Raw genomic sequence first — 57,671 nt, forward strand, 5'->3', positions numbered from 1 at the left:
ATTTCAAACAGGATCGTTATGGGATAGGTCAGATTTACTACTCTGCGACGACCTTGACCGTGAAAGCGGCCGAGATCTCGGGGTGCAGGGCCACGGTGGCCGGGAACTCTCCGGTGGTCTTGATGGTCTCCACAGAGATGGAGCGGGGATCCACATCGACCAAGGGGCGAAGAGCCTGGGCGATGGCATCATTGGAGATGCCGCCGAAGAGCTTGCCCGAATCGGACACCTTGGCTGCGATCTCGACGGTCTGGCCATCGATGGCGGTCTTGGCTGCCACGGCATCCTCACGGGTGGCCATGGACTTGGCCCGACGTGCCCGCTGCAGGGATTCAATCTGCGCAGCGGCGCCCTTGGACCAGGCGAAAGCCAGACCCTGGGGAATCAGAAAGTTGCGCGCATAGCCGGGCTTGACCCCGACAACGTCGCCCTTATGACCCAGATCGGTCACGGTATCGGTCAGAATTACCTTGGTTTCCTTTGCCATAATCCGGACCTCCCTCAGCGACCGTTGGTGGCGTAGGGCAACAGGGCCATCTCGCGGGCGTTCTTGATAGCCTTGGAGATCTCGCGCTGCTCCTGGACGGTGACACCGGTGATGCGGCGGGAACGGATCTTGCCGCGGTCAGAGATGAACTTGCGCAGCAGAGCCACGTCCTTGTAATCGATGGTATGAATCTTGGCAGCCCTCAGAGGATTCGGCTTCTTCTTGAAGGGCTTGACCGGCGGTTGCGGCCTTTTACGTGACATTGGTACTCCTTAAATGAATGATGACGCTATGAAACTTCAGAACTCGGGATCGTCTCCAGAACCACCGAACTCGCCGGTGGACCCAAAGGATCCGAAGGAATCGCCGGATCCGGTCGATGACCAAGGATCCTGGGCCGGGGCCTGCTGGCTCTGCGCTGGCTGCTGACGACCCATAGGGGCCGATGCCGCGCCGGCGCCGCCCTGGTAGGATGCCCCACCCTGATAGCCGCCGTTGTTGGATCCAGCGAAACCGCCGCGAGATCCTCCGCCACCGGTGTTGGCGTTCCTGGTGACCTGAGCGGTATTCCGTGTCAGTGCAGGTCCGATCTCATCCAGACGCAGCTCCACAACCGTGCGGTTGTTGCCCTCACGATCCTGATAGGAGCGCTGCACCAGACGACCCTGGGCGATCACCCTCATGCCCTTGGTCAGGCTGGCTTGAATGTTGGAGGCCATGGGACTGTAGGTGGAATCCCAGGCCGAGCAACGCATGAAGAGCGAGTCGCCGTCCTCCCACTGCCCCGAGTTCCTGTTGAACTGCCTAGGCGTGGACGCGATGGTCAGGTTGGCCACCGTGCCTCCGTTGGAGGTCGTACGCACCTCCGGATCCGCAGTGAGATTACCCACCACGGTGATGTATGTATCTCCTGCCATGTCACGACCTTTCCTCGGAATGAGGACTTGGGAATGGGCCTACTGGGGCGAATCCCGCACCCTTGGACCTTCGACGCGAGAACTGGAGGTCAGCCGACGCTTCGATGTCCTTTTGCTGTTTGCTTACTTGTCATCCTTGCGAAGAATCTTGGTGCGGATGACGGACTCGTTCAGGTTGAGCACACGGTCGAGCTCAGCGCTGACAGAAGGCTCGCAGGTGTATTCGACCACCACGTAGTTGCCTTCCTTGTGCTTGTCGATCTCATAGGCCAACTTGCGACGGCCCCAGACGTCGATGTTGTCGACGGAGCCGCCTTCCTTGGTAACCACCTCGAGATACTGGTCGGTCAGCTTCTTCAGCGAGCGCTCATCCATGGCCGGATCGGCAATGAACATCAATTCATACTTGTGCGCAGACATCACCCACCTCCTTTGGACTTACAGGTCACGGACCTTCCGTGACAGGAGGGTGTATTGCACCGTGTCCATGACAAAATCCCAGAGTAAGAGATCGAAGTCACGAACCAACACCACTATATTACAGTCTTGCACGGACCTCTGTTTGTCAGAACAAAGCGCTTCCATTCAAGGCTATTCAAGAATTAGCGGCCATTAAAACGGCAAACGGTGCTATAAAGCAGGCCAGCATAAGTTCACGTCGCAAAAATACAACAATCCTTTTCATTACCTTGGGATTGTCGAAACATATTCCGACATTAGGCATGATCAGAAGCAGCACCGTGTATATCGGAATATAAAATCGGCTCTGACCCCCCCCCATACGTTCTTCCTGAAGAATGAAATTCCAAACTCACTCCACTTAGAGCAACAACGCCAATACAACCAACACCGTTATTGCTAGCCAATTCGACCGTCACGGTGTCTACTGACACATCCGTTGACAGGCAGAAGATAACAAACAATAAGCATAAGAAGCATGACTCCAGCCAGCAAAAATCCGATGCCCGAGAATGCAAGGTAATAGATGCCTGACATACGAATCCCTACAGCTATGATCAGAGCACATATTATCAATGCGAACAGAGCAGCCACCCGTTGGTGCCCATATTCGTATACTCCTAAAGAAATATACTAATGTCGAATTGATGACCGCATTGTTGACAACGGTTGGGTCCGCACCGCCATCCGAATTCGGTTGAGCGAGAAGATGACCATTGACTATTTAGGATATATGATGCCAGCGATCTTAATCATTAGACCATGAACGCTACTTATCAAATACGATCATCAACATATCGGAAAGAAGCCTTACACAGATAGAACAAAGCCGAACAGCCTAACCATCGTCTAAATGTACCCCCGTATACCTTTATCTGAGAAATCAAAGCCGTGAAGTTGTTTGACTGTTCCTTAACGTTCTCATCGTAAATACTGGCAGGAATGAGCACGCGTAGTCCGCGCACATCCGCAACCAGTGTATTACCCGCTTATCAGGTTAAATCAATCTGAAAGAACATGGCAATACCATACAGTACCTTGAGAAAGTTTGAGACGACATGTCACGGGTCAAATCGCTTCATCATCGGATAGAATGGTTCCTATGCCTGATAATTCCCAAGCTGTTGTCAGCATTATCGTACCTGTATATAACTCCAGCAAACATCTTGAGGATTGCCTGGATTCAATCCGCAATCAGTCCTATACCAATTTAGACATTATTCTTATTGACGATGGCTCTACGGATGGGTCTGCAGAGATTTGCGATAAATATTCAAAAAGGGATCCACGTATCCGCGTTGTGCATCAAAGCAACGGTGGGATAGGTAAAGCGCAAAACGTCGGCATTGATCTTGCAAGGGGCAAGTTCCTAGCATTCGCAGACAATGACGACATACTAGACAGACGCAATATTGAACTGCTCTTGTCAGCACTGATCTCCACCGGAGCCGACATGAGTAAAGGGCGATGGAGACAGTTCGGCGTATCACACTTGTCGCAGATCCGACAACAAGCCGCTATCGGGAGTGGCGATCCATCGCATATTACGGTATTCAAAAAACCTCTGCAGGCTTATCAAAATGTATTTTGCAAAAGTTTGCGCCTTCTTGGCACCTATATGGGCAAGAGAAGCGAGTCCAAATACTTCAATGAAGCTAACTGGTGCCGCTTGTATAGACGAGACCTTTGGAAAGGTATTCGCTTCCCTGAAGGGGCCTATGCCCAAGATGTCATGGTGGCAGGAGACTTGTATGTTCGCATGAACAAGGTCGCTGACATAGATGCTGTGCTTTATTACTGGTTGCAAACATCAGACTCGGTCACGCATCGAGAACGTGGATTCAAATTTTACAATGACAATTTCGTCGCCGGTATGCATAACTTCGACCTGGCAAAGAAACAGGGAATTTTGCCTGCCAGAAGTTATTACACAATCATGGGCGCGCTTGACGATGAACGACGGTCTTCAAACCGCGAGTCTACAGCAGCTGATTACCATCATTTTACTCAAGATCGTCAAACAGCCAGCGCGCAGATTGCACAATTGTCCGCTCTTCAGCACATGACTTGTGCAATTCTGCGCCATATCCGCCTTATCGAAAAGCACCTTTATGATGTTGCGATCAAGAATATGCGCTGAGGTAGCTTTGTCAACTGGCCTTCACCTCATAAAGATTCAAATGATCCTTTGTTTCTATCTTTTGCAGGAATCTATGACCGTCTACACATTCAGTGAGTTCATGACTGGTCAAGACATGTGTAACGCCGATTTTATGTAAATACTCAACAGGAATGCTGACGATCATGTAATCGGCTGACACCAGCTTGAAAGCGGGCTGTCCCTTATCAGAGAATTTGACGTCGACATGTGCATATCGGTTATACATCCATTCGTTTGCATGTTTAGGATCAATGACATGCCACCGCTTCAGTTGTGGATAAATATTCACAGAATTCACGGCAGGGATGCCATTAGCAATCAAAGCCTGTCCACGAGCAGCATTATCGGTTATGAATGCAATCGGACGCCCATTTGATGAATTATGGTTTCGCGAAACCTCTTTCAACGCCATATCAATAAACGGCCCCTCTCGAATGCTCTGAGAACCTTGTTGAATGGGGTTGACACAGAACCCGGCAAGAGCCACGACCAGAATCGACGAGAGTAACAGCTGGCTTGCATATCCTTGTTCGGAAATCCATTCGAAAATAGCGAGCAGCATGATTGTCAGCAGCAAAACTAAAAATATCAGATAGATTTTGCGCAGTGGATAAGCTGACCACAATACCGTCGCGCCAGTCAACAGAATTGAAGAGACAAAGGCTAAAGTAGCATTACGCAGAAGACGAGCTTTGACTGAATCTTTCTCCGAAATAACTGGCAGCCCTTCATTAGCCACATTGCTATGCAACAAAGACAAAGACCTGAACAAAAGAATCAAATCAATGAATCCTAAAGCAAATTTGACTCTGCCTGTAGTCGTCCGTCCCATCAAGCTAATGCGACAAAGCCAATCAGGAAAGCCGAACATTCCATAGATCATTAAAAATGCATAGCAAACCAGCAAAAGCGCAATTAAACCATCCCGTTTTTTTACGAGGGCCCAGATACTAAGAATCAACCCGATCGGGAACAAAGAAAAGAACATAGCCTGTTCTGGTGCATTGGGAACAGCCCGGTCATATTCCAAGGGGGTAAATAGACTTGCGGCATAATCCATTAGATCTTCAAGTAATCCCTGCCCATGGCTAATGCGCGCTCCTGGATAAACCGTTGAAGTCTCAAGCAGAATTGTTTGCCGAGATGTATAGATGACGATCAGAATGCTGATTAATAAAGTTGCAAATGCCACAGCCATGGGAACTATCATTGTAAGCAGAGAACGACTGGTGAGCGGTTCATTTCGATAACGGCAGATGATGAGCCAAATGATGAGCAACCCATAGATATAGGCCAATGGAATCTGTAAAGGCGGATATAGAACCAGTAAAAAACCGCCGAAGCAATACATGGTGGCCAGTGCCTGAAGCCACATATGAAGCTTGGAATGCGCTTGCAGGTATCCTCTAAAGAGGAGAACTGCAGCTTGACCAAAAATCAGCACTTCTGCCGTGCCATTGACAGCAAACCACCATTGAACTATAGGCGACAAACCAACCAGAATGCCATAGGCCGCGGCAAGCTGGCGATTATCTTTGGTCAGCCATCTGCCAAATTCGTAGGAAACAAGCAAAAGGACAACCAACCGCGCACACCAGAAGAAAGCTAGACCTTTATCACTGCCCAAAAACATAAATCCCCATAAGAAGGGTCGAAAGAATGTGGCCAATGCCCACGCCGGCTGTGCATAAGTCATAGTCATATCAATTGGGGTGGCCTCTGGTATGGATGATATTCGTGAATACCCAGAATAGGCCTGCGAAAAAGCCAGCGGAGTAAACACCTTCCATTCATCAGTGCGAACTGCCCGAGGCATACCAAACAAAGTACCTTTATAGGGCTCTCCGCCAATATATTTAGACATGAGCGCCAACGAAGAACCACTGATACGCAATAGGGTCAATACTATGATCAGAACACACCCAATCCACCAACGGTATTTATGCAGGACATGCAGGAAACGGTGCGCACGAAAATTAAGGATGTACATAGTAACTGCGATCACTACCAGCAAAACTACAAGCCGCAGAACATGCATGAGTTGAACGTGGCCGAAGAAGAATCCGAAATGCATATGTGTACGATCTGCATGCACAACTTCCAAGAACATTTCCAGATAAGCAGCAGCGAGCACAGCGATGATGAACACGCCAATCTGTTGGACTAGCCTATCAACTCTAAATACCGATGATCTCGAGCGCATCTAACACATCTCCTTTAAAGGCAGTCAGGAGCATGGAGAAGCCCCGATAACCATAACAAAAGCTTGTTTAACTGCAGATCGGACTCATGGTAAGCATTCGCCTGCAAAATACACAAAACCCCAACAACTTTATGCCATCGGTTCACCAATGCCTACTAATAGCAGTCTGACACTTGTCGCTACCAGTATAAGGACTCAGCCCGCTGTTACACTGTATTCATTGTGGAGCAATTACGAAAACGACTGGCGAGCAGATACAGGTATTCCTGCATTCTTCTCAAGGAACTGGTGAAGACCGACTTCAAGCTCCGGTATGAAGGATCTTGGCTAGGCATTGCCTGGTCAGTCCTGAAACCGCTCATGCTCTTTGCCGTCATGTACGTAGTCTTTGTCCGCTTCCTTAAATTCAGCGACGGAACCGTGACCTATCCAATCGTGTTGCTGTGTGGAATAAGCCTATGGAACTTCTTTTCAGAAGCAACTACCATGGGCATGCAAGCAGTGGTAACCAAAGGAGATATTCTCAGGAAGATCAATTTCCCCAAATACATTACGGTAGTGGCTGCAACAATGGGCTCTTTGATCAGCCTGGCTATCAATATGGGCGTCGTCATCATTTTCGGACTCTTTTCACATGCCCACTTTACCTGGCGCATCATTCTGGTTCCATTGAATATTGCAGAGCTATATATGCTGGCCTTAGGCATCGCTATGATTCTGGCTACTCTGTTTGTATGGTTCAGGGACATGCAGCATATATGGGAGGTTGTTCTTCAGGCCCTTTTCTATGCAGTCCCGATCATCTATCCCATTTCCATGATCCAAACCATGAGTCCCCAGTATGGTAAAATCATCTCTAAACTGATGATGATGAATCCCGCAGCACAGGCAATCATGGACGTCCGCCACAACCTCATCTCACCAGAGAATGTGCCAACTATTTGGACTATGGTCAATACTTGGTATATTCAACTTATTCCTCTGACCATCACGGTGTTGCTTTTCGGCTTTGGAATCCTGCTATTTCGTCGATACAATTACAAATTTGCGGAAATCCTGTGATTATGACTAGTACAGATATTGATACCAACAATGTTGCCTTACGTGTCAGCCACGTCAGCAAATCCTTCCGCCTGCCTACTGAGCAGGCCAGCGGCTTGAAACAAGCCTTCATCAATTGGACGCGGGGCATCAGAGGTTACAAGGACCAGGAGGTGCTCAAGGACATCAGTTTTACCGTCCATAAAGGTGATTTCCTCGGCATTGTCGGACGGAATGGCAGCGGCAAGTCAACTTTACTGAAATTGATATCCGGCATATATACCCCCAACAGTGGGAACATCGAAGTCTATGGGAAACTTGTACCATTCATCGAGCTCGGCGTGGGATTCAATCCCGAGTTGACCGGACGCGAAAACGTTTACCTTAATGGTGCCCTTCTCGGCTTCTCCGAGGAAGAGGTCACCGCAATGTACGACGACATTGTGGATTTTGCCGAGCTAGGGGACTTCATGGATCAAAAGCTGAAGAACTACTCAAGTGGCATGCAGGTTCGTCTGGCTTTCTCTGTTGCCATCAAAGCTCAAGGCGACATCCTAGTCCTAGACGAGGTACTGGCAGTAGGCGATGAGGCCTTCCAAACCAAATGCAATAACTTCTTCAATACAATCAAAAAAGACAAAACGAAAACAGTCATTCTTGTTACCCATTCTATGGATTCAGTCAAGAAGTATTGCAACAAGGCTATATTGATCCGTGACGGTCGCATCATCGTGAACGGCGACAAGAACGAGGCAGCCAACCTATACACTCAGGAAAACATAGAGAGCCTCAACAAGAACACCAAAGACACCGACAATCACGACCCAGATAGCGTTTACCCAAGCGGTCTTAACGCCACCGTGCCTTTTTTCCGCTGTCTGCCCGACTCGGATGTGGTATTGACCAGCAACATGACTTTCAAGTTCACCATTCAATACGAATTCACTCGTAAAGAACGATACTTTCTGGCATTGTCCTTGCTGGACACCAAGCGGGGAGGCATACCTTACGACACCGGGAGTATAGATATGGGCATGGGAGGCCGGGGACGCCGCTCCATCCAATTCAGCCTCCCTCTTCACCTCTTCAACAACGGTGATTATAAAATCGTTGCTTCATTGCGCGTTCAGGATCCAGAAGATGATATCGATACCAAGATGGTGGCATTTACCAACGACGACAATTCATGCTCATTCTCAATACGCGAAGATTCTCGTGGCACTGATTATGCATTACTTAAGTATGCAGCTGTCGATATGAAGCACGGGACAGACCATGCCCTATGACAGTTTGCATTGATAGGAGCTAAATCATGCCGTCGAAACGATAGGTAATCGCACGCTTACAATCATCCGCCGGATTGTCGATGCCCGTTTTAAATCATATTCTTCTTGTGGAGAAATACCCATAAATACCGTTTAGGAATCCCTACAGGATGCACTGCTTTATTTCGGGCTCTGTCATTAGCCCTATTACGCGTGCTTGTTAGGCATATACCGATCCCTAGCATGGCGGTATAGATTGATCGGAAACCATCCGCACCTATAAATTAACGATCTCATGGGTTCCGGCAGAGGTTGCACATACCGTTTGGCAGCGCCTCGCAGAATCCGATGAACCTTGTTTCGTATTTTGGCATAGAATCCGCCAACACGGGAACTGCCCAGTGATAGCGAAGCGCAGTTTGCCAGAAGCGTCTCACCCTGTCGCATATTCCCCATAGCCGTCAGCAACGAGTTGGTCGAGTACAAGAGAGAATCCAACTCAATCCGTGCATATCGATCGTTAAGCACCCATGCTGGATAATAGCCTTGAGACTGAGCTATGTATCCGTTGGCACGCTCTATAGCATGCGATATGGAACCATCTGCACCCATTACACCTTCTGGCAGAAAGTCCTCGTAATGCCATCCATGGGCAAATAAAGGACGGAGAGCATCCACACGGAACCAGTAGCATGAACCTATCGCAGACATAGTAGCCTTGCGATTATCCATGGGCACATGCAATCCTAATTGTTGTTGAACCAGAGCTTTGGTATTTTCAAAGTTCGGACCCCAATCCGTTGGCAAGGTATGAGCAAAGTACAGAGCATGATACGGCGGTATGGGCGATACCATCCCCAACCTGTCATTCTGAGCAAACAGCCCTAGGATGTTACGTACATAGTCGGCGCTCCCCAAAGTATTTTCCAAGAGTTTGTAGGCAAATCCTTGGGTTTCCGAACCATGATGACCTGTCTGCTGGTTTTGACTTGACTTCTTGTCATGAGCAAAACCCACAACATCGTAGCCTCCGTCAAGCACAACCTTGGCAGCACCAACCAGCAGGGCGGATACATCACGTCCTCGATTCTTGACAGGAAGATAATGAATCGTTCTCGTCAACCCCCGACTCTTAAGATATTGGTCAATCTGCCTTATTTTGTCCTCTGTAGTAGTGATATATAGATCAGTGGAATCAGGGATATTCGCTAGATACCTAATGGTCTCACCGAGCAGATCCATGAAGTAGATATGGAAAATAAAGGCCGATCTGGGTAACGGTTCAACGACTGGGTTCACCGTCTGCCCTGGCAGAACATAGGTGAGATGCATGGCCTTCCGTATGTCCTCGATATTGTAATTGGGCAATATGGCATCCCAAATCAAATCAGTGTCGTAAGCCGTGTGATCACGGAGGTATTCATACAAATCCATAGCCGGTTGACCAGCCGTTTGATCAAAGTAGGTACCATAATCGACGAAGAACGATCGGCGCTTGAAAACCGGGCAGCGATTGTCACGAATTAGCTGCATGGGTGCGTATAACAGCGGGTATGAGGACACATCGGCGTACTGCTCCTGATCAATATATGCCGACCAGGAATATCCACGCTGTGCGAAATATGAAGTAAACGGTATCTCATGCTTGTGGGTCACATCTGCATAAGACTTCCAAGTGGGCAGATTCTGCCAATACTCCTGAAAATCCCGAGATGCCACCAAAGAACGGCGATATGCATGCCAGTAGGCTTGCAAATGGGTGGGTATGAACTGCCCATTGACCGTTTCCTCGTGATAGGCGGTGATCCCCCAGAAATCGACCTTGCGCGAATCCATCTCAGCAAACATTTCCTTGAATGGATATACTGGGCCCAAAACAGTATCATTCAAGCATATGATCTCGTCATACGAGAGCAGCGTAGGCCATCCCAAAGTCAGCATGACCTGACGATAAGCAGCGGCATCTAGACCCACATTGTCGCGAACAATGATTCTGTCGGTAAACTGGGAGAACATGGCTCTGGCCTCGTCATCAACTTTCCCATTGGCAACGACCACCAGGTCGGTGACATTCCTCATAAGATCTGTCAGAAAAGGCCTGATATATTTCGCAGCGTGTCCATTCGAATCATAGAAGCAGAAGATGGCAAGCCTCTTCGCGGTTTCTGTGTTAATAAACTTTGCAGTATGCTTTTGATTCTTCACTAGTTGGACTCTTTCAGCTGCAATCCGCGTAATCTTATTATAGTGAGCCTGATATGGAGCATTATTTATATTTGCCCATTGCCTGCCGATCTGAATTTCCTGTCGAAAGTCTGAAAGCCGCCAGAGCTCGTCAATGGGCGGAACTTCAATACCCTGATTCAGCACAGACAACGCCCTGTCGGAAATCAGCCTGTCCAGTTCGCCAACCACTACTTGGCTACCCCACATTCTGGCAAAATCCATAACTGCATCGTGTTCATCTATTACATTAAGCCGCAGGACCATATCGGTGGAAATATGTCTGGGCACATCAAGACAGAACCAATGGCAGCACTGCTCTACACTCGGTGTGGCGCGGCTCATGCAATAAGCATCCATAGCCCTAACCGTTTCAGCAATGCCGACCAGATTGTGATGGAACTCCCTGATCGATATCAGTCCCACCCCGGTAATTCCACGGCCCCAATGATATAAATATAAAGGCTCCGAGGAGCAGTAGACATAGCTATGCGCAGTATCTGCTAAAACGAAGAACTCATAGGCATCTTCCAATCTGCCGAGACATTCATCGGTCATCCGTTCAAACGCCCTGCGAAGGACATCGGTTTTGGTCATCATAGATATGATGGACCACGAGCTGCGCCTAGGCGAACGGTCCGAGAACACGGATTGCAGTATTTCCGGCCCTTTTAAAATTCCATCAATTTTGACATTGAAAGCCGACTCCATCGCCTTGGCCTGCTCAGTACCATCGGAGTGTTCGGCTACGACTGTTCTGGTAAATCGGACGATATCAGGGCAATCATCCCAAGTGCCATTTGATACTATGGCGTTCAATTGTTCAAGAGTCTGCGGAACTAGTTCATCATCTCCATCCAAAAAGAGCGTCCACTCTCCCTTGGCTAAGGCAACTCCCATCTTTCTGGCCAGATGACTTCCTCCCCTGGCTGTTCTCGATAAGATGACGAAACGCGGATCTGTGCCGACCCTTCTGCTGATGATCCCCCCTGTCTCATCAGTACTGCAATCATCAACGACAATGGCCTCAAAATCCTGGAAGGTCTGATGTATTAGACTATCCAAACACTGACCTATGTAGTTCTCTATGTTGCAGGCGATGATTACCACCGAAAATTTAGGCATCACATTCTTTTCAATCGTCAGGGCGGGAGATGACCTTGTTCTCGGCAACTTGCAATAGATGCTGTCCATATGGGGACTTGGCATACCTTCTCGCCGATTGCATTAGTTGATCTTTGTTGATCCAGCCATTCTCGTATGCAATCTCCTCCAATGAGGAAATCGGTAAGCCCTGAGCGCGTTCGACAGTGCGGACAAATTCTCCCGCTTCATATAGGGAGTCCATTGTGCCAGTGTCCAACCAAGCATAACCGCGACCCAATGTGGTCACATTCAACTCACCTGCTTCCAAATACATACGATTCAGATCGGTGATTTCCAACTCGCCTCTGGCCGATGGCTTAACCTGCTTGGCAAAGTCGGTGACCCGTGAATCATAAAAGTACAGGCCCGTAACCGCATAGTTCGATGCCGGCTGTGACGGCTTCTCCACAATAGATACGGCATGCTTATCTTCATCAAACTCTACTACGCCATATCGCTCGGGATCATCAACATAGTAGCCAAAAACAGTGGCACCATGAGTTATGGAAGCCGCCCGACGCAGAATAGTGCCCAAGCCGTTCCCGAAAAAGATGTTATCTCCCAGCACAAGAGCACAGGGCTCGCCTTGGATGAAATCCTCACCCAGAATGAAAGCCTGCGCCAACCCGTCAGGACTAGGTTGCTGAACATATGACAAACTGATGCCGAACTGCTTGCCACTGCCCAATAATCGCTTGAAGTTGGGCAAATCCTGAGGTGTAGAAATAAGCAGAATGTCACGTATACCCGCCATCATCAGCACACTCAGCGGGTAATAAATCATAGGTTTATCGTAAACGGGCAACAGCTGCTTGGATGTAACGGTGGTTAATGGATACAGACGAGTACCCGACCCGCCGGCGAGGATTATGCCTTTCATCTGCGTCCTTCCTTCTTGAGCGACTGGCGGTCATATGTTAGCAGAATGACAATTAGTCTAATGCGTACTCGCCAACCAACAGAGGGGTACGCCAGATCTGTGCGGTTTCCTTGCAAAAAGATCAATGACTGGTCGCAGTCATTCGCCAGACATACTCCTTAAGCTCCTTTTGCCAATCTTTGGGTTGGTAGCCCGCTGATTCAATCTTGTCCAATTTCAGGGTGCTATAAGTCGGCCTGGGCGACACGGGTTCCTTGGAATCAGCATAATAAGCCTTGGTGCTCACTGGTTTCACGGCCTCTCCGTTGCCGTTAGTCAGGTCGAAGACCATCGTGGCGATATCTGCCCAGGATTTGACCTGACCCGACCCCGTCAGATTATAGGTCCCATACGGAGCTCCACTATTTAGCAGTTGGAAAATCGCACCCACCATGTCATCGGTAAAGGTCAGACGCCCAAACTGATCATCCACAACTGTCACATGGTCCAAGACATCACTAGGATCCGCGACACGATCCGACAACTTCATCATGGTACGTACGAAATTATGACCTTGGCCGATCACCCAACTGGAGCGGAGAATGTAGTGACGGGGCGTACCGGCCACTGCTATATCACCAGCGGCTTTCGTCTGCCCATACACACCCAGAGGTGCCAACGCCTCGTCTTCATTGTGCATATCCGTTTTTCCGTCAAAAACGTAGTCGCTAGAGATATGAACTAGGGTGATATTGTGTTCAGCAGCAACTCTCGCAAGCAAAGCAGGACCCTGGGCATTCGCCTTCCAGGCAGCCTTCCTACCCTCTTCGTTTTCCGCCTTGTCAACGGCTGTATAGGCTCCCGCGTTGATGATCGTTCCATATAAATCCCAGTCATAGTGCTGGTAGGCCTGTGCATCCGAAAAATCAAAGTCGTTAATATCCGCGAAATCGAATCCTTGCAGACCATGCTCTTCGACATATTTGTGCACAGCTTGACCCAACTGCCCATGCGCTCCTGTAACCAAGGTACGACGTGGCGCCATGGCGACTGCGTCCCGAAGCATCGGATGATGCAAGTCAGCCTCGCTGCGCTCGCTTTGCTCTAGAGGGATGGGCCAATCAATATGTAGATCCGGATCCGCTAGGTTTACGAAGGTGTAGGTCTTCTTCTGCTCTGGGGACCAGTGAGCGTTAACCAAGTAGGTATAGACCGTGTTGTCCTCAAGTGCTTGGAAGCTGTTGCCAACTCCGCGTGGCACATATATAGCCTCGGATGGGCCCAAGCGGGTAGTAAACACTTGTCCAAAGGAATCACCAGGCCTCAGATCCACCCATGCACCGAAGATTTCACCATTGGCGACGGAGATGAACTTGTCCCAGGGTTCAGCGTGAATACCTCGAGTGACTCCCCGCTTGGCATTGAAACTGATATTGTTCTGAACAGGGTGAAAATCAGGCAGACCCAGTTGGATCATCTTAGCTCTCTGCCAATTTTCTTTGAACCATCCTCGGTTGTCACCATGAACAGGGAGTTCCAAAACAAGAAGACCCGGTATGTTGGTCTGAGTGACAGTTAGCTTCTTCTCAAATTCGATAGGCATTGTCAGGTAACCTCTTTCGCGCCTATATATTCATATTTGTGTTCGCGGACACCATCGCTGAAAACGTTAACTCTCCAGGAGTCACTGACCAGCCTGCCGGTATTTCTCCTCGGTTGCTGCCTTCACTGGCTCCCACCAATCCCTATGCTGCTCATACCATCTGATCGTCGAGCGCAGGCCCTTCTCGAAGTCCGTGTGCCGGGGCATCCAGCCCAACTCGGTTCGAAGCTTAGTGGAATCAATAGCGTATCGACGATCATGCCCCGGCCGATCCCTGACCTGATCGAAGGCATCCTCTGGCTGACCCATTACCTTGAGGATCTGCCGCAGCACCGTTATGTTGTCACGTTCTCCGTCTGCCCCGATCAAGTAGGTTTCACCCAGCCGGCCCTTGGTCAAAATGGTCCACACAGCTGAAGAATGGTCTTCAGTATGGATCCAGTCTCGAACATTTAGTCCGTTTCCATATAGCTTGGGACGGATGCCTTCAAGAATATTGGTAATCTGCCGAGGAATGAACTTTTCTACATGCTGATATGGACCGTAGTTGTTGCTGCAGTTCGAGATGGTCATCCTGATCCCGTAGGTGCGGAACCAAGCGCGGACCAGCATATCGGACGAAGCTTTAGTCGACGAATATGGACTCGAAGGATGATACGGTGTCTCTTCGGTGAATTTTGCTGGATCGTCGAGAGCCAGATCCCCATACACCTCGTCGGTACTCACATGATGATATCGGATATCGTACTTTCTAGTGGCTTCCAACAGCCTAAATGTACCCACCACGTTGGTCTGCACAAAGGGCGCCGGGTCCTTAATCGAGTTGTCGTTATGAGACTCAGCAGCATAATGCACGATGGCATCATGTCCAGGCACGATCCTGTCCAGCAGCTCAGCATCACATATATTGCCGTGGACGAATTCCACTCTGTCCTTTGGCAACCCCTCGATGTTTTTCAAGTTACCCGCATAAGTGAGCGCATCCAGCACAGTGACATGTACATCTGGATGGTTGCGGACGACATAATGCACGAAGTTTGAACCAATAAAGCCGCAACCACCGGTTACCAAAATATTAGTGGGTGAAAAGAAATCTGCCATGGTGACAAGTATACGATACTAATCTTCTTTTCTTCTATACGTTTGAAAGGTACCTGTGTAGAAACTATAGGGTGCCTGTGCTATTGTTCTGGCAACTCTATCGAGATGGCTCATTCGAACAATCAGTCAAGACCTCCATTATGCCCCCCTGTTGGTCACGACCTTTTTGAGGACTTATGCCTTCATGCCAATCCTGCTATTTTTTATCCATGACCTGGGAAACGCTCTTCCGCACTTCCTGCCTGAACCAAAGAAAATATCACTGCCTACAAATTCATTACATGTATCAGACTCGATCTTTCTATTTTCCTTGCACTGGCCTATCTGTAGTATGTTTCCGTGATTCTCGTATGGAAGAACTATCATTGACACGTTGAGTTTCGACGATAGAAGGATGAAAGATCCAGTCCGACTTGCAAGCACACACAAGCGCCGAATCGAGCTCCCCCCTCCCAACCTGCCCTATCCCCGAATCTCTGGAGGTACATGAAACACCATGAGACGAAGATGACGGGGAAGAGCTTACTATCAGCTACACAAAAAACGGTAGAGCGCCCAACGCTGGTCGTTCTTGGCAAACGATCCGAAGTCATCAACCTTTTGGAGTGCTTGCAAACTGATATATCTATCAATAAGCCCCTGATCGTGAAAAGGATAATACTGGGCTTTATAGGTGAACATTTGCAGATCAGATGCCTGATCACCCATAGTGAGCAGGTACTTATTTGTTGGAGTTGCAGTCCTGTTTTCGGCCCCTTTGTCATAGCTGGTAGTAACCGGACAAGTCGTGCTCAACATGAGCTCGGGATCCCCGGAAGCGAACGCGTGTTCAACCTGACCAAAGACCTTGCCATTCTTGGTGTCCATGGGGTTATATACCGGGTACAGCATGTCCATGCCATACAGTGTCATCCCATACATGGATCCGTTGAGCGGATCAGCAATCACGGTGGAATGCGGCCCCACCAGTTGGTTGACTTGAGAAAGCACTTGACGTTTCCGATCGGTAAGCTGCTCCGATTGGTCAGTCTTAGTAAAACCCGTGTTTCGAGCTACGCTCGATGCTACCGCCTCCCGAGTAGGGTTACAGAAGCAGGCCGTAGCTGTCAAACAGACCAAGAGAAGAACTACTACAAAATTCGATCCGTACTCTCTATAGAGAGCCGACACGAAAGACCTCTTATTTGTGTCCGGTCTGTATTGGAATAGGCATCGCATACCGAAAACCAACAGAGGCACAACGCCAAGCGGGATCATTGTTAATGGCCGAGTCTCTCCTCGGTACCAAGCAGCGGTAAGCACATTAGCCAGTGGCCCCTTTACCGCAGCCGCACATACGAAAATCACTCCTATCAGTACATATGAGAGAACAAGTGCCAAACCATCCTTGAACCGTCTGCCGCTCAGAACCAGTGCAGACACAATGGAAAGCACCAGACAGACAGCCATTGCCAGGCCGGAAATACCAGGCAGAAAATCAGTAATGACAATTCGGAAGGCTTCAGACAGGCTCCGCGTAGGCTGATAAGTGTGAAACCAATTGGACGGATGCAGGAAGTCCTTCCCATGATCACGGCGCATCACATACAAGGCAAAAAGCAGAACTGCGACTCCCAGACCTCCCAGAGCCGCGAGAATCCAACGCCAGGGCAATCTGAAGAGAATGAAAAACCCTATCAGTACCAGATAGGTGAAGGCAACCCGTGGATGAGCCAGTATGATGAGCAATCCAAAAAGGATGTTGACGATCGCCCACTGCAATATATGACGAGAGCCATCTTTGCGTTCAGCAGTCACAGCATCCATCAGTCGCAGACCAGTATAAAGCGCGAAAGGCAGCAAAGCAGTCCCCAGACCATAGGCAAGGAGGGGACCAGCACTCAGAGTCCAATATGGAAAAGCCGCTGAGATGACCGACAATATGGGCACAGCGGCAGAAAGCAGACAACGTTGCCAAGTACACAGCCCATCCAGGAAATACGAGGTCCAGAGCAGCATGCCCATAGGAAAAATCAAACCGGCATAAGCAATCCAAATCAGATTGACACCAGCAAATATAGTGATGTCGATGCCAAACAATGCGCACAACCGCATGATTCCGTAAACCAGAAGATGAAACAAAGGCGGATAAAACGAGTCATTGGGATTCAGAGTCAGCGCAACCGATAGACCATTCCTAAGCAGCTTACGAATGAAATAATAATGAGAAGGAGCATCGATTTCCTGAATCGGAGACGACCAAATATCTCCAGTGCGGGAGAACCAAACCAGCACCAATGTCAAGGCGATCAGAATTCCGAACAGTCCCGCATAGATATGGGCATGTCTAAGTAGCCGAGCAACCGAAGAGGATCTTGAATCTGCCGATCTGCAACTGGCATGATCACGTGCCAGCGGGCATGTTACCAAGGCAGATGAGCCAACCACTTTTCCTTGGTCCAGTTCGCGACTTCTTCTCATATCCGCATCCATACCTGCACCCTTAAGGATTACGCCGGAATCTGCCCGACTGGCTGTTCCTTGGCATTGGACTTGACCCGCACAGATTCTTGGCATCTGACTAGAGCCATCACCATCATGCCATACTGACCTGAATCAGATCAGCGGCTTTTAAGTCCACATCGACAACATCCCGCGCATCCTCATTCAGTACTTTTAAATTCGTCGCCGGATTACTACCCAATTCCGTGGGAGAAGACGCTGCAGCAGCAGGCGCAAGAATACTCACCTGAAACTTCGCAATCCCATCCTTGTTTCCTCTGCTTTCCACACGCAGAATACTCCCAGGCACTAGGCCGAGACGAACTAGATACCTAAGGATGTCCGAATCCTCGTCGCTGACTCGTTGAATGCAGACCTTTGAGCCTATCGGCACCTCGGATAGAAGACTGGTAGCCGGTATATCGGGCAGATCTCCGTCAGCAGACGGTATGGCATCCCCGTGTGGATCCGCAGTAGGGTGTCCGAGATATTCGTCGATGCGGTCCACCATCTTGTCGGAGACAGCGTGCTCAAGGCTGTCCGCTTCCTCATGCACCTCATCCCAGCCGTAGCCGAGGACCTGCACCAGGAAGGTCTCCAGCAGCCTGTGACGTCGGACCATGGTGACCGCATAGCGACGACCGGTCTCAGTCAGCTCCACCTTGCCGTAAGGCCTGTGAGTGACCAGACCAGCATCGACCAGACGGCCCAGCGCGCCCGAAACCGTCGACTGCTTCATGCCCGTCCTTTCGGCCACCGCAGTGGGCTGTACAGGGCCCTTGTCCCATTCCTGAAGATCCCAGATGACCTTGAGATAATCCTGGGCGCTGGAAGACAATTCGGCAATTCCCATGTTCCACAGTCTATAGCACAGATCCAAGGCGCGATCCGTGAGCAACCCTGCAGGCATATTTCGACATTGTCACAGATCACCTCTGGTATTCTTCATCAAGCGCCATTAGACTTCGAAGGGTCGAAGTCTATAGACAGCCACACGACCGCCACGGTCCACAATCAAGGAAGGTGACATGCCGAACACTCAGACCCGACCCGCCTCAGGGTCCGCCAGTCCAGCCGGATCCGAAGTCAGGACTCCGCCATCCAGTCGGCAGCACCAATCCCATCCCATCATCGAGACGGCCAACGGACGCTCCCTGGAGGAGATCAATGCCACGGTCTCCGTACCCAACTCGACCTCCTCCTTCTGGAAGAACCTGGCAGCCTTCTCCGGCCCGGGCGCCTTGGTGGCAGTCGGCTACATGGATCCTGGCAACTGGATCACCTCCATCGGCGGCGGTGCCCAGTATGGCTACCTGCTCATGAGCGTCATCCTCATCTCCAGCCTGATCGCCATGATGCTGCAGTACATGTCGGCCAAGCTGGGAATCGTGACTGGTCTGGACCTGGCTCAGGCCACCCGCCAGCACACCAGCCGTCGGCTCAGCTTCGCCCTCTGGATCTGCACGGAGCTGGCTGTGATGGCCACAGACATCGCTGAAGTGATCGGCGGGGCCATCGCCCTAAAGCTGCTCTTCGGTATTCCGCTGATCCTGGGCGTAACGCTGACTGTCCTTGATGTGCTCATCCTCCTGCTGCTGACCAAGATCGGCTTCCGACGCATCGAGGCCATCGTAGCCACGCTGATCCTGGTCATCATGGCGGTCTTTCTCTACGAGGTCTTCCTGGCCAGGCCGGACCTGCCGGCGGTCTTCCGCGGCTTCATCCCTGACAAGGCCATCTTGGGCAACGGCCAGCTGACCATGGCCCTGGGCATCGTGGGCGCCACAGTCATGCCCCACAACCTCTACCTGCACTCATCCATCGTCCAGACCCGCGACTTCGACCGAAACGACGACCGTCAGGTTGCCAACGCGGTCCGCTTCGCCACCTGGGATTCCAACATCCAGCTGTCCGCTGCCTTCGTGGTCAACTGCCTGCTGCTGGTGCTGGGTGCAGCCATGTTCTTCGGACACGGCGAAGGACTGGACACCTTCACAGCCCTCTACAACGCTCTCGGCGACAAGACCATCGCTGGGCCGGTCGCCTCCGGTCTGCTCTCAACCCTCTTCGCCGTAGCCCTGCTGGCCTCCGGTCAGAATTCGACCATCACCGGCACCCTGACCGGACAGATCGTCATGGAGGGCTTCATCCGCATGAGGATCCCCCTCTGGCTGCGCAGGCTGGTCACCCGTGTGATCTCCATCATCCCCGTGCTGATCTGCACCATCGCCTTCGGCGGCAAGGAGTCCGCTCTGGATAGCCTGCTGGTCTACTCCCAGGTCTTCCTGTGCGTGGCCCTGCCCATATCCATGATTCCCCTGGTCTGGTTCACCTCCTCCAAGAAGATCATGGGCAAGTACGCCAACCCTCGATGGATGGCCTTCCTGGCCTGGATTGTGGTGGCAGTCCTGACCGGACTCAACCTTCAGCTGGTCATCCAGGATGTGGGCGAACTGATACAGATGCTCTGAGCACCAGTGCTCTGATGGGAGCCGCCGCCATTTGCCCAATGAATGAGGCAGTGGCGGCGGCTTTCTTGCAATGCTGTCTGCGATGTAATCAACGTCTTGCTCGATTAGTGACTTATCTGACTCTCGCTCAGCGCGCATATCCACCAACTTCATCCCCTGTCAGATACGGTGGAGAATAGCAGGATTTTATCAAGAGTTCTGCTATCAGCGATCGAGTGGTTAACCAGGAGCTGGGTCGCAGACCTGGCCAGCTTGGGACTGTCAATCGCAAAACTCATAGATGTGAGAGGAATCGAGCAGACATGAACGACAAACTCACCACCAACGAAGGGCAGCCTTGGGCAGATAACAACCATAGCCAGACGGCAGGCACCCGCGGACCTATCCTCATGCAGGACTACCAGCTCCTCGAAAAGCTGGCCCACTTCAACCGCGAGCGCATACCAGAGCGTGTAGTCCACGCCAAGGGTGCCGGAGCCAAGGGAACCTTCACCTTGACCAAGGACATGAGCGCCTACACCAAGGCCGACGTATTCAACGGTGCAGGCAAGACCACACCCATCCTGCTGCGCTTCTCCCAGGTGGCCGGCGAATCCGGCTATCCCGACACCCTGCGTGACGTGCGAGGCTTCGCCCTGCGCTTCTACACCCAGGAGGGCAACTACGACGTGGTGGGCAACAACACTCCCATTTTCTTCGTCAATGACCCCCTGAAGTTCCCCGACTTCATCCACTCGCAGAAGCGCGACCCGGCCACCCACCTGCGCAGCCAGGAGATGCAGTGGGACTTCTGGTCGCACTCCCCCGAGTCTGTTCACCAGGTGACTTATCTGATGGGCGACAGGGGCAACCCTGCCAGCTACCGAAATATGAACGGCTACGGAAGCCACACCTTCAAGTGGGTCAATGCGAAAGGCGAGCAGTTCTGGGTCAAGTACCACTTCCTGAGCGAACAGGGCGTGAAGAATATGACCGATGAGACCGCCGCCAAGGTCGCCTCCGAGGACACGGACTTCCTCCTGCACGATCTCTACGATGCCATCGACAAGGGCGACTACCCCAAGTGGAAGGTCTGCGTGCAGATCCTGCCCTACCAGGAGGGCCTGGACTACAAGGACGATATCTTCGACGTGACCAAGGTCGTCTCCAAGAAGGACTATCCGCGCATTGAGATAGGCGAGTTCGTGCTGGACACCAACCCGACCAACTATTTCGATGATGTGGAAGAGGCGGCCTTCTCCCCCGCCAACTTCGTGCCCGGCATCGAGCCTTCACCCGATAAGCTGCTGCAGGGCCGCCTGTTCGGATACAAGGACGCAGAACGTTACCGCCTAGGCGCCAACTACGAACAGCTGCCCATCAACCGCCCAGTCAATGAGGTCCACAACTACGAGCGCGATGGGTTCATGTCCCAGGGGCAGGACGGATCGGTCAACTACGAGCCCAACAGCAAGGGCGGTCCCGTGGAGGACAACGATGCCCGTATGCATGGCGATGCTGTCCAAGGACAAACCGAGTACTCCCGCCCCTATGACAAGGACTACTACTCTGCAGCCGGCCGCCTCTACAGGCTGATGAGCCCGGAGGAGAAGGACCGTCTGATCCAGACCATCAAGAACAACCTGGGCTCTGTCGATGACAAGGAGATCCAGGTTCTCGAGACCAGGCAGTTCTACCAGGCCGACCCGGATTACGGCCAGCGCGTGGCTGAGGCTCTTGGCCTTTCCATGGATCAGATCAAGTAATGCAAGTACAGGGTGGGAACTGCCGGCGACACGTCTGGACTGGCCTGCAATCCCCGCCCTGTGTTACTATTTCTTAGTTGCCTTGATCAGGGTCACATAGACTACGACCCCATTCATTGCAGCCTTGGAGGATTCGCCTAGTGGTCTATGGCGCACGCTTGGAAAGCGTGTTGGGTTCACGCCCTCACGAGTTCGAATCTCGTATCCTCCGCCAGCAAGGGTTCCTGGTTTAATACCGGAACCCTTTTCTTATGTTAAAATGTTGATATCACAAGTTTTCTCGGGGATTCACCCTCCACCCCATCGTTTCGTTTAGTTTCATTTAATAACGTGAAAAGCGATAAGTTAGGTCGTGAATAAGGTGGCCGGGTTCATGCGATTACTCCGGCAACACCTAACTGCCCTTATAAAGGCGATAGAGCACGATGACTGGAGACGGTCATGAGTAAACCAGCTAAGCGCAGAAGGAGCGGTTCAATGCCCTTGCGCATCGACAGAAAGTCGGGTCGCAAGTACATCGAGGCACGTTACCAGCCACCAGTCGATGCTTACTCCAAATTGCCAGGACTGTTTAAGTGGATCATTAGTCGCTTCACACTAGGTCTCGAGACGCAAGCTGAAAACAGCTAAACGACTCTGAAACAGCTATGCAGATGGGCAAATCGTGACCGTGGACAACACAAAACGCCTGGCAGCGTGTGTAATCTATCACTACCACCAATCTTGGTCCTTTTATATTAAACGGCACCTCGACATATATGTAGGAGAGCCACCTGTGCACCGGCAAGCATTCCCATACGCTGGCATTACTCAGTCAGTAAGGAATGGCCTGATACAGGGCGCGCGCAAAGCAGTACACAGGCTAGAGAAACGGAAACTACAGCTTTACGACCTGCGCAACCAGGCTCTAACCAGGTGGCTACGCACACAAATAGCCTCAAGGCAGTCATAGCGCAAGAATGACATACACAGGTCATCACAGCCATGCCCTACCAAGACGTTACCAAGAACGAACATGAGAAGTTCCTTGAAGGCATGGAAGCCGACAAAGGAAACAGCAATAGGCACACAGACCAAGCAACTTGTATGGTGCCGCTCCGAACGCCTACACTTTCGTCACGCCAGGTAAAGATGCCTACCTATTCAAGTGTCGCTATTCACAACACCGGCAAACTGCAGTTCAATCAGTGAGAGTGAAGCTAAATCTAACATCAAGCCTGAAAGGCCACTCCAAATCCACAGCAGATGTCTTAGTGGCGTATAGCAGCTGGCGGCTGAATCCCCATAAATTCCAGGAAATATTGTTTCATGTCGTCATCCATAAAATAGAATCTGACCCCGTTTATGCCTCTGGTCATGAGCGTATAATAACTACCGCGAATCTGCTTATTGAAGTCTTGCTTAAATCTACTAGGATCTGTGCGTCTTAGTCCCATTGGCACTATTCCCATTCTGTGTTTATAGTTTTTCGGTACTCCGACGATCGTATGAGTAGCCTTATCATATTTAATGTCTTCTGCGATGATGACGCCGACATAATTTAAATCAATTCCCTGAACAGAGAAAATTGATCCTACCTGCGCTCTGTGTACTTCTTCCAATGCTTCATCGAATACGAAACCTTCCTTCTTGTTATTCCATGCCCAACCCTGGTTTTTGCCACCTTTATCGGATGGAGCATCATCGAACCAAACCTTGCGAGCGAGCCTGTCTTCATAATTCAAAGAAGGATCGATATGCGTTTTATCCCAGTATCTAGCATATCCAGCCACAACCCTGTTATGTGATCCCGGATGCTTTTCATGCATAATATTTATATAATCAAAGAGCTCTTTTATCGAATTGACTATGCCAAAATAGCTAGGGTTTGGGTTTTCTTTCCAAATTTGTTCTCCGCCAAATTCGCAGTCTTGGAAAACACTCCTGTTGAATGTTCTTGTTGGCGGTTCTAACTGCAAGAATGTCCTTATGCCGGTTACAAAATCTGTGCCCTTGTCGCTTTCGCCCGATTCCGACAAGATTCTATATTGAGCATAAAGTCGATGTTCACGAAATTCATGTCCATGATACGTGGCTATACCAGACCCTTCTGAAACTTGGAACGGATCTGTTCTTGCCACTGAACCGCTGTATACCCATTGATCCCCGTCATAGCAGATGACTATTTGATTGATATAGCCATGATTTTTCAAAAAAATAAGAAAATCCACGTAATCCTTAATTCCGCCTTGCTGCTCATCTTCTGGACCTATTGGAGGAGCATTGAAGAGCTGACGAAGGTTCTTCGCTTTCTTGGGCTTGCCTTTTTTCAAGTTTTCCTTCGGACTATAGCCCCAAGCGTCCTGCCGGAAACCGAAACTGGTTTTCCCATACTGGCCCTTCCTAAAGCTGGGCAAATTATGTGCCTCATCAACGAATACCGTATTGACAAATGGCTTAGGCAGCAGACCATACAATAGATCATCTGCTATTTTTGCAGTGAATCCTACGAGACTATCCAGCCGAACGTCCCCGTTTCCGGTCTCACGGACCAGTTGTTTGAATTCAGTGGCGCAGTTGCCTTGGGTAACCAAGTAAGTGGATTTCTTATACACCTTTGATAATCGATCTGCGGCTTGGATCATCAAAAGCGTTTTACCCGTGCCCGCCCCTCCGAAAATGACATGATCAGTATTTTCATGTTTGAAGCATATGTCATCAATCACACACCTCTGCCGCAAATCTAGAGAAACCGAAGGTGAGTATTTCTGCAAAAGAGCTTTATCAACCCCTGTCGAGGTTGATCTGCTCACATAGCCATGCCCATTCCTAAACAATGCATGCCAGATGTCTCTCAGAATCTCCGGATAGTTTGTAGGCAAATCCTTGTTATCCCGGTCCGCCACCTTTTGCCAGTTCTTGTTCTTGCGTATAAGATTAGGACTGGCCATTAGCGAAAAATCAGTATCCCGAGACAGAATGACACGCTTGCTTTTACGATACTTCCCGCTATGCGTGTCGGAGTCGAGTTCAAGATATAAATCAGTTACCAGTTCCTTATAGGAAATGTCGACATCTGGACCGTAAGCCACTACAAGCAAGGAATAGTGCGCACTGGATACGCTGCGATTCTTACTTTCCAGAGTAGCGGGGTCCTGAAAGTCAGAACTAAAAAAACCCTTTACCGAGCCGAGATAAAGGTTTTCAGCAGATCCATATATGAACACGACTCGTTGCTTTGTGTTTGTTAACGTACTTAGCAGGGTGTTGTTTTCATCGACTGCCTCAACACCACGCTTTATATCTGAACCATCAATGGTTATGCTTTTTACCGTATACATTTCGAGGTGCCTTTCCGCATTACTAATGAAGTCGCATGAATTCGATATTCAGACAGCTGATTGACTGCCTATTTTGCAAACGTCAACTCGCCATTCCTATTAGTCCACTTGCCCTTTTCATTTAGCGCAAACTGCCAACTGAAATGCAGAGGGTTACCATACTGATCTGCAACGGCGTTCTGCAAAGCGAACCTTTTGCCTTCTTTTTCAATGGCATAACCCGATGGCGCTGACTCATCCTTGATGACCGGGAAACAGCCTTCCCAACGGTTGTCCTCATTTTTTTGCGAAAACCAAGTACCTGGAGGCAAAATTTCTAAACGCAGCTCCTTTCTATTATCATCCTGCCTTAGGGAAAAGTCTTCTGCCGGATAGGGGCAGGCATTCCTGATCAGGGCTCCACAATAACCATTCTCAAAGGATGCGACTCCCCACACAGATATGCGCTTCGCGTCATTGCGCTCTTGCGCGATTCTATCGTTGTGCTTGCCTGCGAAATAGCAGCATACACTGGCAATCAATGAAAATCCAGCAATTGCAGCGCTGGCTATAGAACCCCAAGCCTGGAACGTATCAGTCCAACTTGCTCCGCTGGCCGCAACGAATATAACCGAATAAGACAAAACAATAGACATCTCTGCTCGCTAAATTGTTCTATGATCTACAAGTTCTTCGTCCTATATTACATACTCAAGAAGCAAACCTTGTAATAATTGGTCCAAATAAAAAGTAGTGAAATACCTCCAGTTAATAAAGCGAAAGTATCCGTCATACGGCAGCCTTCGACCACTCTTCCCATCATGATTGAGACATTCTGATTCTAGAAATCAGATGGTTCAATTCCATATATTAATGAAAAATTATGCATGGATCTGATTTGGATTAAATAAACCACAACTCACATTTTCAAGTTGCTCCACTATTCAAACTTATATAAATTCTTGCAACTCTACCCAATAAAGAATTGAGGCAACATCTTCTCCAGCTCTACGGTCCACGGTCTTCACCCAGTAGAAGGCTATCTGATTCCATGTGGTCATAACCTGTATGCCAAACATTAAATAGACTCCTCCTGCCTAACTTCAGATTTATGTGACTTACGAAACGCATATGCCGATCAGGACTATGAGTATGAGGAAGATGAAGGCCTACTGGTAGCCCTGGTTGAGGACTTGGGCTTGCGCAGCTCCGTTGAGGCTTCATCGTTCTGCGCCGATGGTCACGATCATTATGGCTGCGGCTGTGCCCAGCGATCCGCCCGCCTAGCAGACAGTTGAGGCAGTCACTCTGCCATGGGTCGTGAGTTCCTGCGGCAGGGGCGTTGATGCCCTCGGCGGAGGTAGTCATCATGACCAGCGCCACTCTTGCCAGGCGCCGAGCATAACAACAGGCAATCACAATAAGACTGGTAGCGGTGCCGAACCATATCATCGGCAAGGTTCCGGCCAATAGCACCGTGTATCTCGAAAGTAAAATCTTCCTCGCGCCTATTCTTTGATAGATCAGACCAGAGAGGGAGTTGAATATGCCCATGACGATGTCTCCTGGCAGCATGACTAGACCTGAGGTGAGCGCGCTTGCCCGTGCGTGTTCTACAAATACAGGGGAAGACCGGCTACACCCCAACCATGGCAATGTTGCTCAGGGTGCTTAGCAGACTGGTCAGATTGAAGATGGTGTTCGTGAAGACACGCAAATTCACCAGCGGAGGTTCCAGATGCAGCTGACGCTGACAGAACAGAACCACTACCAGCAGGCCAGCCAGAAACAATCCCAGGTCAAGTACTGACGCGCTCCCCGCGTCCCCAATAGCAGACAGGGCGCACAGAAGGAGCCCGCAACCCAGGCAGGAATATACCCCCGGAAGGCACACGTTCAGCCGAGTCTCCACCTGGCGATTGACCGTGTTAGACCAAGAAGAACGATGCCACCAGGATCGCAGCACTCAAGGCGGCGAGCAAAACAAACAAGACTCTCCAAGATCGGTGCTCCAAAACAAACCCGGAAAGCGTGGGCCAACCGTAGGACCCAAAGCCACCACCAGGCCTAGAGCCACACCGCGCCTATCCGGAGGAAAAGCAACAGCACCACATTCTGAATGAAAGGAATCAACGATCCAGCGGCCACAGCCTAGATTATTCTGCCAGCCGACAGCAGCGGAAAATGCCCTTCGGAGAAGACACAGACCAGGTAGCTAGTCAGGAAAATTGCCATCACGACCATGAAGGTCTGCCTAGACGAAAAGTTGAAAAACACCCAGGCTGATACGAGTATTATCAGCCCCCCTCACCAGTAGAGAAGAGGTGCTCAGCCATTTGTGCGGCGGATTGGGGAAAATGGAATTCCGTCTTGATAGTGGACAGAACATTGTTAAGGAAAGTCTCCGCCATCAAGCCAAGAAAGGCCCCAGCCAGAAGCATGCCCATCATCGCGGTGCAACTTCCCCTCAGCCCCGCATATGCTGCCTTCCTCCTTGCCGCCATCCTTATTCATACCGCATCTTCCCCGTCCTTCACCGGCTCGGTCTGAAGCCGGCTTGATCCAAATAAAAGCAGATCAGGATGCTATGTTCTTAATAAGCCGTTCCAGGTAGCCGAACAGCAGTCTGCTTTCCTGCTCATCGAACCCATTCAAGGCGAGCTTGCCTGTAGCCTCCAATGCATGCCGGATTTCGACCTGGTGAGCGTTCAGGTCCTTCCGTGCATATCCAGTGAGATCAGACATCTGACTTCGGTCATCAGCCTGCGGCTTTATCGTAGCCACCCTGCCTTGACCAGCTGTTTGATAACTCCCCCCGAACCGTGGGATGGCTCAAACGGAACCTGTCGGTTACTGTCTTCTACGTCGCCCCAGACCGTCATGCTCATACAGATAATAGACCGTTGCAAACTGCAGACCGGTCAAATTAGGAAAGATGCTCCGCACCACTCACCCATGTGCTTTTTCAGCAGGGTGCTAGCTATTTTGACCAGCTGCTCAAGCAGTTGCCCAGACAATTAAGGATTCATTTTCCTGCCCTTCAAAAATATAGCTTGCCACATTATTAAAAGCTGGACTCAGCTGTCAAGATGAAGCATGGTCTGCACAACTCGGCCAGATCACTCTGAACTCTTCATTGAAGAGACCATACCTATGCGATCTAAGCTTCGGCTGGTCACCAGCATCACCAAGTAAGATCATGGCCAAGAGCGCCGCTATGGCGCAGCCGACTTGGCTGGAACGGTCTACAACTATCACCTCCAGGACCAAATAGGTCATCCTGTAGGTAGTCCTAGGACGATGTCCTCAAAGGTGAAGGCCCTGGTGTCCTTCGTCGCCTCAGGAATACACCTTCCCGAGTCTGAACCCTGCGCCTTGGTAGTAGCCGGGCTCACAATCCGAGATATTCATGATCGACGGCATAAAGACCGCAGCAAAACCAGGAGGGCCGTATGATGAATAAGCGGACTGACATGACACCCTCGTTGACCATAGCGCAGTTCGTACTTAACCTCATTTTCTGCTGCTCATTGGTGGCCACGAATAAGACCAGTCTTGTTCCCGCGCAGGTTACCAGCAAATCCCATCTTCGGCCAGTCAGACTCTTTTAGCTTGATCAGTACGGTATGAGGTTGAAAGTCCTGTTTGTCGAAAGCCACCGATAGATCTTGCGGGACATGTATGGGAAGTCGCTAGTGAGCAGCGATAGGTTTGAACCCGAGGTTGCAGCTGTCGTACCGGTCATCATCCACGCTGGCTGCATTACCGACTTTGAATACCCAGCAGCTTGACTGTGCTGACCGTCAGCACAGTCCTAAAGGCATACAAGGATATGAGGGCAAGGATCTGGTCCTAAACAGGTAGGGTTATATACCCGTTCAGACTCTGCTCTTCAAGCACGATATGAACCGCTGCATCGTTATGACCTGCGCGACCCATGTCATCACTTTCCTGATGCTTGGCTGCAAGCGTGACAGTCTGCATGTCCACCTTCTAGATGCCGAAGACGCTTGCTTGAATCAGTAGAAATTCGACGCTTGATCTTATCAGTACCGACGGGTCATTGACCACAATGGCATCGTAGGCGTATATGTCGTCGTATTGTTCCACTGTCAAGCCAGACATGGCATCACGTGCCTAAATCCGATCATTATCAGGGGGGGGGGGGGGCTGGTCTTTTTTAACGTTCAATTACAATATTCATCTCTTCTAACTCTGAACACGACCAAGTGATGATATATGCCTCTACAGAAATTGCTTTTACTCGAAGACCGAGAATCATACAATCAACTAGTTAACATACAGTAGGAGTTGCAGAGTTATGTGAAATCTGCGCGCTCATTTGAGTTTTGAGCAACTCACCATATAGACAGAAAAGGGAATTATGACAGGCTTGAAGATGCATCCGTTTGTAAAGTGGGCAGGCGGGAAAAAGCAGCTTCTTGAAAAGCTTGAGGACAGGATGCCTGCTGTCTATGGAACCTACTATGAGCCGTTTGTTGGAGGAGGTGCTTTGCTGCTTGACTCTCAGCCAAAGAAGGCAGTAATCAACGACGTCAATGAACAGCTGATAAACGCCTATAAAGCGCTAAAGAAGAACACCGAACAAGTGATAGCCGCTGTATCCAGCTTCGATGCTGTCACGTGTGATAAGGAATATTATTTAAAGCTACGTTGTCGATACAATCAAAAGATAGCCAAACATGAACTTGATGCCGAGTGCGCGGCACTCATGATTTGGCTTAATAAGCATTGCTTCAACGGCTTATATAGGGTCAATGCCAGGGGGTTCTTCAATGTGCCTTACAATAATAAAAAGTCTGGTGCTTCTATCGATCCGGAAAGCCTTGTAAACATCAGTAGTTATCTCAACAAGATTGATATTCAGATCCGGAAAGGTGATTTTGCTCAAGCCTGCTACGACATACGTCCTGGCGATTTCGTCTATTTCGATTCTCCATACGTACCAGCAAGTACAACGTCGAATTTTACGAGCTACACGAAAGATGGCTTTACCCTCGAAGATCACATGCGATTGGCAAACCTGTTTAGGAAACTCGATTCTCAGGGCGTAAAAGTGTTACTTAGCAATAACGACGTGGAACTTGTTCGTGAACTTTATCAGGGCTACCGTATCGAGACTTTAGGAGTAAAGAGAAACATCAATAGCAATGCCTCTAAGCGTTCTGCCTCAGAGGTCCTCATCTCGAACTACTAAGGATTGCATGAGAGTCTCTGATCTATTACAAGGCAGCGCAGAGCCCAGGTATGCAACGGATACTGTGGCTCTTTATCTAGACGACGCACTCTCTGCGTTGGGAAATGTTCGACCCAATTCGATTGATATGATTTTTGCCGACCCGCCTTATTTCCTAAGCAATAATGGAATAACCTGCAAATCAGGGAAAATGGCCTCCGTCAACAAGGGAAGCTGGGACGAGGCCTCTTCTTTCGAGGCTAAGCATGAGTTCAACAGATCATGGATTCGCCTTTGCAAAAGAGCACTGACGCTAAACGGCACCATCTGGATCAGCGGAACTATGCACAACATATACAGCATAGGCGTTGCACTTGAACAGGAAGGATTTAAGATTCTGAATAATATTACATGGCAAAAAACGAACCCTCCGCCCAATCTTGCCTGTCGCTGTTTCACGCACAGCACGGAGACTGTCTTATGGGCGAAAAAAGATGAGAAGAAAGCCAAACACTACTTCAACTACTCCCTCATGAAAGAACAGAATGAAGGGAAACAGATGAAAGACGTTTGGACGGGGCCTTCAACACCGCCTCGTGAGAAGAAACAGGGAAAACACCCTACTCAGAAACCACTTTACCTTCTTGAACGTATAATTGAATCGTCTACACAGGTAGGTGATGTCATAGTGGATCCTTTTTGTGGTAGCTCGACAACTGGCGTAGCTGCTGTTCAGCTTGGACGACGCTATATTGGCATTGACGCTGAAGAAGCGTACATTAACTTATCCCAAAAAAGACTAGAGAAGGCGGAGCACAAATGACACGGGATTTTAACCAATGGCTCGCCACCATGAAGCCATGCATCAATCGTTACGATTATTATGTTAATTTTGAAAATGTTTATAGGTGGGTGGCTCAGTATAAAACTGAACTAAGCCTTATGGATTCGCTGATTGGTTCACAAGACATTGAGTCCAAATTTAAGGATTTGTTGGAGATTCATCCGGAAATACTAAAATGTGTACCCATGCTCCTTGCAGTGCGGCAAAGCATTATCTATACGCAAGACGAAGACGGAGTCTATGAATACGATTTCGAAAATCCGAAGTATAGTACCGACCAATATGTAACGTTTATGCAGAAGACCGGACTCTTCGATCTCATCCAGCATCACCTAACCAACAACCTGTTTGACTATGCATTAGGGGTTAATACGGGTCTGGATAGCAACGGCAGGAAAAACCGTGGCGGACACCAGATGGAGAACCTGGTCAAAAATTTTCTTGAGAATATGGATGTAACCTACTTCTCAGAGATGCGGCTCAACCAGGTTGAGGCACGATGGAATATTGACCTTTCCGAAATATCTGATCATGGCACTTCGTCCAAACGTTGGGACTTTGTAGTTCACACAGGCGACACGCTCTTTTTGATTGAGACAAATTTTTATACCGGAGGGGGTTCCAAACTTAATGAGACGGCCCGTAGCTACAAAGCCATAGCCCAAGATGTTGCAAGAATCGAAGGTGTTGAATTTATTTGGATTACCGATGGGAATGGATGGCAAAGTGCCCGCGGCAATCTTGAGGAAACTTTTAATTATATGCAGCATTTATACAACATACACGATCTGGAACAGGGAGTATTACAACAAGTTTTTGCCGACGCCAACAATAACTCTGTTCAGCAAAGCTAGTTTGCGGTACTCAACGTCCTAAAGGGGAGAACACCTAATAAATTTTTGCATATTCATTATATGTACGTTGCGAACTCTTGTGCCGTATAAACAAGGGTCTGTGAAGCCTCTGCCTGAAGCAAGGTAATTGCTTTTACATAGGCAGAGGCATTCTCTCAGCCATCGAAGCCAGAAAATGCGTTCGTACTAGTTAAAACAGTCGTAGTATCACTTTTGCGTTCACTAGGCATACAGATACCTACAAATAAATATCTAGTCTCATCAATCTTTGTTCTTCTTCATGGCAGTCACCAGAAATAAGGACAAAACCAACGACGTCTTACTGTCTTTTTCAAGCAACTTATCTCGATAATAACCGGCAAGGGAGGCTAACTGATTCAAGACTACGGTTCGGTCAGAATTTCATCAATTGATGCTGGCGGTGCTGATGGCTGTCACCATTATTATCGTGGTCTATTTTTTTTAAGCTTCCCAATACCATGACCAACATCGAAATAAAGCCAGGGCAAAGTCTAAAGAGCGGAGATTATCGCCTTAATATGGATGACTATTCTCAACATAATCATGATTGACCTGCATAAGATGGATTCAGGAATGTACCTATATCTGCAGTAGCCAGGCAAAGACTGGAATGGCTTTATCGCAAGTAAATACGGTATCAAACCACAGTCGCCAAATAGTTTCACTCCGAAAAATCGATATCACCATATAGGTAATGGTCGATCACTGGCGCAACGGCTTGTTCCACCTCGTGAGCCGGCATGGAAGACAGTGGTTCCAACCGGAATATGTACCGCAAAACGACGATCCCGAACAGCTGCGATGCAATGAGCATCATGCGTTCATCTTTATGATCGATATCCGCAGGCTCAGGATGCGCCTTGGCGAGTTGCTGAGATATGGTGCTCACCAAAAGGTGAAGGACATGATCATTGCCTGCCGCGTTACGCACTATACGTATATATGTTTCTCCTGACGGAGAATGCTCTAGAAATCGGAAGAAGTGGTCCATGAATTTCGTTCCCGAAATGTGCGAGGGCGCTCTATGAGTCTGCTTGTCGAGACCAAAATCAACCCTAAGTTGGTTGCTTGAGATTATCCGTTCAACGGATCGTGAGAATAGATCATCCTTGTTGCCGAAATAGTAGTAGAGGAGGTTTTGGTCATAACCAGCATCTCGGGCTATCCCCCGCATGGTGACCTTATCAAATGGACTGGTGGAGAAAGCTCGGCAGGCCGCTTCAAGTAGGTTTTCCCGTGCAGCGGAATTCTCCGCCCTGCTAGGGCGCCCGCGCCGCTGTCTACGGGAGCAATCCCCCTTTGCACGCTTAGCAGCCCTTACCGCCGTCTTATCGGGCATTGCCTTCTTCTTTCCAGATGACTTTCGCGTGCGTGACTTTCCCTCGGCTGACATTTTCTCCATCCTCTATTTCTTACAGGAAATACTAGCTGAAACTCAAGAATTCATCAATGATGAATATGTGCTAGCATACCGTTTGTTCATCGATGATGAATAAATGTACAACGGCCATCAAGGCCGATCTGAGAGTGTGAGTGATTGGAGAAACATGAAAGCCGTGATGATCAAAGAGTTCAGAGAGCTTTTGCGAGACAAAAGAACTCTGGCCATGCTTATTCTCATGCCTGTGCTTCTGCTGTTCATTTTTGGCTATGCCGCGAATTTCTCAGTTGACAAGGTATCGGTCATCGTCATCGGAGAGAACGCAAATCAATACGCTGAAAAGCTGGAAAAATACGATGCTTACAAGGATGGAATGACCATCACCAGCATAGATGAGCACATGCATGGAAGAAACGACGCCGAGACTCTCTTGCGAGACAGAAAGGCAGATGCAGTCATCACCGTAAAAGGCGATGCCGCAGATAAGCAGAGCAGAATTCTTGGCAGGGATGCTCATGCCTACATCGACGGTTCAGGTCTATTCGCCGCGCAGTCCGCCAGGAAAACAGTTTTGCAACTCACCGGTGAAGATATGCAGCAGAGCGCAAAGGAAGCCAAAAAGAATGCTCTGAAAACACAACAAGAAAAAATGAGACAATTCGAGCAGCAACTTCAGGAGTATCAGCTCGCCGCTCAACAGGCAGCAGCAAAGGGCCAGCCTGCACCACCAAGACCTCAGCTGTCCTTGGAAAAGAACAGCGATATGTCAGAGAAAACCAGCGGCTCTCCTACAAATGACGCCAACACATCAGCTATGACGATATTCTTCAACCCTGACCTGAAAACCTCTTTTGTCATGATTCCGGGACTTATCGGACTGATCATCACGCTGATCGGCACCATGATCACCAGCATCGGTCTGGTCAGGGAGCGAGAACAGGGCACCTTGGAACAGCTCGCTGTTATGCCGCTTCGCCCATTCAGCATCATTGTCGGGAAAATAGCCCCCTACTTCCTGCTTGCCTTGGTGGACATGGCCATCATCACCATCCTGGGTATATGGGTATTCGGAATTCCCTTCCGCGGTAATTTCTGGATATTTCTGCTGGGAACAGTCCTGTTCCTGTTCGTAGTACTGGGCATGGGCATTTTCATTTCGACCATATCCCAAAACTCAGGGCAGGCTGTCCAGATGGCGATGATGTTGGTCATGCCGCAAATGCTGCTTGGCGGCATCATCTTCCCGCTTGAATCCATGGCGGCATCGGTTCGATGGATCGGGTACATACTTCCACTTACCTGGTTCAATCAGATGGCTCAGGGAATCATGCTGCGCGGGTCTACATGGGAATCGCTGTGGCTGCCCGTGGCAATACTGACCGCTGAAGCAGTGGTGCTGTTTTCTCTCGCCTCGCTGAAACTGCGCCGCCTACTCACTAGAGGAGGGGCACGATGAGCAAAGATCAGGACGTTAAGAAAATGAGCAGACAGAACAACAGTCTTCAATTGAGGGACGTCAGTGTAGCCTTTGACGGAGTCAAAGCGCTTGATTCCTTCACAGGGACATTCTCTGCAGGCAGCCTGACCGCTTTCACAGGCGGAGATGGCGCGGGAAAGACCACTCTGCTGAAGCTGCTGGCAGGCCGGGTAAAAGCAGCTTCCGGGAAGATTACAGGACTGCCCGACAAGGAACGCATCGGCTACCAACCTGCGGATTCAGGAGTATGGCGTGACATGACCGTACTGGAAAATCTGCGGTTTGTTGCCGGCATCTACCACATGAACCCTGCACACGCTCAAGAGCGCATTGACTACTTAATTGAAAGCGCAGGATTGATAGGCGCCCGGAACAGGTTAGGAGGACAGCTGTCAGGAGGAATGCGCCAAAAGCTTGGTGTAATCATGGCAGCACTGCATGAGCCTGACCTCCTTCTGCTCGACGAGCCGACTACAGGCGTCGACCCGGCCAGTCGCGAAGACATTCTCGCTCTGATATCATCCCAAGCGGTCGAGGGTAGAACTGTCCTGTTTGCTACAACATATTTGGACGAGGCGGCCCGTGCCTCAACTCTGTATCTAATGAACAAGGGAAAGCCGCTGTATGTGGGCGATCCGCAAGCTATGCAGAAGGATGCACCGGGCCAATTATGGGAAGCCACGCTCGACATCGGAAAGCCGATGATCCTGCAATCTTCGTTCGGGTCCTCATTGCAAGCACGCCCTCCGGAGCTTGCATACCATAACTGGCAAAGAGGCAATACAGTCTATATCTGGACATCACCAAAGGACAGTAGAACACCTCAAAACTTTCGCCGCACTGATTTTGACTTGGAGAATGCATTTATCGCTTTTCTTCTCTCCGACGAAGAAAAGCATGCCAATGCTTCTGCGTCAGCAACGTTGGAATCTGATTCTGCAGATAAGCCCCACAAGACTTCAGAACTCGTCATGCATACCAGCAAACCCTGCGTCAATGCTATGTCGATCACCAAGCAATTTGGATCGTTCACGGCTCTCAATCAGGTATCGCTGCAGGTCAATTCAGGTCAGATATTTGGACTTATCGGCGGGAACGGCGCAGGGAAGACGACGCTCATCAGGATTCTTCTTGGGCTAGAAACCATGGACAAGGGATGGGTGTCCATGTTTGGCGGAAAGCCGGGCTTCTCTACACGTCGTCTTGTCGGATATGTCCCTCAAGGCCTTGGACTCTACCGAGCATTGAACGCTAGAGAAAATATGCAGTTTACGGCTGATATCTATAAGGTAGCAGCGCGCGGATGGACCGCCCTATATGCTGATTCTTTAGGAAAACGTCCAGTCGGAAATCTGCCGCTTGGTTCCCAACGGCTCCTGGCCTATGCCATCGCTGCCGAACACCAGCCAAAACTGCTGGTTTTGGATGAACCCACTTCGGGAATGGATCCCGTATCACGAATGCGTTTGTGGCGCGAGCTTCACCGCACAGCCGCCAACGGGGTAGGAATATTGGTAACCACGCATTATATGAGCGAGGCATCACAGTGTGACCGCTGTCTGATCCTCTCACATGGCCGGACACAGGCGGAAGGCACTTTGGAAGAAGTCCTACGTGGACACTCCTCCATCATGGTCCAAACAAACAGGTGGCGGGATGCCTTTGCACTGTTGAAGCAAGCGAACCTGCCAGTCACTCTGGATGGGAAAACCTTACGGGTCATGAACGGAAGTGAGACCGAGGTGCGGAAGGCCTTAGCCCCCTTGGGCATGACTAATCGAGAATGCACGATACGCCAAACGGATGCGACCTTGGAAGAAATTCTGGCCAAAAGTTCTCGATGAACACAAGACAAGCGACAATGAGCCTGGAGGGGTATCTGGCATAGTCCCCTCCAGGTAGATCGGCGCAATATATAAGCAGCGATAAAGGTTCAAACAATGGCAGGCTGGTCTTTGCCTTGACGATCCAGTAACTCGAAGATCATAGCGAGCACTGCAGAGCCTCGCGGCTGTGGAGAGCCGCTCGTGGGAAGCGCAATCCAACCATCAATTAGATCCAGTTTGAAACCGTTAGTATGTCCTATGAGCCGAGGTCTATTCACATTAAATTTTATGAATAGAGGGATAATCAGTCGCTACACATACACAGCCTTTCTGTAAGCAGCAGAATTCCACTCGGGGTGAGACTTGCACAAGGAAATCCGTAAGTATTCGGTATCGGACTGCAGTAAAACGACACTCAGGCATGCAGTCGAAAAGTCCGCCTACCTCTTCAGCAGACCAAGAAAACCAGGCGGAATTGACGTTGATACATGATGAGCCCAATCTATCAACAGATAGTTTCCAATATGATATAGTTTCTATTATGAAATCAAATGAGCCGTCCCCTCTTTATAACGCTCTTATGTATCTGCAGTGCGAATTCGTGGCAGAGCGTAACAGAGTCAACCCAGGAAACATCACCTGGCAGCAATTCGACATCCTGACTGTCCTACGCACGGGAGCGTTCATGCCCTCACAGATTGGCCAACGGCTTGGCATGAGCCGATCCAAGGTCTCCAAGAACCTCAGCACGCTGCGCGATCTCGGATACATCAGGCAGGTGCCTGACGCCCACGACCGGCGAGAGCTGAAGACCAGTCTGACCCAGGATGGCCGGGACATGCTCAACACCATCGATCAACAACATAAGACCCTTGAAGAGGATGCCCGACAGGTCTGGTCCAAAGACGAGCAGGAAGAGTTCACTGCTCTTGCAAACAGACTCATCGCCAAGCTGCGCCAGGAGCGAGTCGCCCGATGAGGACCGAATGCATTATTATTGATCGGGCCTCCACACACAACCTCAAACAAGTCTCGCTGGCCATACCAAAGCGGGCCATCACCGTGGTCACAGGCCTGTCAGGCTCAGGAAAGTCGTCACTCGTGTTTTCCACGCTGGCAGCCGAGTCACAGCGTATGATCAACCGCAGTTACAGCTCCTACATTCAACAGCTCCTGCCCAAGTATGAGCCTGCGGAAGTCGCCCGCATCGACAACCTGCCCTTCTCCATTGTCGTAACCCAGAAGCAGCTCTCGGGCAATGCCCGCTCCACCGTGGGCACCTACACCGATATCTATACCGCCCTGCGCCTGCTGTTCTCCCGTATGGCCCGGCCTTTCATCGGGTACTCCATGACGTATTCCTTCAACAATCCTGCGGGAATGTGCCCAACCTGCCAGGGTCTGGGAACTGTACGCAGTCTGGTGCTTGATCGCCTGCTGAACATGGGCCTCTCGTTGAACCAGGGAGCTATCAACTTTCCCACCTTCCAGCCGGGCGGCTGGAGACTGACCAGGTATACGGATTCAGGCTATTTTGACAATGATCTGCCCCTACGGGAGTGGACCAGAGATGACCTCGACTTCCTGCTCCACGGCAAGAGGCAAAAACCGGCAAACCCTGGCCCCAAGTGGCATAAAACGGCCATGTATGAGGGATTGGTGCCCAGAATCACCAAGACCTTCATCAACCAGAGCAACGACAAATACCAGCATGAGCTGGAGGAGGTTACACAAATCGCCCAGTGCCCCGACTGTCAAGGGGCTCGGGTCAACGCCAAGGTGCGCTCAGCCAGGATCGATGGACTGAACATAGCTGACTGCTCCGCCATGAGCGTGGCTGACCTCAAGGACTGGCTCGGGAAGATTCATAACGATCAGGCTGAGATCATTCTGCAGGACCTAAGGCGAAAGATAGCCAACCTGATAACGGTTGGTCTTGGCTACTTGAGTCTGGAGCGTGGCACCTCTACGCTTTCAGGAGGAGAGGCACAGCGTCTGAAAATCGCCAACTGCCTGAACAGCCCCTTGAATGACGTTCTCTACATCTTCGACGAGCCAAGCGTTGGCTTGCATCCCCATGACCTGACCGGGATCAGGAAAATCTTCAAAGGCTTACGGGACAAGGGTAATACAGTGGTGATCGTGGATCATGACCCCCAGCTCATCGCCATTGCCGACCATATCGTCGACATGGGGCCAGGAGCAGGCAGAGAAGGGGGACAGATCGTCTTCGAAGGGAGCTATCAGTCTCTGCTGGCAAGCGAAACAACCACTGGCAGAGCCCTGTCAGATCCAGGCACTGTAAACGAACCGGCGGTGCCTTCGCAAGGCTTCTATACAATAGACAAGGTCACTGCCCACAACGTCAGAGAAGCCCACGCCAAAATACCCCGGCATATGCTGACTGTGGTGACCGGAGTGGCCGGCTCGGGTAAGAGCACGCTGATCCGGGAAGGCTTCATGGCACAGCATGATGCCATACTCCTGGATCAGAAGCCGATCAAGGCCAGCGGACGTTCCAACTTGCTGACATACTTGGGCGTCTTCGACCCGCTGCGCAAGGCCTTCGCCAAGGCCACAGGCGAATCCCCCTCACTCTTCTCATTCAATGCTGCCGGAGCCTGTCCAGTCTGCAAGGGCAAGGGGGTCGTCACTCTGGATATTGCCTACATGGGCGACACCAGCACTGTCTGCGAAAGCTGCCACGGAACCAGGTATTCAACACAGGCTCTGTCCGCCAGATATCGCGGTCTCAGCATCGCTCAGGTGCTGAAACTGACTGCCGACGAGGCCATGCGTCAATATCGTGAAGTGCTGGGGCCAGCCATGAAGGCACTGGCGGACGTCGGGCTGTCGTACCTATCCGTTGGGCAGGCCCTCGATACGCTCTCCGGCGGTGAGCTGCAACGCCTTAAACTGGCCAGGCTACTCAAGGACGGAATTCGTGAGACCCTGATTTTGGATGAGCCCACCAGCGGCCTGCATGAATCCAATATCCTGCAGCAGATTGCGCTCCTACGTAGACTCATCGCAAGCAAAGGGCTGACTGTTGTCGCCATAGAACATAACCTGCGCTTCATCGGTCAGGCCGACTGGGTGATCGATATGGGCCCAGGAGCCGGAAGCGCGGGCGGCAAGGTCTTGTTTGAAGGAGCTCCGCTTGCACTGATGCACCGCAATGACACTCCCACAGCCCGAGCCATGAATGCCTATTTCGGCTTTAACGAGGACGCAGCAGCGCGATCATAAGCGGCTGCATTCAGATCAGCAATGGTTCAGCAGTCCTGCAAGCGGCGCTTCTGCCTGCCATCCTGATCGAAATTGGTGTCATCCAGCCAGGTCTCTAACCGCTCTTTTACGGCCGGCCATTCACTATCCATTATGGAAAACCAATCCGTATCCCGAGTGCGGCCCTTGTAGACCATATCGTTTCTGAACCGGCCTTCAGCCTTGAATCCCAGCCTCAGCGCGGCCGCCCGGGAGGGCGCGTTGAGGCTGTCGCACTTCCACTCGTATCGGCGATAGCCCAAGTCCTCGAAGACATGCTGAGCCATCAGATATTGGGCCTCGGTGGCCTGTCTGCTTCTCTGCAACTCCCTGGTATAGATAACGTGGCCCATCTCAACGCTTCCCATGTCGGACCTTATCCGCTGCAAGGCATACATGCCCAACAGATCCGACGAATTTTGAAGCTTCACATGCTCGCTCATATCCGCGTCCTTCGCACCTGCAGACTGACCGACAACGAGTTCAGGTACAGATGGCTTGCGAAGAATAGCAAAGAAGAGGGGATCCCGGCTTACAATCATGGACGCGAACCCTGAGTCGAATGCTGGTCTATCAGGGTAGAGGTCGTGAGTGCTATAGGTCATAATGGATTTGTCGCATTCTGGGCCGAAAATCCGCTCATAGAAGGCATCACCTTGGTTTTCGTCCAAGGGCACTACCAGAACGGTCCTGCCGGTCAAGTTGACAGGCTCCGGCATCATGGCTCCGGCGAACGAAATTGCATCACCAATAGGTTGCCCAAACTCGTTGATCCTCATACCCGCATCTCCTCCCTTGGAACGATGCTCGCTCCGTCATTGTACGGAAGATGCGGACCAGAAGCACCAGCTATCACCCCGTACAATCCTGGCATTTAGGATACCAAGCAAACACCCCAAAAGTCCGTATGAATCCGCCTCGCACTACCCCGTCTGATCACCCTTGCCACCCCTTTTATCATCTTGCCCACAAGATGCTGATTTGCCGCCGTATTTGTCCACATGCACTCAAGCGGGAGGACCGACGCACCTGCGGGAATTAGACTGATACGTAAGAGGAATGCTTTCGGAGCTTCAACCGGTATTCCCTCTGCCTACCGTCAGCATCGACCAAGGGAGTGATCACCATGTCCAAGGCTTTGATCGTCGTGGATGTTCAACCGACCTTCTGCGAAGGAGGTGAACTGGGAGTCGAGGGAGGCAACGCCACAGCTGGCAAAATTGCCGACTATGTCCACAGTCATGCCGGAGACTACGCCTACATGGCCACCACCCAGGATTGGCACATCGAGCCTGGATCTCACTGGTCCGATCACCCGGATTTCGTGGACACATGGCCCAAGCACGGTGTGGCCGGATCACATGGGGCGGAGCTACATCCCAGAATTCGGGAGCTGGGCATCGCCCATCACTTCAAAAAAGGTCAGTATTCCGCCGCTTACTCTGGATTCGAAGGCATCGAAGACAACACTGATCGGATCCAGAGCAGGGAGGAATTCGCTGCGGCTAAGTCATCTGGAGTCACCTTGGCCGACGCATTGGCGCAAGCGGGAGTCGACCAAGTGGATGTAGTCGGCATCGCCGAATCCCACTGCGTCAAGGAAACGGCCTTGGATGCCGCGAATCTGGGCTACCAGGTCACGGTCTTCGAGGATCTGACTGTCCCGGTCAGCGAGGATCAGGGCGTCGAGGCTCGAAAGGCCATGGCCCAAGCCGGCATTCGTCTTCTTTCCTCCAACGGCGACTGAAGGCAACGACAGAGGAATTCACCAGGGCTGGATGGTGGGGCCTACGGTGAATTCCGATACATTGGTATCCTCAGGCTGATCAATGGCAAAGGCCACCACCTGAGCCACCCGCTCGGGATCAATCTGGTAGCTGTCGTAGGTCTTGTTCATATCAGCCAGGGTCTGCTTGTCTGTGATGGTCTCCAGTAGTTCAGTCTTAATGGCCGCCGGATAAATGGTAGAGGTACGAATATGCGTCCCCTCCTGGGCGGACTCCATCCTGAGCACCTCCATCAGATCACGCAGGCCCCACTTGGTTGCCCCGTAAACCGCTCCGCCAGTATAGGCTTTGAGCCCAGCCACCGAAGAGGTGGCGATGAACTGACCATGTCGCTGCCCGGTGAACTCCGGCAGAGCCGCAGCAATGCCGTACAGTGCGCCTTTGAGGTTGACGTCAATGGTCCTATCCCACTCGTCCACATGCAGAGCCGACAAGGGCGAGTTAGGCATAAGCCCAGCGTTGAGGAATACCACGTCCACCCCGCCGAACTGCTTCTTGGCGAAAGCCACGAAGTCCTTATTGGCCTGTCGATCGGTCACATCCAGAGCCATGGCGACCGCCTGGCCACCGGCCTGAACGATGTCGTTGACGATTGTATCCAGCCGATCCTTGCGGCGAGCGCCCAGCACCACCTTGGCCCCTCGCTGCGCCAACAGCCTCGCTGTGGCCTCCCCGATACCGGACGAAGCTCCGGTAATCAACACTGTCTTATCTGCAACTGTCATAGCAGTCCCACCTTTCCTTGATCTTCAATCGGCCTGATGGTACAACCTCGAGCCGCTGGAAGTGCAAGTTAAAAGTGGGCCGCCTGTGACTTACCTATCAGAGTCTGTGATTTCAGAATCGACAGACCGAACCGGCACGAGGCCACAAATCCTCCTAGTAAGAGCAAGAATCCGAAATAAGAGGACAATTTTACTGGTCGCAACCCAAATATCCAGCCTTAGTGTGAGACGTAAGGAGACAGCATCGGAGCTGCTTCGGGCCGCTCGACTCCCCCAGACATAACCTTAAAAGACAAAGGAGCAGGTAATGTCGTCAACCGGACAGGTCAAAATTTCGGACACCACCTTGGTCATTCCCACCTACGGAGTCGGCAAACCGGATAAGAATCCTCAATTTATTGAAAAACGCGTCTATCAGGGATCCTCGGGCAAGGTCTATCCATACCCGGTAATCACTTCTATCAAAGACACCAAGGAAGACAAGTCATACAAAGCTGTCATCATTGAGAATGAATATATCAAGGTAACGGTGCTCCCCGAACTAGGGGGCAGAATCCAATATGCCCAGGATAAGACCAACGGGTACGATTTCGTCTACCGAAACGATGTCATAAAGCCTGCACTGGTCGGCCTTACGGGACCGTGGATCTCGGGAGGCATCGAATTTAACTGGCCTCAGCACCATCGCCCCACTACTTTCAGTCCAGTCGATTACCGTCTTGTCGACCTCGCCAATGGCGGCAAGGGAGTCCAATGCCATGATGTCGACCAGATGTACGGCACCGAGGTCGTCACTACAATCGCCCTCTATCCAGGTAAGGCGTACATAGCCATCACAGGAGATCTCTACAATGGCACAAGCCTTCCCCAGACTTTCCTTTGGTGGGCTAACCCGGCCGTATCTGTCAACGCCCACACCAAGACGGTCATGCCTCCGGATGTAACAGCGGTGATGGATCACGGCAAACGCGACGTGAGCAGATATCCTATCGCTACGGGCACTTATTACAAGCATGACTATTCGGAAGGCGTGGACATTGGTAGGTACAAGAACGTCCCCGTTCCCACCTCCTACATGGCTGCTGGAAGCAAGTACGACTTCGTTGGCGGATACGATTACGTAGCTCAAGCCGGCATTCTGCATTATGCCGACCACCACATCAGTCCCGGCAAGAAGCAGTGGGTCTGGGGTAGCGGTGATTTTGGACATGCCTGGGATCGGAACCTAACCGATGACAATGGGCCCTATGCCGAACTCATGACCGGTGTATTCACTGACAACCAGCCGGATTTCAGCTGGCTCAAGCCTTTCGAAACCAAACGTTTCACCCAGTATTTCATGCCGTATAAAGCCTGTGGTCTGGTTAAAAACGCCACATTAGATGCTGCTGTGAACATGGAGTTTGGCCCTGTTGATCCTGCGAAAGCCGCGGGAGAAACCGAAGGCGTCGACGGCAGCGGCTTGTCGGATGGGCAGGGCCGGGTAACCGTGTACGCCACGCACCGTATAGATCATGGTCTGGTCAAGGTCACGAATCGTAAAGGCGAGACCCTACTCGAACGAACCACTCTACTGAGCCCCGTCAATATCCTCGCTGAAGAGTTCGACACTCACGGGACGGCTCCCACAGACATGACCGTATCGGTCACCGACCAAGACACCGGTAAGGAACTCGTCTCTTACACTCCGGAACCGGATACTATCGACAAACTGCCCAGCCCCGCAAAAGCTGCACCCAAACCGAGCGATGTCGCCACCAATGAGGAGCTATTCCTCATCGGCACCCATCTTGAACAATACCGCCATGCCACATATCGTCCCGATCCCTACTATCTGGAAGGACTGCAACGTGATCCCGGCGATGCCAGGATCAACAATGCCTATGGCCTGCTTCTGCTACGACGCGGCGTGTTCGAAAAAGCAAAGGAACATTTCCAAAAGGCCATCGACCGCATAACCAGCCGTAACCCCAACCCCTATGATTCAGAACCGTACTTCAATCTCGGCCTGGCTAATTGGTATCTGGGACTGGAAGATCAGGCCTACGATGCCTTTTACAAGTCGACCTGGGATGATTCCCAACAAGAAATGGGCTTCTTCTATCTCGCCGCAATCAGCGCACGCCGCGGCAACTGGTCTCGATCCTTGGACTTCGTCAATAGAAGCCTGGTGAAGAACTCTGAGAACATCAGGGCTAGAGGGCTCAAAGCCTACTTGTTGCGTAAATTGGGCCGAACAGACGAGGCGGCCAGCCAGGTGGAGAAAAACCTCACCTTGGATGCATTCGACTTCGTCTCAAGCTACGAACACTACCTGACCACAGGCAACAAACACGATTTGGACCTTACCCGGGGATTCACAAAGAACCACATCAAGGCAGCTCGCGAATATGCGTCATTCGGAGCCTACGACGAAGCCCTGGCAATGCTAAGCCAAGCCAAAGGCCAGGATCCTATGCTGGACTACTACAAAGGCTATTACCTAGCAGCCATGAATCGTCCTGACCAAGCCAAGGAAGCTGTTCTGAGAGGCGAGGAAGACGACAGCTACTGCTGCTTCCCCAACACCTTGGACGATATTCAGGTCCTTCAGGCCGCGATGAAGATGGGCGCCAAGGCCAAGGCACCTTACTATCTGGGATGCCTTTATTACGACAAGCTCCAATCAGACAGGGCTATCGAGCTGTGGCAGACCAGTGCTCAGAACGATCCGAACTTCCCCACGGTCCACCGCAACTTATCCTTGGCATACTATAACAAGCGACATGATGAAGCCAGTGCCCTAGAGCAGATGGAAAAGGCCTTTAGCCTCGACCCAACAGATTCCAGCATTTTCCTGGAGCTGGATCAACTCCGCCGGATGCTTGGATGGACCTACAGCCAGCGTCTGGTCGAATACCGCCGCAATCTCAACGCCGTTCAGGAGCGCGATGACTTGTACATCGAGTATCTGACAGTGCTCAACATGACCGGCAATTATCGCGAAGCCTATGAACTGATGGGCAAACGGCATTTCCATCCTTGGGAAGGCGGAGAAGGGAAGATCACAGCCCAATACCGCATCAGTCTGATGCTCATGGCAAAGGACGCAATGAACGCCAAAGACTGGCAAACAGCTAAGGATCTACTGACCAAGGCCCAGTCCTATCCAGAAAATCTGGGCGAGGGCAAGCTCGAAGGGCAGAAAGACAACGATCTGCATTATCTCTTAGGCCTGGTCGAAGCACACATGGGTCATGATGAAGCAGCAAAGGCTCAATTCCGTCAGGCGACCATCGGACCGGACGAAGTCAAGGGGGCAATGTTCTATAACGACCAGCCTGCAGAAATGATCCTGTACCAGGGTCTGGCTCATGATGCACTAGGTGAACACGGACCTGCCAATGCCAGGTTCTACCGCCTGCTGGACTTCGGCGAACAGCACCTGAACGATCAAGCAGCTATAGAATACTTCGCAGTATCCCTTCCTGACTTCGTAATCTATGACAAGGATTACACAAGAATGAACCACATTCATTGCTTGTATGTCATGGCTTTAGCCAACATCGGATTGGGCAAGGCGCAAAAGGCGTCGGATCTGCTTGCCAAAGCTATGTCCGAAGATCCTAGCCACATCCAGGTCAACCTATTTAGCGACGAACTGTCCCATCGGCATATATTGATGAACAGTTCTGCTGCAACTAAGGCGACAGCATGAAGGCAGCGGACATGTCGGCCGACGAATTCGGCAGATTAGACGATGATAGAGCCGCACACCTATTTAGGCTCCAAAATGGACAGGGACAATCGGCAACAATCACCGATTACGGAGCGCGGCTTGTCTCTTTCCTCACCCCGGACAGTGCCGGAGATCTTAGACAAATCGTCTTGGGGTGCTCGGATTTAGCGAGCTATTGCGCTGACACCTGTTGTCTGGGTGCCATCATCGGACGCAATGCCAACAGGATATCTAATGCTCAGTTCCAGCTGAATGGACGCACATACCGATTAGCAGCGAACGACGGCAAAAATAACAACCACAGCGGCCCCGATGGTTACGAGCACCGACTTTGGACGACTGATTCGTACGACGACCGGCATGTCACCTTGAGGATGGATACCCCAGACGGCGATCAAGGCTTTCCAGGAGCCATGTCGATCACGGTATGCTACAGGCTTCAGGATGACGGACTCGAAATAACCTTCGAAGGCGCCACGGATGCAGACACCATATGCAATCTCACCAATCATGCCTACTTCAACCTGGATGGCGACGGATCTGGCAATATTCTGGATCACACACTGCAGATAAATGCAGATACGTTCTGCCCCATCATCAGTGAGGATGCCATCCCAACAGGCTCTCGACAGGCCGTGGCCGATACTCCGATGGATTTCAGGAAACCCTGCAACATCGGTAAGCGTCGCGATCCGACTTTCGATCAGATCAGGCTTGGGCACGGCTACAACCATGCCTACCCGATCAACAAAAGCCCTCGAGAGTTCGACCATATGGCCACGCTAACCAGCGCGAAAACCGGCATTCGGCTCGACGTCTTTTCCGATCTGCCCGCAATCCAGATGTACACCGGTGACTATCTGAGCAACACCCGAGCTAGGGATGGCCACTGCTATGGGCCCAGGGAGGGCATAGCGCTTGAATGCGAATTTGTACCCAACGCCATCAACAGCGACAACCCCATAAAACCCATCTTAAGAGCAGGCGACATTTTTGCCGCCAGGATCTGCTACCGAACGAGCATCATCTCCTGAAACAACAGAGACCCGTCAACAAGATAGAAAGAAGTTTCTCACATGTCTCATCCAACTAAAACCGGTATACCGCCGGCAAAAGGCTTATCCAACGGCAATAAGATCAAACTCATTATCGTTTGCGCTGCCGCTGCCGTCGGCGGATTTATGTTCGGCTACGACACATCCGTCATCAACAGCGCCGTCAAGGCACTGACCAGTCCGGATTCCGGATTCGGCGTCACAGGCTTCATGTCCGGATTCACGGTTTCATCGGCGCTCGTCGGCTGCGCTGTAGGAGCTTGGTTTGCCGGCAAACTCGCCGATCGTTACGGTCGCACCAAGGTTCTTATCGGCGCATCCATACTTTTCGTGGCCTGCGCCCTGGTATCGGGCCTGACAAGCAACGTTTGGGTGTTCTTCATATTCAGATTCCTAGGAGGAATCGGAGTCGGCTTCACCTCTGTCATCGGCCCTTCGTACATCTCGGAAATCGCTCCTCAGAATCTGCGCGGCATGCTAGGTTCCATGCAACAGTTCGCCATCGTTCTTGGACAAATTGCAGCTTTAGGCCTCAATGATCTATATGCGATGGGCGCAGGCGGTGCCGAAAAGACCTGGTGGCTGGGTCTAGCGGCTTGGCGATGGATGCTGATGACTATGGCTCTGCCGGGCATACTTATGTTCGTGGTGGCACTGATGCTCCCGGAGTCCCCGAGATATCTGGTGATGAAAGGGCAGAACGAGAAGGCCAGGACTATCCTCTCCGAAATCACCGGCGAACCCGATCCCGACGACAAGGTTCAGGAAATACGTGGAACCATGCTCGAACGTCCGGCACGCTTGTCTGATCTGAGGGGCGATTGCTTCGGACTGCGCAAGGTCATGTGGGTGGCAATCGGAGTAGCCATGCTGCAACAACTCCAAGGGACGAACGTTATCATGTTCTACGATTCGTCCATGTGGCAGATGGTCGGATTCTCCGAGCAAAGCGCATTGCATATGTCGTTCATTCGCACAATCTTCGCTCTGATTGCCACCATGATCGGCATGGCCTACATCGACAAGATCGGTCGGCGCAAGCTGCTGACGATTGGATCCGTAACCATGACCATTGGTCTTGCGCTTATGGCCGTAGGATTCTTCACCGGCAAGGTGGTCAACGGTGAAGTGAATGTGACCACCGGCTGGGCCTGGTTCTTGCTGATCGTAGCCAATGTATTCTGGTTCTGCTATTCCGCTACCTGGGCACCAGGCATGTGGGTCGTCATCTCCGAAGTACTGCCAAACTCCATTCGCGCCATAGGAGTGTCAGTGGCGACTTTCTTCTGCTGGATTGCTTCAGCCGCCTGCAACTGGGTGTTCCCCTCCATGCGTGACGGGATTGGCTTGGGCTGGTCCTATGTGATCTTCGCCCTTTTCGGCGTCGTAGGTTTCCTTCTGGTCACCAAGGCCCTGCCTGAGACCAGTGGCGTGGCGCTAGAAGACATGAGCGAGAACTGAAACCGGGACCCTACACGGGCATTTTGATAATGGCAGGAACCATGCCACACGGCTCCTGCCATTATCTTACCCACTTAAGGAACAGACTTATAACATATCGTTAACGAATATGGACAAAGAGGAACAGCAATCATGAAACCCGCCGAGCACTTCATCGACTTGGCCAAGTCGGACTTCGTCATGCGGATTCCTTCGGCCACAGCTCGGCGTACATTTCTTTACCTGCTTAGGTCTGGCCTGTTCAGCTACCAGCCCGGCTATCGCCTTGATCGCCGCTCCTTTGACAGTTTTCTCGTCATGCTAGTGCTCTCAGGATCCATGGATTTGGATCTGCCTGCAGGTCATTTGCGGGCCGTGGCTGATCAATTCGTTCTCGTTGACTGCTATTCCCGTCATCGTTATGGGACTGACACCAAAACGGATGTATTGTGGATGCACTTCGACGGAATAACAGCACGACCGTATTATGATTTGATCACAGCAAAACTTGGAAATGTAATCACCCTTCGCAACCCTTCATACGCGCGGACGCAGCTACGTGAAATCCACGATATGGCCACGGATCAGGGTGGATACTCCGAACCGGAGATGGCTCGGCATATTACCGACCTGCTCACAGAATTTGCCGTAGAGAACAAGCCGGGAGTCACAGCAAAGCGTTCACGTACCATCGATGATTCGATAGCCTACATCGCCGATAATCTCAATCAGTCGCTAACGGTGAGTTCACTGGCCGAACGGGCATATATGAGCGAGTACCACTTCATCCGTATCTTCAAAAAGCAGACAGGTCTGACACCTCACGCATATATCACGGCTTCACGTATCGATGTGGCCAAGTTTCTACTTCTCAACAGCGATCTTTCCCTGGACGAAATCCGCAAACAGTGCGGATTCTCCTCGATATCAATCCTATGCAACACCTTCAAACATCAAATAGGTATGACTCCTATACAATACCGCCGTCAAAACGGTGATTATTGAGTTCTCGCCACTCTTCGACATTCACAAATCCTATTAGGATAATTCGTGCCCATATTGGCATCCTCATCGCAGATCCCGCAACAACATACTGGTATCATCCCTGGTAATTTGTTCTTCCCTTATCTGCGAAAGAAAGGTCAGCGGTCATGCCTCGACCATCACGATCATCTGCCCGGATGCAGGCCGTCTACCCGTACTTCATCGTTTTGACCGGCATCATACTCAACGCTGTACCAGTCTCGCTGATTTGCAGTTGCGCAGGAATATATTTCACACCTGTCAGCCAATATTTCCACGTGCCCAAAGCTGTGTTCACCGGTTACTTCAGCCTGTTTAGCATCACTATGGTGTTCTTCCTGCCTATAGCAGGACGGCTGATGAGCAAATTTGACCTGCGCGCTGTGCTAAGCGCAAGCATTCTTTTGGTGGGTCTAGGCTGTCTGGCAATGTCCCGTACCACAGCCATCTGGCAGTTCTACGTCTGTGGATTCGTCATGGGCGTGGGCATGCCGGCCGTACTTTACCTAGCCGTGCCCACCTTGATCAACGCATGGTTCTGCAAGCGCATCGGATTCAATATAGGTTTGTGCATGGCCTTCACAGGTATAGGCGGTGCTATTTTCAACCAATTAGGCAACTCGATCATCCAATCCGCACCCAACGGTTGGCGACGTGGATACTTGACCTTTGGAATTATTATCCTGGTCGTCACTCTTCCATTTACCATATTCGTCGTTCGCTCACACCCATCGGACCTGGGTCTGCAACCATATGGGGCTGATCGCTCCCCAGTCAATACTCAAACGGATAAGGCGATTAACAAAAAAGAAGATAAGTCTGCAGCCAAACCCACGGACAAGGGCATAACAGCACATCAGGCCCTGCGTACCCCGGCTTTCTGGTCCTTGGTGATATTCTGCGCACTTATCACCATGAACCAGACTGTCTACCAATTCCTGCCCTCCTATGCGGCATCCATTCCCTCCATGGCAGCCATGGCAGGTCTAATCGCCTCCTCCTGCATGATCGGACAAGCAATTGGCAAGATCACACTTGGATTCATCAACGACCGGAATGTGGTCCTTGGTTTAGGAGTTGGGATCAGTAGCGGACTAATAGGCATCTTTTTGATGTGGGCTTTCCCCACCCACAGCATCCTGCTGTTGCTCGGTTCTTTCGGATTTGGATTCGTATATGCCTGCACGACGGTCGAAACACCTCTGTTGACGCGATCGGTCTTCGGCACCTTGGATTATACGGAGATTTATGCCCGCATACAGATGGCCGGTTCCGCAGCCTCAGCCGTCGCAGCGATCCTCTGGGGAATAATTATTGACCGGCCACATGGATATGCCATACTGTTCACCTTAAGCGCGCTGATCATGGTAGTAGCTCTGGCAACTGGCTCTCTTCCATTGGTTGATGGCCGTAGGAAAGGCAGCCTGTACGCATGAAACCATTTTTAGTAATTGCTGTATTACCGCTTTTCAATGATATGGCACAAAGTTGCAAAGACAGATGAGTGCGAATACATTATTAACTAAAACATATCTGCCCTTCTTCTTAACCAAATCGCGAACAATACAATTGGCTTTATCTTGATATGCGTCATAAATCATCACTTCGTAGTCAAAAAATCTCATCAAGTTACAGGACGCAGACTTAACGAAGCAATAACACTAATCCACATACCGACCATAGAAGCCGCGTCATCCGGAGATAGCTCATTCAGCAGCCGTCAACATGGGCATGCCATCACATAGGATGGAATATGACAGCACATCTCTATAAAGGAGTGGATATGACTGATCGTCTACAAGGTAAGGTAGCCATCATCACCGGAGGAACCGGCGGCATGGGCGTGGGCGTCGCCGAATGCTTCGTCCGCGAGGGAGCCAAGGTGGCCCTTACCGACATCAAGGAGAGCGATGCCTCCCGCAGCTTCATGCAGGAGCACCCCGGGCAGGTCGTCTTCCACACCCTGGACGTGACGGACGAGGACCAGTGGGTCTCCACCATCGACACCGTTGAAAAGGAGCTGGGCCAGCTGACCACCGTGGTCAACAATGCTGGTATAGGCGGCAGCGGTGCCACCATGGACGAGGAAAGCTACGAGGACTGGAAAAAGGTTATCGCCATTAACCTGAACGGAACCTTCCTGGGCACCAAGCATGGCATGAGGGTGATGAAGGGCCGCGGCGGCTCCATCATCAACATCTCCTCCATTGAGGGCTTTGTGGGCCTGAGCCGGGCTGGAGCATACAACGCCAGCAAGGGCGGCACCAGACTGCTGACCAAATCTGCCGCTCTGGATTCCGCCAACAACAACTACGGTGTTCGCATCAACTCGGTCCATCCTGGATTCATCAAGACCCCTCTGATCAGCCAGAGCCTTGAAGACAGGATGAGCAAGCTGACACCTCTGGGCCACATCGGCGAGCCCCAGGACATCGGCGAGATCTGCGTCTACCTGGCCAGCGACGAATCCAAGTTCGCGCTGGGTGCCGAATTCGTTGTGGACGGTGGATTCATCGCCCAGTAAGGAATTCCAGTAAGGAATTGCCCAACCCCCTTCTTCTGCCAGTCCGCCTCACAGCAATGCAAACGGCTAGGCTGAAGGAGGGGTTCACTTATGCCCTCAACGAGGGGGGCGTCATGCGACTGTGGCATCAGGATCTGATTCGGCTGCTTCCCAGACAGCAGCTGCTGGGTCAGCATCGGGAGATCACCGCTCTGCGTGGACTGGGCTGGGGACGGCGGCATGCCACCGTTGACTATGTCTTTCTCCACTCTCCATACAAGCTCTTTCAATTTCATCTGCTGGTCATGGCAACGATGCGCGAGCGCGGCTACCATCCTGATCCCACCTGGTATGACCCGCTCTACCGCGGCAGGCATTGCCCGCCATACAAGGATTTAACTGCAGTGCCGTTGACGGACCCCATCTATCCCGAGCACGATGCAGCCTATCTGCAGGAGTGCCTGGAGAATCTGGCAGGGAAGGGCATCCATTTGACCTGATGACGACCCTCAGGGCCGGTGTCGACTGGCTGCTGTGGCCATAAAATTCACAGACGTGTACGGCAATATCTGGGAACGGCTGTTTGAATCCGAGTATCTGCCCAAAGACCGTACTGCCGGTCTCCATCTCTTGTATTCGCCCGACAACCGGTTGGCAGAGTTTTGCCAACCAAAGGGTGTTATTCCCGAGTGAGCCTGGACACCGTGGGCACCAGGAGGGTAACCGCCGCCAGCAAGAGCGCCAAGGGCAGCAGAGCAGGCCTAACACCGGTATGGTCAGCCAAAAACCCGATAGCCGGGGGAATGATCCAGGAGACCCCGTAGTAGGCAGTGGAGATGACCGAAGCACGCTGGGCTGCCACGGCTGGATCCTTGGTTGCCAGCGTAGTGACGATAGGTACACCCAGAGCAGCTCCGACGCCCCAAATTCCAGTGCCCACAAGGCTCAACACGAAAGAGGGAGCAAGAGCATAGACCAGGATGCCCAGAGCCGAGACCAGAAGGGTCAGGACCAGCGAGCGCATGTTCCCCAGTCGTTCGATCAGATGCGTACCCAGCAACCTTGAGACGATCATGGCTGCAGCGAAGATCGTGGGAGCAAGACCGGCTTGGGACTCGGGGACGCCAAAAGCATCGACCAGGCCGATCCCGGTCCAATCATTGACAGCACCCTCGCTGGCCTCCAGGGCCACATTAATCAGGGCAAGCATGAGAACCAGTGCATCGCCCCAAGCAGCCAACTGCTTGCCGAAGGCGGACGATTGCTTTGACTCCGACCCCGCCTGCTGATCCGAACGTCGGTCGTCAGCGCCGCCCTTGTAATCCCCTAGAGGCTGAGCCGGGCAGAGCAGAACGCAGGCGATCACCAGAGCCAGACTGACCAGCGCATTGACTGCTAGGTGCGCGCCTATGGCCACCCCCAAATGAGACAGGAGCGAGCCCAGTCCCAAGGCAAGAAACATGCCCAAGCTATATGAGGCATGAAAACGCGGCATTATGGACCGGGAGGAGAAGCGCTCCACTGCACCCGCCTCGACGGTGTTGACCGTTCCCCAGAGGCTGATCCCCGCCGAATTGAAGAGCAGTCCCAAAACCACCCCGGGCACTGAGCGCAGAGTGACAGCCAGTGCCGCGATTACCATGCCCAGGCACCAGGTGGAGGCTGCCAGCAGCATGGCCCTGCGCACTCCCAGCCGATCAGTCAATACACCCGAGATCAGCATGCCGACCAGAGCGCCGCAGCCGCCCAGAATGGTCATCAGAGCCAGGCCCGAGGGCTGCAGACCGAGGCTGGCCTTGACTGTTGGCAGTCGAGAAATCCAAGCCGAGGTACCGATGCCCATGATGATGAAGAACCCGTAGACAGCTGACCGCTCTCGCATTCCGTGACCTGGAAAATCGGCAGACGAGAGCTCATGATGATCCCGTTCACTCATGCAGACCTCCCTGTTCTGTCCATAGTTGACCCTTTACTCCGGAGGCGCATATCAATAGCGGAATTATAATCAATGACTTTGTATACTATTCTGTAAAGCTAGTATCGAATGACTCGAGAACCATCGTAGACAGTCGACCGGATGATCTGAAGGGGATGCCCCGGCCCGACGCCCCAGTCGGTCGTCGGCGCTCAAAAGGAGAAACGTGGCAAAGGGTAATTTGAGCGGAAAAGTCCTGGCCGGCCTGTTGGCTATGGCCACGTTAATACCCACTATGGCCATAGCCAATGGTGGACAGACAGCTGATGCCCAGACCACCGCCTCCACATCAACATCTGCAACGACACAAGCACAGCAGACATCGTCCACGTCGACCCAAACCTCGACTCCACAGTCAGGCACCGCCGCGTCCGGAGCAGCCCAAACCACTCAGAAGTCGGAGTCGGCCACCCCGAACCAGGCCGCACCCATACAACCCAGCACAGGGCCGACCACCAAATCGGCAATCAAGGACATGCTGGACACCGACGACGCCGTGGTCACCACACTGTCCCAGGCATCCCGCTCCACCGGCACGGCTCCTTTCGACAACGACAACAACCCCGGCGACGACCACGATGCAGACAATGACATAGTGCGCACTTTCGATAAGGTGTCCTACACCTACTCTTTTGCCGTAAATACCCGCAGCGAGACCACCAGCTATCGCCGAGGCCGAATAGGCTTCCAATTCAAACTGAGCCAGCCTGAGGACCAGGTCACCTTTGATGTGAATTCCATGGGCTGGGTGGACACTACGCCGGAATACCAGCCAAAGCAAACTACAGAGACTATCGACGGTCATCCGACACAGGTGCTTACCGTTTACAGGCTACTCACCGCCCCACAGAATTTGCCTACCGTTATTCCGGGATCCTCCAGCGTCACTCTGGTCCTTCGGGTCCGAAGCATGCCCAATGGCAGCAAATTCGCCCCCGAGGTCCAAGCCTGGGGCGCTCCGAATACCACCACCAAGACCGATCCTGCTTCAGCCACATCCGATCAGGTCACTGTGTCGGCCAAGCTTAATCTGAACCTGCGAATCACTGGCGGAACCAATGAAGGCTCCGGCAACCAAACATTCGACTTCAACACCCCAGCCGCCAGCAATTACCCCAACCATGAGCTGGGTAAGCGCAAGGGGATCATCAGCAAGTTCAACTGGGCCGTTGACATGCGTTGGCCCGATCGGACCAAGGGCCTCAAGGGTCTGGATGTTCCCACTGGCCCCATTACCTTTTCCCTGTCACTGAGCAATTTGTGGCAGACCGCTGGCGGAGATGCCTACCCGAAGATAGCGGATCTGCAACCCTACTTCTGGGACATCGGCACCATCGACGGCGACTTCAACAACAGCGGACGCAACACCGGCGATCAGGGCTGGAGACCCACTCTCAGCAACTATGGCTATGCCCGATCCACGGGTGGCACGGCTGGGAAGGACCAAGTCCAAGGCAATGGTCAATACACCGTGGCTGAACAGCGCAACAGCCAGGGCCTCAGGCTGGACCTGACTTTGAAGGACTATAAAACCAACGACCCCTTCCCCTACCTAGGACACACCTATGCACCAGACGCCAGGTGCACGACTGCCCTGGCCTCGACTGACTGCACGCGACAGGAAGTGGCCGAAATCTCCACTGGTTACCTATATGTCTTCAACCCCTCCACTGTCGACGGCAAGGACGTGGCCAACTACTATGGACAGACCGGTCTCAGCTTGCAGAGCAAGGTCGACGACGGCAACCTGAGTGCGAAATCGCTATCAAACCAGTCTTTACCCTCTGCCACCGGCCCCACGGACACGTCAAACCAAGCCGACCAGTCCGATGACATGTGGCACAACGTCATCTTCGCGCTAGGCTCCAACACAATAAAGGCAGGCATCAGCAACATCATTCAGTACAGTTGCATGACGGCTCCTAACTTTTTTGATGACGGCGTGGACTGCGGGTGGTGGACTGCTCCTGACAACCTACGGGGGACCGACTCAGCAGTCGCAGGGACCCAAGTGCGGGTAACGGCCGGCTTCAACTTCAAAACCAGCAAGGCCGATCTGCCTCTGCTGGGAATGTCCTTGGTCAAGATCGACCCAAAGGTAGTTGGACTACCGGACCCCGCAGGTCTGAATATTCCCTGGGTCAATGGCATCTGGCAGAACGGCAAATACGATCAATACGAGCCAACGAGCGATCAACACCCGTCACAGGAACTGGTCATGTACGCCACCAAACCCGACGGCAAGGACTGGAAAAACGACACTGAGCAAGCCAATGCCGACATAGAGGATCTGAACTTTTATAGCACGCAGAAGGATGCAAAGGAGCATGGCACGGTTGTAGGCATGCTGCTGGGCGGGCACACCGCCGCGCCCTCCAAGTTTGCCGAAGAGAATTCCCGATTCGGCTTCGGCGGATTTGTGATCAACGTCCTCCCCGATGCCAAAGTAAGTTCGGTAGCCCAGCTGACATCAGTTTCGCGCACTTTCACCCGCAGCCAATTAGCAGCTATGGCCGGGTTAAGCCCCGAGAACTCCAGCGATCAGGAATGGGAGGACTGGGCCAAGCAACAGAACCCCTACGAGCTGGCCAAAATCAAACCTCCCGTCTTAGCCACGTCGGTCGGAGGCTATACCAAGGCCAGCTATGACCAAATAAACGGTTACCTGGGCGGAGACACCGGCGGCAATGAACACGGGGACAGCCTCTATGTAGCCGGCGAAACCAACACCATCTCCAACGCCGTGGCACAAACAAGCACCAATTCCGAACCCAAAGAATACTTTGACATAGACAGCGATCAACGGTTCGTTGACTGGCGACTAACCATCAACACCGGCACTTCAGCTTCCCAAGCCAACAAGGGCGCCCAAACCGAACTGTACATCACCGACAAACTACCGGCAAAGCTCCACTACATCCCCGGCAGCGCCCGATTGGGTGGCACATATACGGAAGCCACGCCTGAAATGGGCCACATAGAGGGCGGAACCGCCTGTGAGCCATCAGTGAGCACGGACCCCGGAACCGGAATCACCACTCTGTCCTGGACATTGACCAACATCCCTGTGGACGGCAACAACCGCGTCATCCACTTCTCCACCTCCCTGGGTGACCT

At 51.5% G+C, this 57,671-nt stretch carries 40 protein-coding genes and 1 tRNA gene (1 of these 41 only partly in view); 23 read left to right on the forward strand and 18 right to left on the reverse strand.

Annotated features, from left to right (window positions below; translation table 11 throughout):
• Positions 1–37: 37 nt before the first annotated feature.
• The 4 genes from rplI to rpsF all read right to left on the reverse strand — a co-directional run bounded on the left by rplI (position 38) and on the right by rpsF (position 1,824).
• Entirely contained in the window at positions 38–487 is a 450-nt protein-coding gene (gene rplI / locus LPC22_RS04690; RefSeq protein ID WP_229132744.1) for a 50S ribosomal protein L9, read from the reverse strand.
• A gap of 14 nt (positions 488–501) precedes the next feature.
• A complete protein-coding gene (gene rpsR / locus LPC22_RS04695) occupies positions 502–750 on the reverse strand; it encodes a 30S ribosomal protein S18 (RefSeq protein ID WP_015021310.1) in 249 nt (82 codons plus the stop codon).
• A gap of 36 nt (positions 751–786) precedes the next feature.
• Positions 787–1,404: a single-stranded DNA-binding protein gene (locus LPC22_RS04700; RefSeq protein WP_045923912.1), complete on the reverse strand. Its 618-nt coding sequence runs from the start codon at positions 1,402–1,404 to the stop codon at positions 787–789.
• A gap of 123 nt (positions 1,405–1,527) precedes the next feature.
• Complete coding sequence (rpsF, locus tag LPC22_RS04705; RefSeq protein ID WP_229132746.1) at positions 1,528–1,824, reverse strand: 30S ribosomal protein S6; 297 nt, start codon at positions 1,822–1,824, stop codon at positions 1,528–1,530.
• Between the two features lie 1,141 nt (positions 1,825–2,965).
• On the opposite strand from rpsF, the gene LPC22_RS04710 reads away from it, so the two are divergent.
• A complete protein-coding gene (locus LPC22_RS04710) occupies positions 2,966–4,003 on the forward strand; it encodes a glycosyltransferase family 2 protein (RefSeq protein WP_229132748.1) in 1,038 nt (345 codons plus the stop codon).
• Between the two features lie 10 nt (positions 4,004–4,013).
• Here LPC22_RS04710 and LPC22_RS04715 read toward each other — a convergent pair whose 3' ends face one another.
• Entirely contained in the window at positions 4,014–6,227 is a 2,214-nt protein-coding gene (locus LPC22_RS04715) for a DUF7657 domain-containing protein (RefSeq protein WP_229132750.1), read from the reverse strand.
• A 222-nt stretch (positions 6,228–6,449) separates the two neighbouring features.
• Here LPC22_RS04715 and LPC22_RS04720 point away from each other — a divergent pair, with 222 nt between their 5' ends.
• Positions 6,450–7,289 (forward strand): ABC transporter permease, encoded by an 840-nt coding sequence (locus LPC22_RS04720; RefSeq protein WP_229132751.1) that lies wholly within the window; start codon positions 6,450–6,452, stop codon positions 7,287–7,289.
• A gap of 2 nt (positions 7,290–7,291) precedes the next feature.
• On the forward strand, positions 7,292–8,554 hold the full coding sequence (locus LPC22_RS04725; RefSeq protein ID WP_229132753.1) for an ABC transporter ATP-binding protein: 1,263 nt from the start codon (positions 7,292–7,294) through the stop codon (positions 8,552–8,554).
• Between the two features lie 186 nt (positions 8,555–8,740).
• Here LPC22_RS04725 and LPC22_RS04730 read toward each other — a convergent pair whose 3' ends face one another.
• The 6 genes from LPC22_RS04730 to LPC22_RS04755 form a co-directional block, all read right to left on the reverse strand.
• Positions 8,741–11,950: a rhamnan synthesis F family protein gene (locus tag LPC22_RS04730; RefSeq protein ID WP_229132756.1), complete on the reverse strand. Its 3,210-nt coding sequence runs from the start codon at positions 11,948–11,950 to the stop codon at positions 8,741–8,743.
• Positions 11,892–12,782, reverse strand: coding sequence for a glucose-1-phosphate thymidylyltransferase RfbA (gene rfbA, locus LPC22_RS04735; protein WP_229132758.1), 891 nt, complete (start codon positions 12,780–12,782; stop codon positions 11,892–11,894). The genes LPC22_RS04730 and rfbA overlap by 59 nt, the downstream gene beginning before the upstream one ends.
• Before the next feature lie 121 nt (positions 12,783–12,903).
• Positions 12,904–14,364, reverse strand: a complete 1,461-nt coding sequence (locus LPC22_RS04740; protein WP_229132760.1) for a sugar nucleotide-binding protein — start codon at positions 14,362–14,364, stop codon at positions 12,904–12,906.
• 81 nt (positions 14,365–14,445) lie between these two features.
• Positions 14,446–15,465 (reverse strand): dTDP-glucose 4,6-dehydratase, encoded by a 1,020-nt coding sequence (gene rfbB, locus LPC22_RS04745; RefSeq protein WP_229132762.1) that lies wholly within the window; start codon positions 15,463–15,465, stop codon positions 14,446–14,448.
• Between the two features lie 528 nt (positions 15,466–15,993).
• A complete protein-coding gene (locus LPC22_RS04750; protein WP_229132770.1) occupies positions 15,994–17,937 on the reverse strand; it encodes a DUF6541 family protein in 1,944 nt (647 codons plus the stop codon).
• A 103-nt stretch (positions 17,938–18,040) separates the two neighbouring features.
• Complete coding sequence (locus LPC22_RS04755; RefSeq protein WP_229132771.1) at positions 18,041–18,799, reverse strand: metal-dependent transcriptional regulator; 759 nt, start codon at positions 18,797–18,799, stop codon at positions 18,041–18,043.
• Between the two features lie 175 nt (positions 18,800–18,974).
• Between LPC22_RS04755 and LPC22_RS04760 the strand changes: the two genes are divergently transcribed.
• From LPC22_RS04760 to LPC22_RS04770, 3 genes are all read left to right on the forward strand, one after another.
• On the forward strand, positions 18,975–20,417 hold the full coding sequence (locus LPC22_RS04760) for an Nramp family divalent metal transporter (RefSeq protein WP_229132773.1): 1,443 nt from the start codon (positions 18,975–18,977) through the stop codon (positions 20,415–20,417).
• A gap of 302 nt (positions 20,418–20,719) precedes the next feature.
• The gene (locus tag LPC22_RS04765; RefSeq protein ID WP_229132780.1) at positions 20,720–22,162 is read left to right on the forward strand and encodes a catalase; all 1,443 of its coding nucleotides are present in this window, start codon (positions 20,720–20,722) and stop codon (positions 22,160–22,162) included.
• Between the two features lie 126 nt (positions 22,163–22,288).
• Positions 22,289–22,376: transfer RNA gene (locus LPC22_RS04770), tRNA-Ser, on the forward strand.
• A 1,036-nt stretch (positions 22,377–23,412) separates the two neighbouring features.
• Here LPC22_RS04770 and LPC22_RS04775 read toward each other — a convergent pair.
• The 3 genes from LPC22_RS04775 to LPC22_RS04785 form a co-directional block, all read right to left on the reverse strand.
• Positions 23,413–25,482, reverse strand: a complete 2,070-nt coding sequence (locus LPC22_RS04775; RefSeq protein ID WP_229132782.1) for a DNA/RNA helicase domain-containing protein — start codon at positions 25,480–25,482, stop codon at positions 23,413–23,415.
• Positions 25,483–25,550: 68 nt separating this feature from the next.
• The gene (locus LPC22_RS04780; RefSeq protein ID WP_229132783.1) at positions 25,551–26,117 is read right to left on the reverse strand and encodes a hypothetical protein; all 567 of its coding nucleotides are present in this window, start codon (positions 26,115–26,117) and stop codon (positions 25,551–25,553) included.
• A gap of 1,921 nt (positions 26,118–28,038) precedes the next feature.
• On the reverse strand, positions 28,039–28,206 hold the full coding sequence (locus LPC22_RS04785; RefSeq protein ID WP_229132785.1) for a hypothetical protein: 168 nt from the start codon (positions 28,204–28,206) through the stop codon (positions 28,039–28,041).
• Positions 28,207–29,845: 1,639 nt separating this feature from the next.
• On the opposite strand from LPC22_RS04785, the gene LPC22_RS04790 reads away from it, so the two are divergent.
• Genes LPC22_RS04790 through LPC22_RS04800 form a run of 3 tightly spaced genes read left to right on the forward strand, consistent with a single transcriptional unit; the run spans position 29,846 to position 32,356 of the window.
• Positions 29,846–30,679, forward strand: a complete 834-nt coding sequence (locus tag LPC22_RS04790) for a DNA adenine methylase (protein ID WP_229132787.1) — start codon at positions 29,846–29,848, stop codon at positions 30,677–30,679.
• A gap of 7 nt (positions 30,680–30,686) precedes the next feature.
• A complete protein-coding gene (locus LPC22_RS04795) occupies positions 30,687–31,481 on the forward strand; it encodes a DNA-methyltransferase (protein WP_229132789.1) in 795 nt (264 codons plus the stop codon).
• Positions 31,478–32,356 (forward strand): type II restriction endonuclease, encoded by an 879-nt coding sequence (locus LPC22_RS04800; RefSeq protein ID WP_229132791.1) that lies wholly within the window; start codon positions 31,478–31,480, stop codon positions 32,354–32,356. The genes LPC22_RS04795 and LPC22_RS04800 overlap by 4 nt, the downstream gene beginning before the upstream one ends.
• A gap of 682 nt (positions 32,357–33,038) precedes the next feature.
• Here LPC22_RS04800 and LPC22_RS08410 read toward each other — a convergent pair.
• The gene (locus LPC22_RS08410; protein WP_308443381.1) at positions 33,039–33,551 is read right to left on the reverse strand and encodes a TetR/AcrR family transcriptional regulator; all 513 of its coding nucleotides are present in this window, start codon (positions 33,549–33,551) and stop codon (positions 33,039–33,041) included.
• Between the two features lies 1 nt (position 33,552).
• Between LPC22_RS08410 and LPC22_RS04810 the strand changes: the two genes are divergently transcribed.
• The 5 genes from LPC22_RS04810 to LPC22_RS04830 all read left to right on the forward strand — a co-directional run bounded on the left by LPC22_RS04810 (position 33,553) and on the right by LPC22_RS04830 (position 40,310).
• Complete coding sequence (locus tag LPC22_RS04810) at positions 33,553–33,873, forward strand: hypothetical protein (RefSeq protein ID WP_229132795.1); 321 nt, start codon at positions 33,553–33,555, stop codon at positions 33,871–33,873.
• Between the two features lie 51 nt (positions 33,874–33,924).
• The gene (locus LPC22_RS04815) at positions 33,925–35,214 is read left to right on the forward strand and encodes an ABC transporter permease (protein ID WP_229132797.1); all 1,290 of its coding nucleotides are present in this window, start codon (positions 33,925–33,927) and stop codon (positions 35,212–35,214) included.
• Positions 35,211–37,079 (forward strand): ATP-binding cassette domain-containing protein, encoded by a 1,869-nt coding sequence (locus tag LPC22_RS04820; RefSeq protein WP_229132798.1) that lies wholly within the window; start codon positions 35,211–35,213, stop codon positions 37,077–37,079. Before LPC22_RS04815 ends, LPC22_RS04820 begins: the two co-directional genes overlap by 4 nt.
• Before the next feature lie 562 nt (positions 37,080–37,641).
• Complete coding sequence (locus tag LPC22_RS04825) at positions 37,642–38,040, forward strand: MarR family winged helix-turn-helix transcriptional regulator (RefSeq protein WP_229132800.1); 399 nt, start codon at positions 37,642–37,644, stop codon at positions 38,038–38,040.
• Positions 38,037–40,310, forward strand: a complete 2,274-nt coding sequence (locus tag LPC22_RS04830) for an ATP-binding cassette domain-containing protein (protein ID WP_229132802.1) — start codon at positions 38,037–38,039, stop codon at positions 40,308–40,310. The genes LPC22_RS04825 and LPC22_RS04830 overlap by 4 nt, the downstream gene beginning before the upstream one ends.
• Before the next feature lie 26 nt (positions 40,311–40,336).
• Here the strand turns inward: LPC22_RS04830 and LPC22_RS04835 are convergent, their stop codons facing one another.
• A complete protein-coding gene (locus LPC22_RS04835) occupies positions 40,337–41,107 on the reverse strand; it encodes a GNAT family N-acetyltransferase (RefSeq protein ID WP_229132804.1) in 771 nt (256 codons plus the stop codon).
• A 347-nt stretch (positions 41,108–41,454) separates the two neighbouring features.
• Here LPC22_RS04835 and LPC22_RS04840 point away from each other — a divergent pair, with 347 nt between their 5' ends.
• Positions 41,455–42,075 carry an isochorismatase family protein gene (locus LPC22_RS04840; RefSeq protein WP_229132806.1) on the forward strand — a complete coding sequence of 207 codons (621 nt, stop codon included), beginning with the start codon at positions 41,455–41,457 and terminating at the stop codon, positions 42,073–42,075.
• A gap of 18 nt (positions 42,076–42,093) precedes the next feature.
• Here LPC22_RS04840 and LPC22_RS04845 read toward each other — a convergent pair whose 3' ends face one another.
• Positions 42,094–42,840: an SDR family oxidoreductase gene (locus LPC22_RS04845; RefSeq protein WP_229132808.1), complete on the reverse strand. Its 747-nt coding sequence runs from the start codon at positions 42,838–42,840 to the stop codon at positions 42,094–42,096.
• Positions 42,841–43,147: 307 nt separating this feature from the next.
• On the opposite strand from LPC22_RS04845, the gene LPC22_RS04850 reads away from it, so the two are divergent.
• From LPC22_RS04850 to LPC22_RS04880, 7 genes are all read left to right on the forward strand, one after another.
• Complete coding sequence (locus LPC22_RS04850; protein ID WP_229132809.1) at positions 43,148–46,537, forward strand: DUF5107 domain-containing protein; 3,390 nt, start codon at positions 43,148–43,150, stop codon at positions 46,535–46,537.
• Positions 46,534–47,592 carry an aldose epimerase family protein gene (locus tag LPC22_RS04855; protein WP_229132811.1) on the forward strand — a complete coding sequence of 353 codons (1,059 nt, stop codon included), beginning with the start codon at positions 46,534–46,536 and terminating at the stop codon, positions 47,590–47,592. Before LPC22_RS04850 ends, LPC22_RS04855 begins: the two co-directional genes overlap by 4 nt.
• Positions 47,593–47,634: 42 nt before the next feature.
• Positions 47,635–49,074, forward strand: coding sequence for a sugar porter family MFS transporter (locus LPC22_RS04860; protein WP_229132815.1), 1,440 nt, complete (start codon positions 47,635–47,637; stop codon positions 49,072–49,074).
• A gap of 132 nt (positions 49,075–49,206) precedes the next feature.
• A complete protein-coding gene (locus tag LPC22_RS04865; protein WP_229132817.1) occupies positions 49,207–50,058 on the forward strand; it encodes an AraC family transcriptional regulator in 852 nt (283 codons plus the stop codon).
• 176 nt (positions 50,059–50,234) lie between these two features.
• Complete coding sequence (locus LPC22_RS04870) at positions 50,235–51,512, forward strand: MFS transporter (protein ID WP_229132819.1); 1,278 nt, start codon at positions 50,235–50,237, stop codon at positions 51,510–51,512.
• Positions 51,513–51,859: 347 nt separating this feature from the next.
• Positions 51,860–52,600: an SDR family oxidoreductase gene (locus LPC22_RS04875; RefSeq protein ID WP_024627771.1), complete on the forward strand. Its 741-nt coding sequence runs from the start codon at positions 51,860–51,862 to the stop codon at positions 52,598–52,600.
• Between the two features lie 113 nt (positions 52,601–52,713).
• Complete coding sequence (locus LPC22_RS04880; protein WP_229132821.1) at positions 52,714–53,079, forward strand: TIGR02328 family protein; 366 nt, start codon at positions 52,714–52,716, stop codon at positions 53,077–53,079.
• Between the two features lie 179 nt (positions 53,080–53,258).
• Here LPC22_RS04880 and LPC22_RS04885 read toward each other — a convergent pair whose 3' ends face one another.
• Positions 53,259–54,515, reverse strand: a complete 1,257-nt coding sequence (locus LPC22_RS04885) for an MFS transporter (protein ID WP_229132824.1) — start codon at positions 54,513–54,515, stop codon at positions 53,259–53,261.
• A 205-nt stretch (positions 54,516–54,720) separates the two neighbouring features.
• Here LPC22_RS04885 and LPC22_RS04890 point away from each other — a divergent pair.
• Positions 54,721–57,671, forward strand: part of the annotated coding region (locus LPC22_RS04890; RefSeq protein ID WP_284143463.1) for a Spy0128 family protein (this coding region is incomplete at its 3' end). The annotated region continues 1,602 nt past the right edge of the window; 2,951 of its 4,553 annotated nt are in view.

The sequence above is a fragment of the Bifidobacterium mizhiense genome (genome assembly GCF_020884755.1).
Taxonomy (GTDB): domain Bacteria; phylum Actinomycetota; class Actinomycetes; order Actinomycetales; family Bifidobacteriaceae; genus Bombiscardovia; species Bombiscardovia mizhiensis.

Excerpts from the sequence above, each read along its gene's own strand:
- rplI (WP_229132744.1), bottom strand. The coding sequence starts at position 487 with ATGGCAAAGGAAACCAAGGTAATTCTGACCGATACCGTGACCGATCTG.
- rpsR (WP_015021310.1), bottom strand. The coding sequence starts at position 750 with ATGTCACGTAAAAGGCCGCAACCGCCGGTCAAGCCCTTCAAGAAGAAG.
- LPC22_RS04700 (WP_045923912.1), bottom strand. The coding sequence starts at position 1,404 with ATGGCAGGAGATACATACATCACCGTGGTGGGTAATCTCACTGCGGAT.
- rpsF (WP_229132746.1), bottom strand. The coding sequence starts at position 1,824 with ATGTCTGCGCACAAGTATGAATTGATGTTCATTGCCGATCCGGCCATG.
- LPC22_RS04710 (WP_229132748.1), top strand. The coding sequence starts at position 2,966 with ATGCCTGATAATTCCCAAGCTGTTGTCAGCATTATCGTACCTGTATAT.
- LPC22_RS04715 (WP_229132750.1), bottom strand. The coding sequence starts at position 6,227 with ATGCGCTCGAGATCATCGGTATTTAGAGTTGATAGGCTAGTCCAACAG.
- LPC22_RS04725 (WP_229132753.1), top strand. The coding sequence starts at position 7,292 with ATGACTAGTACAGATATTGATACCAACAATGTTGCCTTACGTGTCAGC.
- LPC22_RS04730 (WP_229132756.1), bottom strand. The coding sequence starts at position 11,950 with ATGGACAGCATCTATTGCAAGTTGCCGAGAACAAGGTCATCTCCCGCC.
- rfbA (WP_229132758.1), bottom strand. The coding sequence starts at position 12,782 with ATGAAAGGCATAATCCTCGCCGGCGGGTCGGGTACTCGTCTGTATCCA.
- LPC22_RS04740 (WP_229132760.1), bottom strand. The coding sequence starts at position 14,364 with ATGCCTATCGAATTTGAGAAGAAGCTAACTGTCACTCAGACCAACATA.
- rfbB (WP_229132762.1), bottom strand. The coding sequence starts at position 15,465 with ATGGCAGATTTCTTTTCACCCACTAATATTTTGGTAACCGGTGGTTGC.
- LPC22_RS04750 (WP_229132770.1), bottom strand. The coding sequence starts at position 17,937 with ATGGATGCGGATATGAGAAGAAGTCGCGAACTGGACCAAGGAAAAGTG.
- LPC22_RS04755 (WP_229132771.1), bottom strand. The coding sequence starts at position 18,799 with ATGGGAATTGCCGAATTGTCTTCCAGCGCCCAGGATTATCTCAAGGTC.
- LPC22_RS04760 (WP_229132773.1), top strand. The coding sequence starts at position 18,975 with ATGCCGAACACTCAGACCCGACCCGCCTCAGGGTCCGCCAGTCCAGCC.
- LPC22_RS04765 (WP_229132780.1), top strand. The coding sequence starts at position 20,720 with ATGAACGACAAACTCACCACCAACGAAGGGCAGCCTTGGGCAGATAAC.
- LPC22_RS04775 (WP_229132782.1), bottom strand. The coding sequence starts at position 25,482 with ATGTATACGGTAAAAAGCATAACCATTGATGGTTCAGATATAAAGCGT.
- LPC22_RS04780 (WP_229132783.1), bottom strand. The coding sequence starts at position 26,117 with ATGTCTATTGTTTTGTCTTATTCGGTTATATTCGTTGCGGCCAGCGGA.
- LPC22_RS04785 (WP_229132785.1), bottom strand. The coding sequence starts at position 28,206 with ATGTCTGATCTCACTGGATATGCACGGAAGGACCTGAACGCTCACCAG.
- LPC22_RS04790 (WP_229132787.1), top strand. The coding sequence starts at position 29,846 with ATGACAGGCTTGAAGATGCATCCGTTTGTAAAGTGGGCAGGCGGGAAA.
- LPC22_RS04795 (WP_229132789.1), top strand. The coding sequence starts at position 30,687 with ATGAGAGTCTCTGATCTATTACAAGGCAGCGCAGAGCCCAGGTATGCA.
- LPC22_RS04800 (WP_229132791.1), top strand. The coding sequence starts at position 31,478 with ATGACACGGGATTTTAACCAATGGCTCGCCACCATGAAGCCATGCATC.
- LPC22_RS08410 (WP_308443381.1), bottom strand. The coding sequence starts at position 33,551 with ATGCGGGGGATAGCCCGAGATGCTGGTTATGACCAAAACCTCCTCTAC.
- LPC22_RS04815 (WP_229132797.1), top strand. The coding sequence starts at position 33,925 with ATGAAAGCCGTGATGATCAAAGAGTTCAGAGAGCTTTTGCGAGACAAA.
- LPC22_RS04820 (WP_229132798.1), top strand. The coding sequence starts at position 35,211 with ATGAGCAAAGATCAGGACGTTAAGAAAATGAGCAGACAGAACAACAGT.
- LPC22_RS04825 (WP_229132800.1), top strand. The coding sequence starts at position 37,642 with ATGTATCTGCAGTGCGAATTCGTGGCAGAGCGTAACAGAGTCAACCCA.
- LPC22_RS04830 (WP_229132802.1), top strand. The coding sequence starts at position 38,037 with ATGAGGACCGAATGCATTATTATTGATCGGGCCTCCACACACAACCTC.
- LPC22_RS04835 (WP_229132804.1), bottom strand. The coding sequence starts at position 41,107 with ATGAGGATCAACGAGTTTGGGCAACCTATTGGTGATGCAATTTCGTTC.
- LPC22_RS04840 (WP_229132806.1), top strand. The coding sequence starts at position 41,455 with ATGTCCAAGGCTTTGATCGTCGTGGATGTTCAACCGACCTTCTGCGAA.
- LPC22_RS04845 (WP_229132808.1), bottom strand. The coding sequence starts at position 42,840 with ATGACAGTTGCAGATAAGACAGTGTTGATTACCGGAGCTTCGTCCGGT.
- LPC22_RS04850 (WP_229132809.1), top strand. The coding sequence starts at position 43,148 with ATGTCGTCAACCGGACAGGTCAAAATTTCGGACACCACCTTGGTCATT.
- LPC22_RS04855 (WP_229132811.1), top strand. The coding sequence starts at position 46,534 with ATGAAGGCAGCGGACATGTCGGCCGACGAATTCGGCAGATTAGACGAT.
- LPC22_RS04860 (WP_229132815.1), top strand. The coding sequence starts at position 47,635 with ATGTCTCATCCAACTAAAACCGGTATACCGCCGGCAAAAGGCTTATCC.
- LPC22_RS04865 (WP_229132817.1), top strand. The coding sequence starts at position 49,207 with ATGAAACCCGCCGAGCACTTCATCGACTTGGCCAAGTCGGACTTCGTC.
- LPC22_RS04870 (WP_229132819.1), top strand. The coding sequence starts at position 50,235 with ATGCAGGCCGTCTACCCGTACTTCATCGTTTTGACCGGCATCATACTC.
- LPC22_RS04875 (WP_024627771.1), top strand. The coding sequence starts at position 51,860 with ATGACTGATCGTCTACAAGGTAAGGTAGCCATCATCACCGGAGGAACC.
- LPC22_RS04880 (WP_229132821.1), top strand. The coding sequence starts at position 52,714 with ATGCGACTGTGGCATCAGGATCTGATTCGGCTGCTTCCCAGACAGCAG.
- LPC22_RS04885 (WP_229132824.1), bottom strand. The coding sequence starts at position 54,515 with ATGAGTGAACGGGATCATCATGAGCTCTCGTCTGCCGATTTTCCAGGT.